Annotated in this window: 57 protein-coding genes, 2 tRNA genes and 1 pseudogene (2 of these 60 only partly in view); 36 read left to right on the top strand and 24 right to left on the bottom strand. The window is 47.5% G+C overall.

All coding sequences use genetic code 11. From position 1 onward, the window contains the following. A protein-coding gene (fabI, locus tag HP435_RS19245) for an enoyl-ACP reductase FabI (RefSeq protein ID WP_063230109.1) crosses the window boundary here: on the top strand, positions 1–168 show its end. The gene continues 606 nt to the left of window position 1, outside the view; the window shows 168 of its 774 coding nt (coding positions 607–774); its start codon lies beyond the left edge, outside the window; it ends in the stop codon at positions 166–168. Between the two features lie 124 nt (positions 169–292). Here fabI and HP435_RS19240 read toward each other — a convergent pair whose 3' ends face one another. Both HP435_RS19240 and HP435_RS19235 read right to left on the bottom strand, forming a co-directional pair. Continuing rightward, complete coding sequence (locus HP435_RS19240; protein ID WP_173599610.1) at positions 293–2,767, bottom strand: UvrD-helicase domain-containing protein; 2,475 nt, start codon at positions 2,765–2,767, stop codon at positions 293–295. Positions 2,768–2,865: 98 nt separating this feature from the next. After that, the gene (locus tag HP435_RS19235; protein ID WP_122964830.1) at positions 2,866–4,236 is read right to left on the bottom strand and encodes a hemolysin family protein; all 1,371 of its coding nucleotides are present in this window, start codon (positions 4,234–4,236) and stop codon (positions 2,866–2,868) included. A 244-nt stretch (positions 4,237–4,480) separates the two neighbouring features. Here HP435_RS19235 and HP435_RS19230 point away from each other — a divergent pair, with 244 nt between their 5' ends. Together HP435_RS19230 and HP435_RS19225 are read left to right on the top strand one after the other, a co-directional pair. Further along, complete coding sequence (locus HP435_RS19230; RefSeq protein WP_173597773.1) at positions 4,481–5,254, top strand: YitT family protein; 774 nt, start codon at positions 4,481–4,483, stop codon at positions 5,252–5,254. Positions 5,255–5,287: 33 nt separating this feature from the next. Further along, on the top strand, positions 5,288–6,196 hold the full coding sequence (locus HP435_RS19225) for an MBL fold metallo-hydrolase (protein ID WP_173597807.1): 909 nt from the start codon (positions 5,288–5,290) through the stop codon (positions 6,194–6,196). Here the strand turns inward: HP435_RS19225 and HP435_RS19220 are convergent. Continuing rightward, entirely contained in the window at positions 6,166–6,525 is a 360-nt protein-coding gene (locus HP435_RS19220; RefSeq protein WP_122964833.1) for a hypothetical protein, read from the bottom strand. The two genes, HP435_RS19225 and HP435_RS19220, sit on opposite strands and share 31 nt — an antisense overlap. Before the next feature lie 108 nt (positions 6,526–6,633). On the opposite strand from HP435_RS19220, the gene HP435_RS19215 reads away from it, so the two are divergent. Then, positions 6,634–7,479 (top strand): PHP domain-containing protein, encoded by an 846-nt coding sequence (locus HP435_RS19215; RefSeq protein ID WP_173597772.1) that lies wholly within the window; start codon positions 6,634–6,636, stop codon positions 7,477–7,479. A gap of 637 nt (positions 7,480–8,116) precedes the next feature. Here HP435_RS19215 and HP435_RS19210 read toward each other — a convergent pair. From HP435_RS19210 to HP435_RS19195, 4 genes are all read right to left on the bottom strand, one after another. Then, entirely contained in the window at positions 8,117–8,539 is a 423-nt protein-coding gene (locus HP435_RS19210; protein ID WP_173597771.1) for a DUF3995 domain-containing protein, read from the bottom strand. Between the two features lie 637 nt (positions 8,540–9,176). Beyond that, the gene (locus HP435_RS19205; RefSeq protein WP_173597770.1) at positions 9,177–9,695 is read right to left on the bottom strand and encodes a TetR/AcrR family transcriptional regulator; all 519 of its coding nucleotides are present in this window, start codon (positions 9,693–9,695) and stop codon (positions 9,177–9,179) included. A 197-nt stretch (positions 9,696–9,892) separates the two neighbouring features. Continuing rightward, the gene (locus HP435_RS19200; protein WP_122964837.1) at positions 9,893–10,345 is read right to left on the bottom strand and encodes a GNAT family N-acetyltransferase; all 453 of its coding nucleotides are present in this window, start codon (positions 10,343–10,345) and stop codon (positions 9,893–9,895) included. Between the two features lie 82 nt (positions 10,346–10,427). Further along, the gene (locus HP435_RS19195; protein WP_173597769.1) at positions 10,428–10,937 is read right to left on the bottom strand and encodes a 2'-5' RNA ligase family protein; all 510 of its coding nucleotides are present in this window, start codon (positions 10,935–10,937) and stop codon (positions 10,428–10,430) included. Between the two features lie 145 nt (positions 10,938–11,082). On the opposite strand from HP435_RS19195, the gene HP435_RS19190 reads away from it, so the two are divergent. Continuing rightward, positions 11,083–11,241: a hypothetical protein gene (locus HP435_RS19190; RefSeq protein WP_167470313.1), complete on the top strand. Its 159-nt coding sequence runs from the start codon at positions 11,083–11,085 to the stop codon at positions 11,239–11,241. A gap of 2 nt (positions 11,242–11,243) precedes the next feature. On the opposite strand, the gene HP435_RS19185 is transcribed toward HP435_RS19190, so the two are convergent. Continuing rightward, positions 11,244–11,948 carry an alpha/beta hydrolase gene (locus HP435_RS19185; RefSeq protein WP_173597768.1) on the bottom strand — a complete coding sequence of 235 codons (705 nt, stop codon included), beginning with the start codon at positions 11,946–11,948 and terminating at the stop codon, positions 11,244–11,246. 246 nt (positions 11,949–12,194) lie between these two features. Here HP435_RS19185 and HP435_RS19180 point away from each other — a divergent pair, with 246 nt between their 5' ends. From HP435_RS19180 to HP435_RS19170, 3 genes are all read left to right on the top strand, one after another. Next, positions 12,195–12,794: a phosphatidylglycerophosphatase A family protein gene (locus HP435_RS19180; RefSeq protein WP_122964839.1), complete on the top strand. Its 600-nt coding sequence runs from the start codon at positions 12,195–12,197 to the stop codon at positions 12,792–12,794. A gap of 875 nt (positions 12,795–13,669) precedes the next feature. Continuing rightward, a tRNA-Ile gene (locus tag HP435_RS19175) sits at positions 13,670–13,746 on the top strand. A 44-nt stretch (positions 13,747–13,790) separates the two neighbouring features. Continuing rightward, positions 13,791–13,866: transfer RNA gene (locus HP435_RS19170), tRNA-Val, on the top strand. 111 nt (positions 13,867–13,977) lie between these two features. Here the strand turns inward: HP435_RS19170 and HP435_RS19165 are convergent. Both HP435_RS19165 and HP435_RS19160 read right to left on the bottom strand, forming a co-directional pair. Beyond that, positions 13,978–15,120, bottom strand: a complete 1,143-nt coding sequence (locus HP435_RS19165) for a site-specific integrase (protein ID WP_173599611.1) — start codon at positions 15,118–15,120, stop codon at positions 13,978–13,980. After that, positions 15,107–15,283, bottom strand: a complete 177-nt coding sequence (locus HP435_RS19160) for a hypothetical protein (protein ID WP_173596927.1) — start codon at positions 15,281–15,283, stop codon at positions 15,107–15,109. Before HP435_RS19160 ends, HP435_RS19165 begins: the two co-directional genes overlap by 14 nt. Before the next feature lie 325 nt (positions 15,284–15,608). Between HP435_RS19160 and HP435_RS19155 the strand changes: the two genes are divergently transcribed. The 3 genes from HP435_RS19155 to HP435_RS19145 all read left to right on the top strand — a co-directional run bounded on the left by HP435_RS19155 (position 15,609) and on the right by HP435_RS19145 (position 17,177). Continuing rightward, positions 15,609–15,731, top strand: a complete 123-nt coding sequence (locus tag HP435_RS19155; protein ID WP_217365150.1) for a phage terminase large subunit family protein — start codon at positions 15,609–15,611, stop codon at positions 15,729–15,731. A gap of 39 nt (positions 15,732–15,770) precedes the next feature. Beyond that, entirely contained in the window at positions 15,771–16,049 is a 279-nt protein-coding gene (locus tag HP435_RS19150; protein ID WP_173596928.1) for a hypothetical protein, read from the top strand. A 438-nt stretch (positions 16,050–16,487) separates the two neighbouring features. Continuing rightward, positions 16,488–17,177 (top strand): DUF1906 domain-containing protein, encoded by a 690-nt coding sequence (locus HP435_RS19145; RefSeq protein WP_173597061.1) that lies wholly within the window; start codon positions 16,488–16,490, stop codon positions 17,175–17,177. 52 nt (positions 17,178–17,229) lie between these two features. Here the strand turns inward: HP435_RS19145 and HP435_RS19140 are convergent, their stop codons facing one another. After that, positions 17,230–18,114 (bottom strand): hypothetical protein, encoded by an 885-nt coding sequence (locus HP435_RS19140; RefSeq protein WP_173596929.1) that lies wholly within the window; start codon positions 18,112–18,114, stop codon positions 17,230–17,232. Between the two features lie 169 nt (positions 18,115–18,283). Here HP435_RS19140 and HP435_RS19135 point away from each other — a divergent pair, with 169 nt between their 5' ends. Both HP435_RS19135 and HP435_RS19130 read left to right on the top strand, forming a co-directional pair. Continuing rightward, positions 18,284–18,607, top strand: a complete 324-nt coding sequence (locus HP435_RS19135; RefSeq protein ID WP_173600266.1) for a helix-turn-helix domain-containing protein — start codon at positions 18,284–18,286, stop codon at positions 18,605–18,607. Continuing rightward, complete coding sequence (locus HP435_RS19130) at positions 18,544–19,461, top strand: IS3 family transposase (RefSeq protein WP_173600267.1); 918 nt, start codon at positions 18,544–18,546, stop codon at positions 19,459–19,461. The genes HP435_RS19135 and HP435_RS19130 overlap by 64 nt, the downstream gene beginning before the upstream one ends. Before the next feature lie 63 nt (positions 19,462–19,524). Here HP435_RS19130 and HP435_RS19125 read toward each other — a convergent pair whose 3' ends face one another. Further along, positions 19,525–19,803, bottom strand: coding sequence for a hypothetical protein (locus HP435_RS19125; protein ID WP_173599827.1), 279 nt, complete (start codon positions 19,801–19,803; stop codon positions 19,525–19,527). 22 nt (positions 19,804–19,825) lie between these two features. Next, positions 19,826–20,029, bottom strand: a complete 204-nt coding sequence (locus tag HP435_RS19120; RefSeq protein WP_229049710.1) for a hypothetical protein — start codon at positions 20,027–20,029, stop codon at positions 19,826–19,828. 92 nt (positions 20,030–20,121) lie between these two features. Between HP435_RS19120 and HP435_RS19115 the strand changes: the two genes are divergently transcribed. From HP435_RS19115 to HP435_RS19100, 4 genes are all read left to right on the top strand, one after another. Then, complete coding sequence (locus tag HP435_RS19115; protein ID WP_173596931.1) at positions 20,122–20,463, top strand: hypothetical protein; 342 nt, start codon at positions 20,122–20,124, stop codon at positions 20,461–20,463. A 135-nt stretch (positions 20,464–20,598) separates the two neighbouring features. Continuing rightward, on the top strand, positions 20,599–21,438 hold the full coding sequence (locus HP435_RS19110; protein WP_173596932.1) for a hypothetical protein: 840 nt from the start codon (positions 20,599–20,601) through the stop codon (positions 21,436–21,438). 461 nt (positions 21,439–21,899) lie between these two features. Then, positions 21,900–22,310 (top strand): hypothetical protein, encoded by a 411-nt coding sequence (locus HP435_RS19105; protein WP_173596933.1) that lies wholly within the window; start codon positions 21,900–21,902, stop codon positions 22,308–22,310. A gap of 250 nt (positions 22,311–22,560) precedes the next feature. Next, a complete protein-coding gene (locus HP435_RS19100; protein WP_173596934.1) occupies positions 22,561–23,685 on the top strand; it encodes a DUF4238 domain-containing protein in 1,125 nt (374 codons plus the stop codon). Between the two features lie 121 nt (positions 23,686–23,806). Here HP435_RS19100 and HP435_RS19095 read toward each other — a convergent pair whose 3' ends face one another. Both HP435_RS19095 and HP435_RS19090 read right to left on the bottom strand, forming a co-directional pair. Next, positions 23,807–24,322 (bottom strand): hypothetical protein, encoded by a 516-nt coding sequence (locus tag HP435_RS19095; RefSeq protein WP_173596935.1) that lies wholly within the window; start codon positions 24,320–24,322, stop codon positions 23,807–23,809. Positions 24,323–24,890: 568 nt separating this feature from the next. After that, positions 24,891–25,853: a hypothetical protein gene (locus tag HP435_RS19090; protein WP_173596936.1), complete on the bottom strand. Its 963-nt coding sequence runs from the start codon at positions 25,851–25,853 to the stop codon at positions 24,891–24,893. A gap of 1,799 nt (positions 25,854–27,652) precedes the next feature. Here HP435_RS19090 and HP435_RS19085 point away from each other — a divergent pair. From HP435_RS19085 to HP435_RS19070, 4 genes are all read left to right on the top strand, one after another. Continuing rightward, positions 27,653–27,892, top strand: a complete 240-nt coding sequence (locus tag HP435_RS19085) for a hypothetical protein (protein ID WP_122964845.1) — start codon at positions 27,653–27,655, stop codon at positions 27,890–27,892. 1,174 nt (positions 27,893–29,066) lie between these two features. Next, positions 29,067–29,720 carry a glycosyltransferase gene (locus HP435_RS19080; RefSeq protein ID WP_173599828.1) on the top strand — a complete coding sequence of 218 codons (654 nt, stop codon included), beginning with the start codon at positions 29,067–29,069 and terminating at the stop codon, positions 29,718–29,720. A gap of 126 nt (positions 29,721–29,846) precedes the next feature. Further along, complete coding sequence (locus HP435_RS19075; protein WP_122964847.1) at positions 29,847–30,062, top strand: WYL domain-containing protein; 216 nt, start codon at positions 29,847–29,849, stop codon at positions 30,060–30,062. Positions 30,063–30,747: 685 nt separating this feature from the next. After that, positions 30,748–31,395, top strand: a complete 648-nt coding sequence (locus tag HP435_RS19070) for a hypothetical protein (protein WP_141254226.1) — start codon at positions 30,748–30,750, stop codon at positions 31,393–31,395. 541 nt (positions 31,396–31,936) lie between these two features. On the opposite strand, the gene HP435_RS19065 is transcribed toward HP435_RS19070, so the two are convergent. Continuing rightward, the gene (locus tag HP435_RS19065; protein ID WP_173599829.1) at positions 31,937–32,728 is read right to left on the bottom strand and encodes a VanW family protein; all 792 of its coding nucleotides are present in this window, start codon (positions 32,726–32,728) and stop codon (positions 31,937–31,939) included. Positions 32,729–32,929: 201 nt separating this feature from the next. Then, entirely contained in the window at positions 32,930–35,896 is a 2,967-nt protein-coding gene (locus HP435_RS19060; protein WP_173599830.1) for a DUF7948 domain-containing protein, read from the bottom strand. Between the two features lie 148 nt (positions 35,897–36,044). On the opposite strand from HP435_RS19060, the gene HP435_RS19055 reads away from it, so the two are divergent. After that, complete coding sequence (locus HP435_RS19055) at positions 36,045–36,704, top strand: hypothetical protein (RefSeq protein WP_173599831.1); 660 nt, start codon at positions 36,045–36,047, stop codon at positions 36,702–36,704. 625 nt (positions 36,705–37,329) lie between these two features. Here HP435_RS19055 and HP435_RS19045 read toward each other — a convergent pair. The 3 genes from HP435_RS19045 to HP435_RS19035 form a co-directional block, all read right to left on the bottom strand. Then, a complete protein-coding gene (locus HP435_RS19045; protein ID WP_173599832.1) occupies positions 37,330–38,202 on the bottom strand; it encodes a discoidin domain-containing protein in 873 nt (290 codons plus the stop codon). Between the two features lie 647 nt (positions 38,203–38,849). Then, positions 38,850–39,974 (bottom strand): hypothetical protein, encoded by a 1,125-nt coding sequence (locus HP435_RS19040; protein WP_173599833.1) that lies wholly within the window; start codon positions 39,972–39,974, stop codon positions 38,850–38,852. A gap of 397 nt (positions 39,975–40,371) precedes the next feature. Then, on the bottom strand, positions 40,372–40,941 hold the full coding sequence (locus HP435_RS19035) for a DJ-1/PfpI family protein (protein ID WP_173599834.1): 570 nt from the start codon (positions 40,939–40,941) through the stop codon (positions 40,372–40,374). 254 nt (positions 40,942–41,195) lie between these two features. Between HP435_RS19035 and HP435_RS19030 the strand changes: the two genes are divergently transcribed. The 3 genes from HP435_RS19030 to HP435_RS19020 all read left to right on the top strand — a co-directional run bounded on the left by HP435_RS19030 (position 41,196) and on the right by HP435_RS19020 (position 43,058). Further along, positions 41,196–41,759: a hypothetical protein gene (locus HP435_RS19030; RefSeq protein ID WP_173599835.1), complete on the top strand. Its 564-nt coding sequence runs from the start codon at positions 41,196–41,198 to the stop codon at positions 41,757–41,759. Positions 41,760–42,174: 415 nt separating this feature from the next. Continuing rightward, the gene (locus HP435_RS19025) at positions 42,175–42,474 is read left to right on the top strand and encodes a hypothetical protein (RefSeq protein ID WP_122964858.1); all 300 of its coding nucleotides are present in this window, start codon (positions 42,175–42,177) and stop codon (positions 42,472–42,474) included. A 20-nt stretch (positions 42,475–42,494) separates the two neighbouring features. After that, positions 42,495–43,058, top strand: coding sequence for a hypothetical protein (locus tag HP435_RS19020; RefSeq protein ID WP_173599836.1), 564 nt, complete (start codon positions 42,495–42,497; stop codon positions 43,056–43,058). A 95-nt stretch (positions 43,059–43,153) separates the two neighbouring features. Here the strand turns inward: HP435_RS19020 and HP435_RS19015 are convergent, their stop codons facing one another. Beyond that, complete coding sequence (locus HP435_RS19015; RefSeq protein WP_173599837.1) at positions 43,154–43,330, bottom strand: hypothetical protein; 177 nt, start codon at positions 43,328–43,330, stop codon at positions 43,154–43,156. A gap of 181 nt (positions 43,331–43,511) precedes the next feature. Here HP435_RS19015 and HP435_RS19010 point away from each other — a divergent pair, with 181 nt between their 5' ends. From HP435_RS19010 to HP435_RS18985, 6 genes and pseudogenes are all read left to right on the top strand, one after another. After that, positions 43,512–43,757: a hypothetical protein gene (locus HP435_RS19010; RefSeq protein ID WP_173596952.1), complete on the top strand. Its 246-nt coding sequence runs from the start codon at positions 43,512–43,514 to the stop codon at positions 43,755–43,757. A 136-nt stretch (positions 43,758–43,893) separates the two neighbouring features. Then, complete coding sequence (locus HP435_RS19005; protein ID WP_173599838.1) at positions 43,894–44,046, top strand: hypothetical protein; 153 nt, start codon at positions 43,894–43,896, stop codon at positions 44,044–44,046. Between the two features lie 295 nt (positions 44,047–44,341). Continuing rightward, positions 44,342–44,554, top strand: a pseudogene (locus HP435_RS19000) (arginase family protein); the annotation flags it as partial. Further along, positions 44,538–45,725 (top strand): sodium/glutamate symporter, encoded by a 1,188-nt coding sequence (gene gltS, locus HP435_RS18995; RefSeq protein WP_122964861.1) that lies wholly within the window; start codon positions 44,538–44,540, stop codon positions 45,723–45,725. The pseudogene HP435_RS19000 and the gene gltS, both read left to right, overlap by 17 nt. Positions 45,726–46,319: 594 nt before the next feature. Further along, the gene (locus HP435_RS18990; protein ID WP_122964863.1) at positions 46,320–46,886 is read left to right on the top strand and encodes a TetR/AcrR family transcriptional regulator; all 567 of its coding nucleotides are present in this window, start codon (positions 46,320–46,322) and stop codon (positions 46,884–46,886) included. A gap of 73 nt (positions 46,887–46,959) precedes the next feature. Beyond that, a complete protein-coding gene (locus HP435_RS18985; RefSeq protein ID WP_173599853.1) occupies positions 46,960–50,136 on the top strand; it encodes a bifunctional cytochrome P450/NADPH--P450 reductase in 3,177 nt (1,058 codons plus the stop codon). An 85-nt stretch (positions 50,137–50,221) separates the two neighbouring features. Here the strand turns inward: HP435_RS18985 and HP435_RS18980 are convergent, their stop codons facing one another. Continuing rightward, positions 50,222–51,136, bottom strand: coding sequence for a DMT family transporter (locus HP435_RS18980; protein ID WP_122964864.1), 915 nt, complete (start codon positions 51,134–51,136; stop codon positions 50,222–50,224). A 209-nt stretch (positions 51,137–51,345) separates the two neighbouring features. On the opposite strand from HP435_RS18980, the gene HP435_RS18975 reads away from it, so the two are divergent. From HP435_RS18975 to HP435_RS18960, 4 genes are all read left to right on the top strand, one after another. After that, positions 51,346–51,849 (top strand): Lrp/AsnC family transcriptional regulator, encoded by a 504-nt coding sequence (locus HP435_RS18975; RefSeq protein ID WP_173599839.1) that lies wholly within the window; start codon positions 51,346–51,348, stop codon positions 51,847–51,849. A 104-nt stretch (positions 51,850–51,953) separates the two neighbouring features. After that, positions 51,954–52,748, top strand: a complete 795-nt coding sequence (locus HP435_RS18970) for an HAD family hydrolase (protein ID WP_173599840.1) — start codon at positions 51,954–51,956, stop codon at positions 52,746–52,748. 174 nt (positions 52,749–52,922) lie between these two features. After that, entirely contained in the window at positions 52,923–54,215 is a 1,293-nt protein-coding gene (gene hcp, locus HP435_RS18965; protein WP_173599841.1) for a hydroxylamine reductase, read from the top strand. A 158-nt stretch (positions 54,216–54,373) separates the two neighbouring features. Continuing rightward, positions 54,374–54,880 carry a hemerythrin domain-containing protein gene (locus HP435_RS18960; RefSeq protein WP_122965462.1) on the top strand — a complete coding sequence of 169 codons (507 nt, stop codon included), beginning with the start codon at positions 54,374–54,376 and terminating at the stop codon, positions 54,878–54,880. A 20-nt stretch (positions 54,881–54,900) separates the two neighbouring features. Here HP435_RS18960 and HP435_RS18955 read toward each other — a convergent pair whose 3' ends face one another. After that, on the bottom strand, positions 54,901–55,155 hold the full coding sequence (locus HP435_RS18955) for a hypothetical protein (RefSeq protein ID WP_122964868.1): 255 nt from the start codon (positions 55,153–55,155) through the stop codon (positions 54,901–54,903). A 245-nt stretch (positions 55,156–55,400) separates the two neighbouring features. Between HP435_RS18955 and HP435_RS18950 the strand changes: the two genes are divergently transcribed. Next, positions 55,401–56,930 carry a nitrate/nitrite transporter gene (locus HP435_RS18950; RefSeq protein ID WP_122964869.1) on the top strand — a complete coding sequence of 510 codons (1,530 nt, stop codon included), beginning with the start codon at positions 55,401–55,403 and terminating at the stop codon, positions 56,928–56,930. Between the two features lie 99 nt (positions 56,931–57,029). On the opposite strand, the gene HP435_RS18945 is transcribed toward HP435_RS18950, so the two are convergent. Further along, on the bottom strand, positions 57,030–57,531 hold the 3' portion of the coding sequence (locus HP435_RS18945) for a Crp/Fnr family transcriptional regulator (protein WP_122964870.1). Its footprint extends 203 nt past the window's final position; 502 of the gene's 705 nt are visible here — the last part of the coding sequence; its start codon lies off the right edge, out of view; the stop codon is at positions 57,030–57,032.

The following is a 57,531-nucleotide window of genomic DNA, read 5'->3' as shown; positions in this document are numbered from 1 at the left end:
AATTTCAATGCGGTCCTGAAAGAAATCGAAGAAAAAGCTCCGCTGCGTCGCACGATTGACCAGACAGAGGTAGGCGACACGGCCCTCTTCTTGTTCAGCAATCTCTCCCGCGGCATCACCGGCGAAATTTTGCACGTAGACGCTGGCTACAGCATCATCGGCGGCTAAACGAATAACAGGCTCCCTCCGCTCGCATACTATACAAAAATGCGACGAAGGGAGCCTTTTTATGTTTCCGTTGATTACAAACATGGAAGAATTTTTGATTTACATGGGCGGCGGCTTTCAGTATTTACCTGCCCATTTCGGAGACGAAGCGGGAGGGGCGGGTCTTCCGGCCGAAGCGCTCCCGGGGGATACCGATACACAAACTGCGCCGGGCACGGGTAATCGCAACGTATAGGAGACGGCGTTCTTCTTCGATGGCGGTCGTCTGCCCTTTGCGCAGTTCATCCAGCGTGTACTCGTGAGGGAGAGCGCCTTCCACCAGGTCTGGCAGGAAGACATGGTCGTACTCCAGCCCTTTTGCCCGATGAATGCTTAATACGTGAACAGCTTCGCCCGGGAGTGGCCGCATATTGCGCCACTCTTTTTCTTGTCGCGTCATCTGCTCGATGTAAGCCAAAAAGTCGCCGATCGTGGCGTGCCGCTTGGCGGCGGCGAGAATTTGCTGCAGCTCGTCGCTCCAGCGTTCCCGGCCATCTTCCCGGTCACGGGCCCGCTTTTTCAAGTAGTCGCGCAGCTTTCCGTCTTCGTAAATCAGTTCCAGCGCCTGGGCAGGAGGGCAATCCTTGCACGCGGCGAGAATGTCGTTGATCACTTGCATATGCTTGCGCTGGTACGGTTTGAGCTGTGTCAGGTGCGGGAGGATATGCAAAACGGGCTTGTCCTCCAAAATGGATTGGCTGCGCACGGCATTCCATGTTTCGCCGGAAATGTACAGCGTCGGCAAGATTTCCCTGAGCGCATCCGTGTCGTCCGGATTGAGCGCCAGCCGCAAGTAGTGCAAAGTCCAGCGAACCGTCTGACGCTGGTAAAACGACTCTTCCTCCTGGGTGTAGTGAAACGGGATGCCCGCCTCGCTCAACCGCTCCAAAAGCGGGCGCGTCGACTCGTTTGTCCGGTAGAGGATGGCGCATTCGCCTAAAGCCGTTCCTTGCTCGCGCCGATGGATGATTTCATCCACGATCCGGGATGCCTGCTCTTCTTCGTCGTCCGGTTCAAACAAAAACGTGTCGCCTTCCTCGCGGTGGAACGAACGGCACGCCTTGTCCCAGCGGGCGCGATTGTGGCCGATGAGCGAATAGCCGAGACTGACGATGGAAGAGTGAGAGCGGTAGTTCACTTCCAGTGTAATCGTAGAGGCTTGGGGAAAATCTTTGGTGAAGCCCAATATGTACTGGGGATCACTGCCGCGAAAGCCGTAGATCGACTGATCGTCATCGCCAATGACGCACAGGTTGTTTTGCGGTGCGCACAGCAGCTTGACCGTCTCGTACTGGATGCGGTTAATATCTTGAAACTCGTCGATCATGACGTGGGTAATCCGCTCCTGGTAGCGCTGCAGCAAGTTTTGATTGTCGCGCAAAAGCTCGTAGCAGCCGAGCAGCATGTCGTCGAAATCAAACCATTGGTGCTTTTTCTTCGCTTCCTCGTAGAGCGGATACAGCTGCGCCGCCCGCTTTTCCGCATCGGTCGCCAGTTCACGGTAGGCAACCTCACGCGGGAGGATGTATTCGTTTTTCCAGCGGCTGACGATGCCGAGCGCTTCGGTGATGTCAGTTTCTTTTAAGGCAGCCAGCTCGTCGTGTCCGAGCAGCGACCCGGTTTCGCGCAGGAGCCGCCACTTTTGCCAGTCTTTTTTCAAAAGCCGCTGCTGATCCCAATTGTGCGGCTGATGGTGCAAGAGCATGCGGTAAAAAATACTGTGAAACGTTCCGGCAATCAGCTCGCGGGCTTGACCGGACGGAAGCTGTCTGGCAATGCGCAGACGGATTTCTTCCGCGGCTTTCGTGGTAAAGGTCACGACCATGATCCGGTTTGGCTCCACACCGAGATCTTTGATCAGGTGGGCGGTGCGCGCTGTCATCACGCGGGTCTTGCCGCTGCCGGCTCCGGCGAGAATCAAAAGCGGCCCATCTGTCGCATGCACAGCCTGCTGCTGCGTAGGGTGGAGCGGTTGGTCAAGCTGTTGCTCCGCCAAGTGCGCGATCGTCTTTTTCGGCATGAAGCGCTTGCGAAAGACCGGGGGCTTTGGCGGAGGCGGAGCTGGTGTGACGCTGCTGCCAATCGTCCGTTTTTTCGGGAGGCGAAAGGAACCGATCGTTGTGGTGTCTGTTTCCGTTTCCGTGCGATCGTCTTCGCCGGATGCTTTTTCCGTCGCGCGGCCGAGCGAATCGTCAGCTGGTGCGCCAGTTGCAGAGCTTGTACCATCTGCATCTGCTGGCGTATGCTCTACAGCTGCGTCAGTGCTGGCGACAGCAGCGGTGCCAGTGACGATGGGGTGGAGCGCAGCCGCGGCCGTCTCGTCCAACGCTTGCAGCCACTCAAAAGTGGCAGGACTGTTTTGCGGCAAAAGCGGACAGTCCGTTTCCAGCGAATGCGCGAAATAAGGCTCAAAGCTGATGCCCGCAACCAGGCGCAACGGGGAGCCGCAGGCCGGACAGCGAACCTTGTCCTGTCGGGCTGCCATGCGCCAAAACGGTATGCGGTTGTAAGTGTCAGGCTGCAACAGGATGGGTTTGTTGTCTAGTAACGCATAGTTCATGTAGGCACCTCGAAAAAACAGCTTCTTTGTCAACGGTCTGACTGTGGAAACAAGAAATGCCCCCTGGCTTGAAGGGGACACTTGCCAAATGGTGTTCGCTATGACTGGGCGTGCAGCAAAATCGTGTCCTCCGGAAGTGCGGCCGATTCTTCCTCATCCAGATGGGTGATCGCCACGCGTGTGATCCGGTGATTTTCCAACTCGCTAATTGTAAACAGGTAGCCTTCGTACATAACGGCTTTGCCTGATGCCACTTCTTCGTTCAGTTGGCTGTAGAGCCAGCCGGCAATCGTATCGACCTCATCGGAGACGATCTCGATCGTCAGAAAATCGTTCAACTCGCTCAAGAGTGTTTTTCCGGAAACCGAGAGGGCATTGCTCGCACTTTCTTCAATTTCAGGCCGTTCATTTTCGTCAAATTCATCCTGAATGTCGCCGACAATTTCCTCCAGGATGTCTTCCATGGTCAAAATCCCTGCTGTGCCGCCATACTCGTCGATGACGATCGCGATTTGCGAGCGGCGCTTTTGCATGAGCCGCAGCACGTGGCTGATTTCCATGGACTCTGGCACCGTAAGCAGGGGACGAAGGAAATCGTTTAACTCGGCTTTCCCGGTTGTCAGCGCCGACAGGAAAAAGTCGGAAGTGTGCACGAAGCCAATCAGCCTGTCTTTGTCTTCATGGGCGACAGGGAAGCGTGAGTGGCGGGATTCCCGGATGATTTGCAAATTTTCGTCAAACGTGTTGTCATCGTACAAGCAAATCATGTCGATGCGCGGGATCATAATTTCCCGGGCAAGTCGTTCGGAAAAATCAAAGACGTTGTCCACCAGGGCCATTTCTGTCTGGTCGATGTGGCCGCTCTTATGGCTCTGATTGACCAGCAAGCGTATTTCTTCCTCCGTGTGGGCCGGGTCGCTCTCCGTAGCAGGCTCGATGCCCAAGCGGCGGATGAAGAGGTTGGCCGCCCCGTTCAAAAACCAGATGAGCGGGTAGCTGAGCTTGTAGAAAAACATGAGCGGAGCAGCAGTCCAGAGCGAAGTCGCTTCCGCTTTTTGAATCGCGAGCGATTTGGGTGCAAGCTCTCCGAAAACGATGTGCAAAAACGTAATGATAGCAAACGCGATGGCAAGAGAAACAGGGCCTACCATATACGGCGGGAATTGAAAGTATGCCATCATGGGTTCGACGTAATGGGCGATTGCAGGCTCACCAACCCAGCCTAATCCAAGCGATGCCAGCGTGATGCCGAGCTGGCAGGCAGACAAATAGGCGTCGAGCTCCCGGGTGACCTTTTGCGCGTAGTGGGCACGCTTGTTGTTGCCTTCACTGACGAGCTGGGCCAAACGAGTTTGGCGAACTTTAACCAGCGAGAATTCTGCTGCGACGAAGAAGCCGTTCAAAAGGACCAAAAACACCACGAGCAGCAGATTCAGCGTAATCTCCCCTATCGGACTCTCCAAGCGCACCTCCAGCCTTCCGCGGTGCGAAAGGTGGAGAATTCACCTCCGTTACGCTAATTGTATTTTAAATGTACGAACCAAAAGGAATAAACATTCGTAACTTCCTTGTTACAGGTAAGTATACCAATAGGTCAACCGAAGAGTCAAAACGTTCCGATTTGCCCGGGCGCATTTTGCACATTGTCCGGACATACGGGAATCCCTCGATTCATACACATAAACGAGCAGTTGTCCGAGGGAGGGGAGGCGTGTGTACTGGCTGCAAAAAAGCGTGGCGATCGTCATGGGGAGTGTCCTGGTTGCCATTGGCGTCAATCTGTTTTTGGTGCCGCACCGCCTCATGGACGGAGGGATGATCGGGATCGGGCTGTTGGCGACGTATTACATGCAGTGGCCGCCCGGGATAATCATGATTGTCGTCAGTATTCCGGTGTATGTCATCGTGTTTTTTTACGATCGTCGGCTGTTTTTTCACAGTTTTCACGGGATGCTGATCTCAGCCTTTTTGATCGATGTCCTGTCCGATTTGCGCGATTTCAACAGTTGGTCTACGGCGATTTCGTCTGTAACGGGGGGCTTGCTGATCGGCATGGGAGTAGGCTTGATGCTCGCCTTCGAAACGAATACCGGAGGAACGGATCTGGTAGCGCAATTTTTGGCCCGGCGCTTTCGCCTGCCCGTGGCTTTGCTGATCCTGGTGATTGACGGTCTGATCGTGGCCTGCTCGCTGCATACGATCGGGCTTGTGCGCACCGCCTTTTCGCTGCTGACAATCGTCGCCGTCGCAGCCACGACACACATGTTCAGCGGGATCGGGCGTCCGCATCCGCCCTATACCATCGTTGGCCCGCTGCACACTTTGCGCGCAGAGCGGAGCAAAGAACGGTTGCGAGCCTTTCCTGTCTTGCCGGTTTTTTACAGGAAAAGACAACAGCTCGCATCTGTACGCGCAAAACAAACCGGAAGAACCAGGGCAGGGGAAGCAAAGTTTTTGGAGAAAATAAATAGGAAAAGGATGAAATGAGGGGCGAACATTGTGTCTACACATACACCGCAAATGATTACGGAGCGGATCGGCTATTTTCCCGGTCACGTAAACATCGGGTTGGTGATAGGGGAGAGCGGGGCCATCCTGATTGATTCCGGGCTGGAGGCGCAAACGGCGAAGAAAATCAAAAAAGGGCTGGACGCGATAGCCCAGCCCTTGTGCGCGATCATTCAAACACACGCTCATGCCGACCACTTCGGAGGAAACGCCTACCTGCTCGGATGCTGGCCCGAAACCAAAGTATACGCACCACCGCTGGAAGAAGCGATCATTCGCTATCCGATTCTGGAACCCATCTACTTGAACATGGGGGCAGAACCTCTTGCCGATTTGAAAAACAAGTTTTTGCTGGCGCAAGCTTCCCGGGTGGACCACCTCCTTCCATTAGAAGGAACGATTGCAATCGACGGTGTGCCTTTTACGATCCTTTCTCTGCCGGGGCACAGCTATCAGCAGGTCGGTCTGATCTGCGACGACATATGCTTTGCAGCCGACAGCTATTTGGGTGAGGAAGTATTGGAAAAGCACAAATTGCCGTTTCTTGTGGATGCGCATGAGACGATGAACAGTTTGCACAAGCTCCTTGCGACCACATGCACAGGATATTTGCCAGGTCACGGAGCGTACACCACCTCCTCTCAAGGTGCGGTGCACAAAAATATGGAATGGCATGAACGGATCTACGCTGTCATCGAAGACATTTTAAGAGAGGAGCGCGGAGTAGAAGACGCTCTCGCCCTCCTGTGTGAACGCTTGCACATTTCCATAGAGAACGCCGGAAGCTACGCCTTGTTTCGGACGGCTTTCATGGGCTATCTCGTCGGACTGGTAAAAGAAAAGAGAGTGACCTATCGGTTTGGTGCCAACAGATGGCTGTGGAGCACGGTTCAGGATGGACCAGACGAAGAAGAGAGATAATCGGCAATTTCGGCCAATTTATGCTCGGCTGCTTCCCGAACGGATTTGGGGATGAAAAAAATCTCTTCAGAGGTGTTCATATAAAATTTTGCTTCCAGATACGGATGGCCCAGCTTGACTGTCATCTCGCCTTTTCCAGTGGACGAGGTGGTAAAATTGGTGGGAATGCGCAGGAAATACGTGCTGCTGCTGGCAGAATCGTACATGACGACATCGTACGTGGGCATGCCGTCCCCGCCTGATCGGTGAAACCCCTGCTGTCTGAGCATTTTGTCGACATAGGAGAGTGGCTGCACGACACCGGTCAGGGTCTTGTTTTTTAACCGCATGGACATCCTCCTCGGCTCAACCTGTGAGAAATTCGGGTTTGCTACCATCCTATGTGCGGTGGGCAGATTTCAGACTTGAAGAAAAAGAAAAGAAGGAGTGGAGAAAATATGCTGTTGCAAGCAGACTTACATACGCATACGAAGGCATCGGACGGGACTTGCGAACCTGCGGAAAACGTGCGCCTGGCGAAAGAAGCGGGACTTGCCGCTCTGGCGATTACCGACCACGATACAGTGGCGGGCGTGGCAGAAGCGATCGAAGCGGGAGCGAGGCTCGGGGTGGAAATCATTCCGGGCGTGGAAGTAAGCTCGGTAGGAAACGGGCAAGACATTCACGTGTTAGGCTATTTTGTTCCGTATGAGGATCAGGCGTTTCAAGAGCGACTTGTGGGCTTGCGAGAAACGCGCCACCAGCGCAACGAGTTGCTGATTGCCCGCCTGCAGGAGCTAGGCATTCCGATTACGCTGGAAAACGTCTACCGCCGCAAGCAAGGCACAGATAAAAACATCGGTCGCCCGCATATTGCCGAAGAGCTGATCGAGCTGGGCGTCGTGGCCACAATCGAAGAGGCGTTTGACAAGTATTTGGGCAAAGGGGGAGCCGCTTACGTCAATCCTCCGCGCATCTCGCCCCAGGAGGCGATCACGCTGATCAAGGAGGCGGGCGGCGCGGCCGTGCTGGCGCATCCAGGCTTGTATGACGATGACGAGCTTGTGCGCGAGCTGATCGTCTTCGGGCTGGACGGCATCGAAGTCAACCATCCGGACAACGATGAGCTGCAAAAGCTGCGCTACAGCAAGTGGGCACAAGAGCACGGCCTCGTCGTAACAGGCGGTTCCGACTTTCATGGCTGGCGCGGCGAGGAGCCTTTTCACGCCATGCTCGGCTCGCACACGGCGCCGACAGAGGCGGTAGAGCAGTTGCGTGAGATTGCTCGGAGGCGGAAGGGGTAACTGGAGCAGATGGGTTTATATGTTGGAGTGAAAGGTAATAACGCAGTAGTTTAGTCTGCCTGTTGGAGTGAAAGGTAGTAACGCAGGGGCTTGGCCTGTCTGTCGGAGTAAAAAGTAATAATGCAAGGGCTTGGTCTGCTTGTTGGAGTAGAAAGTAAGAACGCAGCAGTCTAGCCTGTGCTGGTGGGGTAAAAAGTAATAACGTAGTGGCTTAGCCTGTCTGTTGGAGCAAAAAGTAATAACGCAGGGGCTTAGCCTGTCTGTTGGAGCAAAAAGTAAGAACGCAGGGGCTTAGCCTGTCTGTTGGGGTAAAAAGTAATAACGCAGGGGCTTAGCCTGTCTGTTGGAGCGAAAAGTAAGAACGCAGGGGCTTGGCTTGTCTGTTGGAGCGAAAAGTAAGAACGCAGGGGCTTGGCTTGTCTGTTGGAGCGAAAAGTAAGAACGCAGGGGCTTGTCTTGTCTGTTGGAGCAAAAAGTAATAACGCAGTAGCCCCCTTGCCTGTTGGAACAGAAAAGTAGAAAAGTAGCCCCTTATCCGTCAGACGATTGGCTGAACCGGATGAAGGGGCTTTTTTGTCTGGCAAATTACATATTGCCTTGTGCCTGGGAAATGTCGGCAACTACCGTGACTGGCGGATTACAGAACCGTCAGCAAAAACGCCATTCCGAGCCACAGGCAGAGCGGAGTGAACAATCTGGTGTCTTGGCGGCCGAAGACGGTGTGCCGGACTTTTTTAAAGAAGCCCACGTAACGAAAGTCGCCGACAGCACGCAAGAAAAAAACGGCAGTACCGAAGATGCAGCCCCATTGAATCAAGGCGGGCGCAATCAGCGGCGCAAGATAACCGCTTTGTGTGAGTAGCAAATAGTCGGCGAAAAGCAGCAGGCCAGCGACTATGAGCGTCCCGATCTTTCCGGGACGAAATAGCGGGCGGGAATCGTGCGCAGTAACGGGGATGGCGGCAGTCCGTCCCCAGCGGCCGCCGAATGCCCAGTACACATGCAACAATGACAGAACGGCCAGGATAATCGCAGTAGATAAGACGACGAATGTGGTCATGCGAGTGCCTCCTTGGTGAAAGCTTCGTGGGCGTTTTTTTGCAAAAGATACGCAAGCGTATGTTTCGGGCGCGAGAATCCCCCAGTGCAGGGAGGGGGCAGAAAGGGACGTTCTCAGGTCGTCGGATAGAGCCATATGATACATCATCGTACCCGGCATGAAGAAGTTCGCGCAGCAAGGATGTTTTCATGTTGTCAGATGGAGTCATATGGTCATCATCGTGCCTAGATCGAGGAAGTTCCGCAGAAAGGAGGCTTTCATGTGTCAGATGAAGCTGTACGGTACATCACCGTGCCCAGCATGAGGAAGTTCGCCGCAGATAGGGACTTTCTCAGGTCGTCAGATGGAGCCATATGGTCATCATCGTGCCTAGATCGAGGAAGTTCCGCAGAAAGAAAAGATGCTTTCATGTTGTCAGATGAAGCTGTACGGTACATCATCGTACCCAGCATGAGGAAGTTCCGCAGAAAGAAAGGATGCTTTCATGTTGTCAGATGAAGCTGTACGGTACATCATCGTGCCCGGCACGAGGAAGTTCACGCAGAAAGAAATGCTCTTATGTTGCCAGATGGAAACCATATGGCTCATCATCATGCACAGCCCTACCTCTACGAAGTCTCCACAGCAAGGCAAGCTTTCACGTTGTCCAGTTCAAAAAATGCTGCAACGGCGCAGCGATGTCAAACGGCTCGTCCAGCTCCCCGCGCACCAGCCAACCGATGTAGACGAGGTAAGCGAGGTGAGCGCGGGCATTTGCTTCGTCCGGGGAGAGTCCTTTTTTGGCATACAAGGCAGCTACGTAGCCGATTCTGCGTTTTTCAATCCCGGCAACGCGCTTGCCCAGCTCCGGGTTTTGCTTGGCCCAGGCGTACATCGCTGCTTCCGTCTTGCGCTCGGTTGCAAACACGAACGACAAGAGCTGCTCCAACGTAGCCTGCTCGGCTTCCGGCGCAGAAATGATCCGCTCCGTGGCGTGCAGCTCCCAGTAGTCGATCATGGCGTGCAGCAAATCTTGGCGGTCGGCAAAATGGTGGTAGAAGCTCCCTTTGCTAATGGACAACTTCCGCGCAATGGCTTCCACGCGCACAGCTTCCACTCCCGCCTCCGCCAACGTATTCAGCCCTGCGCGAACCCAATCTTCTCGCGTATATTGCATGCTTCACCTCTAAAAATACGGTTGCGTATGTTTTGCTTCCATCCTAATTCAGATGGCAAAAGTCGTCAAGAGCAAAACGCCCTCCGCCTGCTTTGACAAAGAGGGGAGGGCAAAAGAAAAGCTCAGGTTGCTAAGAAGGCGACCTGCCAGTGGTTTATGTAGCGCAAGGAACGTCTATGATGCCTGGGACAACGCATCTATCGCAAAGCTTTGACCATCGCGATATGCTCAATGCCCGCTTCATCAAAAACGTCTCCGTGCGGCTCGTAACCGAGCTTTTCGTAAAAACGCTGCGCGTGCGTCTGGGCGTTTAGTTTGAGGCTGTCGAAGCCGAGTTCTTTCGCCGCGTCTTCCATCACGAGCATGATCTGGCGGCCAAGTCCGGTTCCGCGTTCGCTTTGCAGCACAGCGACGCGCTCGACTTTTCCAACGCCAGGCGTGTACGGACGCAAGCGGCTCGCTCCGACTGGTTCCTGTTCGTTGTAAGCGACGAAGTGCACCGTGCCGCTGCCCTGCTCGTCATGCTCATCGATTTCCAGCTCGGCAGGAACCTGTTGCTCGTCGATGAACACTGCTTTGCGCACTGTGAGCGCATCTTGCATTTCTTTTTCCGAGCTTACTTTTTGAATCGCATAAGATTGTTGTTTCACTGTGGGGACACGTCCTTTTCTGGTGGCAGTAAAAAGATCCCTCCCGGCAAGTCAGGCTCGCGAGGAGGGGAAGAGAAATGCTTTATTTGTTCAAGAGGAATGTCTGGTAAACGCTCCAGATTCCGTCTTCCAGTTGATAAATCAGGTGGAAGCGATCGATCTCGCTGGTCAAATCGATTTTGGCCATGCTCAATTGTCCGGTTACATCACGCAGCTCATCGTCGGACAGATCGCGCCCGATGGTCAGATGCGGAACGTACGCATACGTTTCCTTTTCCGAAACACACTTGTTCACGATTTGCTCGTGCAGTGCGGTAAAAGGCTCTTTGTTTTGCACAGCCAGGTAGATCACGTTTGTTGTAGGATGGAAAGAAGATACCCGATGGAAGTGCGCTGTAAAGCTCTCCGAAGAAAAGGCAACCTGCTCCAGATGGCTCACCAGTTCTGGCAGCTTGGCTTCATCGAGGTCAAAAGCTTCTTTCAAGCGGATATATGGAGGGACCAATGCGTATGCCGGGTCATAACGCTTCCGGTAAGAGTTGGCTACTTCCTGCACCTTGCTGGATGGAAAGACTACGATACTGTACAACATAAGAACCACTCCTCCTTACTATCTATCATGCTCTACAAGAAACTATTTTAACAGAAAATTCTTCATTTGTGTAATGTTATGCGCCGATCCGTATATTCCAGCCGCGTCAGGAAACACTGTGTAGTGCAAGGAGGTGCCGCGCTGCATGTACACGGCCATGATGATTACATTCATTTTTCTCGTCCTGCTTTTGTTGTCCGTCCTGACCTTCACCATTTTGACAGCGATCCGCAAAGGAGAGTTCGAAGAAGCACTCGTCTCGCCTTTAAAAGATGAAGGTCCTAAGGAAGAACAGCCACGGTAAGTTTACCCGTAAAGCGTCCGTAACATGCGCGGTAAATTTTTCTGCCAGTGGCCCCATGTATGGTCACCCTCGAATGTTTCGTAATAGAGGGTGGCTTTTTTCGTTTGCAAAATCGCCCGCAGCTCCTCGTTGGCTGCGTACAGGTTCAAGACGCCGCGAGAAGAGTTCACGGCTGTTTCTTCTGTCCCAATCTCCAGGTAGAACGTTTGGGACACGGTGAGATCAGCTTGGGCGATCCGGCGGTTCAACTGCTCGTCCACAGCACCTGACTGGCTGGCAACTTGTCCAAACGTATGCGGGTAAGCAAGCGCGGTGAACAGCGAAACGACGCCGCCAAGCGATTCACCCAGCAACGTGCGTCCGTTGCCCAATGGATGCGTGGAGTAATGCGAATCAATGAAGCTGACCACTTCATCCGCGAGAAAACGGGAATAGGCAAGATGCTCTTTCCCATCCGGATGGTAGCGGTCGAAGCGTTTGGCTTTGTCGACGGGAAGAAAAACGGCGAGCAGATCAGGGATTTCTTTGTCCGCAATCATCTGATCCAGCAAGGTCGCCATTCTGCCCATTGCCAAGTAATCGTCGCCATCCTGCACGTAAAGAACCGGATAGGAGTAAAGCGGCGAGTAACGTTTCGGGGTATAGACAATCAATTTTTCCGGCGTTCCGAGCAGCCGGCTGTCCAAGACGATTTCCTCAAGGGCCACAGCAGTGTCCTCCTTCTGGGTGTTCTTCGCAAAATTTATTATACAGGAGAGCACATAACCTGCCCAATGCTTTCGTGTGCTCCCGCGCATCGTCGCGAGCTAGTTTGCCCTTCAAGCATTTTGCTGTGGCTCGGCGGAAGGGCGAATTACCAATTATTTGGGCGAAAGATTGTCGCAATTTTGTCACCATGTGATACTATGGTAGGAAACGACTTCACTCGATTTGTGGAAGGGGTTGTCTCTTATATGAAGAAGCAAGTACACAGCATCGAAGTCAGAAACGCTGCTCTCAACCGTCTGGCAGAACGTGGCGTCACGGTGGAGGATATCGCTGAGATTGTCTATCTCATGCAGGCTCCCTATCACCCTGGCCTGACGATAGAACCGTGCATCGAGAGCGTAAAAGCCGTCTTGGAAAAAAGGGAAATGCAGCACGCCATTTTGGTAGGCGTTGAGTTGGATACGCTGGCGGAAAAAGGACTGTTGTCCGAGCCGCTCCAATCGATCATCGCAACGGACGAAGGCCTGTTCGGATGCGACGAGACATTGGCACTAGGCTCCGTCTTCGGATACGGCAGCATCGCAGTTACCACTTTTGGTCACTTGGACAAACATAAAGTGGGCGTCATCAAAAGACTGGACACCAAATCGGAGGAGGGCCGCGTCCACACCTTCCTCGACGACCTCGTAGCCTCCGTGGCCGCAAACGCCTCCAGCCGCATGGCTCACCGCATGCGGGACGAACAGGAAGCAGAACAAGCCCGCTTGGAAGCCGAAGCCCTCAAGCGCGGGGAAGCCAAGCTGCGCGTGGAGGAAAAGGCCGGGGGAACCGAGCAGGCGGGGTAAATGCGTTGCTGCGTAGGTTGGCGGTTTTGATGGTTGAGAGGATTTAGGTGGCTTGGATTGTTACCTACCTATCTTTGTGTGGTTGTTTTGGGCAGGGATTAGGGAGGTAGGGGGAAAGCAAGGAAGAACAAGGAAGCGGAATTTTGTTGGCGGGATTGTGAAAAGCCTGTCGGTCTTGAAAAGGTAGTAGATGGTAAAAAGATAGAGTGTTGTAAAAATCTAGTGAAGATCCAAAAATAGTAAATTGTATAAAGTAATCAAGAGCCATTTTTTCGTTGGTGCTGTTCCCATTTGGTTGCCGCTTGCAGGAGCGAGTGGCAGGAAGGGTGGGGAGAGGAGCGGCGGGGGGATGGCTTTTTGGGGTTCGGGGGGTGAGAGTAGGGGGAGGGGGAAGTTAAAGTGTTGGAGTAGGGGAAGAAGAGGGATAAAGAGCAAGGACAAGAGCAAGGACAAGAGCAAGGACAAGAGCAAGAACAAGAGCAAAGAAGCAAAAAGCAAGGGCAAAGAACAAGTGCAACGCCAATGTCAATGCGACGGCACTCCCTCCCGACCCCCACTTTTCATTCCCCAAGCCCCAGAATTGATGAATGTAGCAATGATTTAGGAGGGTACTTAGAAAAGGAGGGCAGTCAGTAACAACTTGGAAAAGTAGAGGAGTGGAGGGCGAGGAAAAATTTATCGGTTATTTTTCAGCAGAAAGGGGAGACAGCTTGATTTTTACAGGGGGTGAATACGCAATAAAGTCAGGTTTTAAGCGGGTTTTTCAAGTTCTTTTGGTCAGAGTGAAAAAAATTACAAGAAATTATTCATTTCCTCTTGAAATCCAATTTAGGATGCTGTATAGTAATAAATGTGATCGACGTCCGGTGCGATTGGGGCCCTTAGCTCAGTTGGTCAGAGCGGTCGGCTCATAACCGATTGGTCGTAGGTTCGAGTCCTACAGGGCCCACCATTAAGTGAGTACATACGTTTCACAAGGTCACATACATATCCCATGATCCGGTAGCTCAGTTGGGAGAGCACCATCTTGACAGGGTGGGGGTCGCTGGTTCGAACCCAGTCCGGATCACCATAAAACAAACGTTAGAACCCTTGGTAATCAAGGGTTTTTCTTATGTTTATAACGACCCCACTAGTTCCCTTTTGTACGAACAAGAGCAAATTGGTGCCGAAGTGGTGCCCTTTATTCGACTAAAGATTTTTTGGTGCCATTTGGTGCCGAAAAGAACATTTCCCCGAAAGCATCCGCTGTTTCCTTTTGCATGTGTGGAGTAACATGTGAGTAGCGATCCAGCATCTTCACACTTGACCATCCCATACGTTCCGCTATTCGTTTATTGTTCTCTCTCATTTTTAAAAGCATAACTACATGAGTATGACGTAGATCGTGAAATCGAATTCTTTTCAGTCCTGCTTTTTCAGTAAGGCGATAGAATGTGCGATTGATGTTGCGTGGTGAAACTGGAGTGCCTAGCTGTGTGCAAATCACCAGGTCGTTATCCTCGTAAATATCTCGATTTGCCATCTTTTCCTCTTTGGTTCGGTGCCGCAGTTTCTCCAGCTCAATTGCTGTAACCTTATCAATACCGATGGAGCGTATACCTGATGCTGTTTTTGCTCCAGGCTCAAGAGTCTTTCCATCATGGTTAAGAATCTGTCTAACGGATAGAGTCCTGTTTTTCAAATCTAGATCCTGCCACCGTAAGCCCAGTATTTCTCCTTGCCTCATTCCGGTTGTTACTGCAAGCAGGAGAGCACAGTAATAGCGATCCTCTTTGGCAACTCCAAGAAGGAGGTGCGCCTCTTCATCTGTCCAATAGAACATTTCCTTTGTTTCAGCTTTGGGGCGATCAACAACAGCAGCTGGGTTTTTTATGATCATGTCCCACCCGGCGGCCTTTTTCAGTGATTCGTTGATGATGGTATGTACTTTTTGGATGTTCTCCCCAGAAAGCCGCTCAGACTCGTGTAGTTCATTATATAGATTTTGGATGTGCCGAGGAGTGATGTCGGCAAGGGCTAAGTCTCCCAATGCTGGTAGAATGTGATTATTTACCAATCCTGCATAGGTTTCAAGCGTGCGCGATTTGACTTTTGTTTTCTTGTCTCGAAGCCAGTCAACCATGAAGTCCCGATAAATAGTTTTGGAGGCATTGAGGTTCAATCCTTGTCCGAGTTCATTCAAAAGGTCACGTTGGGCCGCTTCAGCTTCTTTTTTCGTTTTGAATCCTCTGCGCTTGATTCTTTTCCGCTTTCCATTCTCATCAATCTCAATTGTGAAATACCAGGGATTCTTTTGAACGCTTTTGTCTTTAGTTACTGCCATCTTCCATTCCTCCTTGTTTGACCCAGACATTTAAGCTCAGACCATACTTCTCTTTTGCGAATTCTGTTAGGCCGGGTATCAGCCATTCTTCAATTGGTAATGCTCCGTTTGTCTCGGTGATAATGAAGTCGATCTTCCGCTTCCTGTTGTTGCTTTTCGTCATCTTTTTTCGCTCCTTTATGAACGAATTGCTCACCATCCCCCATGTAGTGTACAGTTAGAGCCAAAAACTCATATGTATCAAGGCTTCACAGCCCACTGTCCTCTAACTAGCTGACACTCACGACTGTCCTCTAATCTGCTGACAGTTCTGTACCCTACGTAGAGGACGGTACTGTCCTCTAATCCGAGGACAGTCAAACTTTTTCCTTCATTAGAGCACGAAGCCTAAAGAAAATCTTTAAAGAAAATATTAAAGAAATATACTCGCGACATGTCACTCGTATTTAGAGTGGCATTTTTTATTTAAGAGAAAGGAGAGGGTTAGCATGAGTACAATCGATCATCCAAAGCTAATTGCATCCGAATGGGTAGATGAACCTCCAACTATGATGGTGTACCCAACTGAGCAGATGGCTGAAGCATTTTCTAAGGAACGATTAGCAAGATGATAGATACAGGGAAGGAGTGATAGAAAAGTGGTAGCGAAGATGAAGCACATGCTGATGATATGTAGCATCGTGTTACTAATCTATGGATGCGGTACAAGCAGAGAGTTTCTAGTAGTAAAGTATAACGACCAAGGCCAGGTCATCACAAGCTATCATGTCAAAGGCTTTCAACCGACAAAGGATGAGGATGGAGTCTCTTTCTTTATGATGCAAGATGGACAGCAGCTATTCATACAGGTCAGTGGCAATGTAGATGTGATTGAAGTAAATGGCAATGTACAAGCCACAATGGAGAGGTTGGGAATCAAAGATGGGTAACTACCTTGGCTGGTTGAGCAAAGAGCTAAAACGTGACTATCTAATTGCGAAACTCAGCTCAAAATCGATGCTAGGAATATTTACGGGTCCTTCTGGAAGCCGGGAAGACTGCGGGTGAAGCGAGCCCCGAAATCTCGCTAGATTTATTTTTGAAAAATTACTTTCGCTTTTGCTTAATCCGATCCAAGAGCTGACATTTTCAAATTTTGGCTTCATCTGATGACCCGAAAATTGGTATCCCTATGATACGAGTTTAAAACGAAAGTGAGGTGGGAAAATTGGCGAGGCCAAAGGCGAAACCAGAAAATCTACAAGATAAAGAAATACTGACGTCAGAATTGGCGGCAATTGTAGGGAAGACTCCCCAATGGATACGCCAATTGACGAGAGACAAAGTGCTACACCAGGTAGGCAGAGGTAAATACAGTCTCGGAGAAGCTGTTCAAGCGTACTGTCTGCCGCTATCTTGTTCCAGCCCAGTATGCCTGGAAACTGCTCGCTCGCGCAGAAGCCGAGGCGATCACATCGGCAGGGATGCAGGTCGTATCAGTTTTCCAGCGCGGAACTAGTGATGCTTCTGGAGGAGCAGCCAACGGAATACGGGACGGCAAAGCAGCGCTCCAGGAAGCCAAGCAGATCGGTCAGCCTTTAGGTACTGCCATTTATTTTGCTGTGGATTTTGACGCACAGCCAAAGGATTACGCATCAATTGAGGCTTACCTGAAAGCAGCAGCCAAGGAGCTGCCCGGTTATGTGGTGGGTGTGTATGGCTCTTATGCTGTCCTTGAGGAAATGGCGAAGCGAGGGGCCTGCAAACATTTCTGGCAGACCTATGCCTGGAGTAGAGGAAAGCTATCCAAAGCGGCTAACCTCTATCAGTACAAAAACGGGCAGACGCTTGCGGGGCACACAGTAGACTACAATGACGCTCTCGGTGGTGAGGGTTGGTGGAATACTAATCCACCCGCTGTGGAAAAACCTGTGAACAAGTTTGACAAAGAGTCGGCAGAGGAAGTAATCGCGATTCTTGGCTCGGTCTGGATGGCGAGTGACAATGATCCAGGTGTGAGAGAAGCAGCTCACTACGCTGCTAATGCTTTACGTGATGCTGTAGGTATACCAAATTAAAAAATTGATAGCCCATCCAACAAATGTTACTCTCCAGGATGGGCTATCGTTATTATTCATAAGGAATTTCAAATATTATTTTTTGCGTAGACACTTCTTCAAAAATCCAATTATTACCTGATTGGTTTATTAATTTTAATTTGACTGGGTTTGGCATTGCACCGAGAAGTTCAACTACAAGTTCTTCTTGTAGGTTTTCTCGAAAAAAATCTTCTAATGTTCTTAGTTTATTTATTATTGTGTCAAAATATCTCACATCCTGTATCGGATCTCCAGATGATGTTATACCGAGACCTGGCGGCATTATCGCAAATTTCTCACCACTACTTTTCGTTAATTCCATTAGTACCAAACTTCCAGCCTCTCTTGCATCCAAATGTTGACTTTCAGTAAGTGCATGGGTTACTCCTGTTGAATCGGGAATGATGTAACTCTCTATTAACTCAGGCCAGTTATCATATACAGTCTGTAGGATGGACTTGTGTGTCCATTCTTTATGTTGATAAATGTTAATTAGAAAAGCAGATTCCGGCATCAAGTAAAGGAATAGTAATGGGCCAGTCCGCTCTATATAGCGACCAGTTTTCTCAAGTCTATCCCCGAGATGAAGATGTAACACCCCCCAGTCATTAAACATCCCGTCGATCTTAGAGATATTTTCAACCTTCTTACTGAGATAAGGTGATATATCCTTACCATTTTTTAGCGTTTCGATCAATTGATTAAGCCCCGCTAAGTGGACTGTCGGGCAACTGAACTCCTTTGATTTGTACACTTGTCGTCCTTGAGTTTTACCACCAAGTTTTCGTAAAAAGGTAAAGTATTTTATTATCTTTGCATCTTCTCTAAGACCACTTGAGAATTGCAGACCTTTATCTAAAATCCTCTGGGACATAATGCTCTTCCAGTCCGAAACCAAGTCCATTTCTATATTCATCACTTTCCCCTCCTTTAAGATAGAGAATAACAAACAAAATAAGATATAATTTTGTATCTCGAGATAATTAATATACAGCAGCCCTCCTTCGGAGCAATCTGATATTATCCCCTTTAAGTAGACAGTAAAAAGAAAGACCATTACTGTTTATTTGGAGGGGATATTCTTTATGGGGAAAATGACATACTCGCTTGAATTTAAGACACAAGTAGTGGAATGGTTTGAACAAGGAGCTACGTATAAACAAATTCAAGAAACCTACGGTTTGGATTTACGGATGTTCCGTAGATGGGTTAGAAAATACAGAGATCACGGTGTACAAGGATTGGTAGACCAAAGAGGCAAAGCCGGAGGGATGAGCATGGGAAGGCCTCGTAAAAACCCCATGGCTTCAGATGAAAGAATTAGGCGTCTTGAAGCGGAGGTAGAATTCTTAAAAAAGCTCTTAGAAGCCAGAAAGGGGGAAAGAAGAAGGATCAGGGAAAAACAGTAATTTTTCGGATTATTGCTGAGATGGCGGATCGTTATCCAGTTCTGTTACTATGCAAAATTGCTCAAGTATCAAAAAGTGGTTATTATAAGTGGCTGCACTTACAGAAGAACCCGACGAGAAAATACGCGGAAGACCAAGAGTTAAAAAAGCTGATTTTGCATTGTCATCAAGGGGTCAATGGAATATACGGATATCCTCGAATTAAGATGTGGCTATACCGGGTCCATGGCATTCGAATTAATCATAAGCGTGTGTACCGACTGATGAAAGAGTTGGGGATCCAATCACGTATTCGCAGGAAACGAAAGTATTATGGACGCAAAGAGCCAATCGTGATAACAGAAAACAAGTTGAACCGTGAGTTTGCTGCGTCACGACCTACTGAAAAATGGGCTACAGATATTACCTATATCATTTTTAACGGGAGACGGCTGTATCTGTCTGTCATTTACGACCTTTTCAATAATGAGGTAATTGCCTATAAAGTCAGCAAACAGAATGATTTATCCCTCGTCTTAGATACTGTGAAGGCAGCGACACAAAAAAGAGACGTGAATGGCGTCCTGCTACATAGCGATCAGGGAAGCCAGTACACGTCCAGAGCATATCAGAATCTATTACAAGCGTATAACATAACTCCAAGTATGTCGAGAAAAGGAAACTGCCTGGACAACGCTTGTATCGAAAGCTTTTTCAGCCACCTCAAAACAGAATGTATATATTTGGATTCCTTCGGAACCGAAGAAGAGGTGAATAAAGCAATCGAACGTTACATTCATTTTTACAATCACGAACGGATTCAAGCTCGTTTACGCAGTCTCAGCCCAGTTCAATACCGAGCTGAGGCTGCGTAAAGCAAGGGCTTGTTTTGAACTGTCCACTTGACGGGGATAAGACCAATCCGGGGAGGGCTTTTTTTATTCGTCCAACTTTTTAGTTATGTGATTTGCGCTCTCGTCAACCACTAAGACTTCGTCATGGTAAATTCTGAAATGAGCAACCTCACAACTTTTGCTAACGAAAGATATTTTCACGGAATTATTATCAATGTGAAGGACATTTACCTCATCGATGTTGACCAAAGTGATAGCTCCATCTAATGTGATGGTATTATCAGGCGGTGATAAATCTAATTTAATGGCATCGATATGTTTTAAAACCTGATAGCTAAATACGGTTGGACTTTTAATAAGCATATTCTTCCTCCTGATAACTCGACTATTTGAATATCTTTTTCAACAATACGAACAAATCGAATGTGGTCCGATGATAGACTTTGTTGTAAGCATACTTTTTCGGATTGCGCATCCATCCCCATCCACGAGGCATCTTCAGACCGTATCCGTGAACAATCTGCCGTTTCAAACTGGTTTTGGCCGCTAATCTCTTTTTCAGACTCGGCTTGCGTATGCCGAATTTCAAAGTGATCACTCCTTTAATACAGTATAACTAATCATCGGAATCTTTTCTAATATTTGGTTTGGGTGTATGATTGAAAAAAGTGAGGTGATAGAATGACCTATAATTTAAAAGATGTTGGCGAACGTGGTATTTCACTGAGTCTTGATCTTGGAGAAAGACCCCAAGTTCTATTTACTGGTCCTGAGTGGAAAATGGAAGATGGAATGAAACTTGATGACGGTCCAGGTTGGTCTATGAAAACTTCAGGCCCCGATTGGGAAGGCATAAAGATGGATAGTGGTCCTGAATGGGAACTTAAAGTATCCGACTCTGATTGGAACCTGAGCCTGGACGGCGGTGTTGGTTGGCAAATGTACGGACCACCAGAATGGGGATGTAGTTCACTCGTAGTTGGACCACCTGACGGCTGGAGAATAACTGTGCTGCCCCACTAAAAAGTGGGGCTTTATTTGTAATCTCTAACTTTTTCTCTTCTGTAAAAAAAGACTTTTTCACATGAGAATATTCAAAGTTAAAGTATGTAACTAAAAAAGTAAATGAAATATCCTTTTGTTAATGGAGTGGTAAGTATGAACGAAATACCTTTCTTATCAATTTTTGCTAGAGATTACCCCTTAATTATGATCATTGGCTTTGGGGTATTCCTGATTTCGACAGTTGTAAAGCTAATCAAAGCATTCATTAGATATGTAAAAAAGTCTGACTTCGATAAAATATTCGATACAAAGGATCAACAAAGTTGGGAAACCGGCTATAAACAGCTAATGTTTACACTGATACTGATTATTTTCTCGCATTTACTAGGTGGAGGAATAGCCCTTTCAATAGCAGAAAATGACAACGATTCATATTTTTTAATTTGGCTTGGCGTGCTCATTATTATAACCTTATTAATTAGTTTCAGTATCATCATGGTCCATTTGGCTATAAGAAAGATCGTGGCATTGTACTCAAAACTAATTCGTAAAGAAGAATATGAACTTGATTACAGCAAAAACAAACGATATTATAAATTTCTGCTTCTGACACACTTCGTTAGTGCTTACTTTTCCATATATTGCAGTTCAGCATTTACAACGTATCGTCTAATGATCAAAGAAACAGATTGGCTGTCTCTACTCGGCTCAATTTTGGCAAGCACACTTTTTGCTTTAGTCTATTTTCATTTTTCAATTCATTTGTATCGTGATGAATTTAAAATAGAGAATCCCGCCGGAAAGAATTCATATAAAATGATTATCCCACATATAGAAACAGTGCAAAATCAGCCACTTTTTGTTTTGTATTCCTTAGATTCAAATCGGATTGTTTTGGGCAATAAGCCAACTGAGATTGAAAGTAATCATCTTTACATTTACGACAGGGATAAACATAGATATCTTCTTTTCATGCGGCAAGAGAGCAAATGAAAAAAGCGCTATTAAGCGCTTTTTTTTAAGGTTTTAGGAATCTAATAATCCCAAAAACTAAAGTACCTAAAGCAAGTGCCGTACCTATATACCAGAAGATTAATTGTAATTTTGCTTTTCCCACTGTATTCTCAACAAAATCTTCAGTTGTAACTTTATCTGATTTCACAGTATCACGTATACTCTGTAGTTGTGACTGTCCGTGGCCGACAAGAAGAATGTCTCTATAACGTGTCGCATTTAAAAGCTGAATGCCAAGTTCGCCTTAACAATTTTCTGTACGATGCCAAGCAGCAAGCGAACGGGCGTGCATAGAATGAACAGAGAGATAGCAGCAGTAGACAACCCGCCTTTTTAAAATGGCGGTGTTGAGAAGACGCTGCAGTCTTGAAAGCATTGCATTGTGAAAAAACGTAATATACAATTAGTCCCAAATGTTATAGATAAAGGGGCTAGTGTTCGTGAAAAAATACAAACTCGTTATGGTTACTGGAGTACTATTGAGTTCTCTTTTGTATGGTTGCAGCGTTGATTCGACGACATCAACAAAACAGGCAGCGATTAGTCAACAACAGGAAGAGGAGACCAAAGCTGCAATCCAAGAATTTAAAACATATCTGGAAGGCAGCTTTAAGGAAACGTCCTGGTACGCGAATATTAAGGCAGTGGATATGACAAAGATTGATGACAAATTCAAAGTAACAGTCACAACAGACTTAGCGAATGATGTAATCGGTACTGAAAAAGGCGATAAAATAATTGGTACAGTTCTAGGGTGGGGAAATGCACAAGATAGTAAATACAAGGTTTCAGAGGTTATTGTTAATGGCTCCGGCGGTGTAAGTATCGCTCAAAAACTAAACCCTTTATAAGTTACAACCCGCACCGATAATAAAGGGCGGGTTGTTCTTGCTACACTGACCGATGAAGATAGCCAGTGGATTTCTATGAATCATATTACGGTTTAAAAAGCGAATTAAGGAGGACTATAAGTGACAAAAGAAGAGTGTTGATGACTTGAAAAATCACAAACTTTTAAAATATAGAGGATTGTAATGGAATAATATTGATATGAGTATTTCAATAATACATAATTAAGATAAAAAAATTTAAGGTGAAAAAATGGCGGAAAAAAACAGACAACATTATGTTCCAAAGTTTTATTTAAGAAATTTTTCAGATAGTACAAAGGCAATAGATACCTATAATATTACCAATTCGAAATATATACCGAATGCTTCCATCAAAGATATGTGTCAAAAGCACAATTTTTATGGTTCGGATAAAAAAGTAGAAAACTTCTTAAATGAAGAAATAGAAGCAAAAGCATCTTCGATTATTAGAAAAATTCTTGATAAGAATGAATTTCCGAATAATGAGGAAGATTATTTACACCTTGTTATGTTTTTACTTGTTAGTGAGGCAAGGAATTTGAAACATGCCGACTCCGCTAATAATGTGGCAGATTTTGTGGCAAAAACATTAATGAAAGAAGACCCTGCTTTTAAAGACGTCGATTTAGAAAAATTTAAAATCGAGTTGAATGAACCGGCTAACCACAGTATTAAAGCAGCTATTGAGGGTGTACCTTTTGTTATTGATCTAGAACCACTTCTAATTGTAGAACAAACAGGAGCAAGAAGATTTATTACGTCAGATAATCCTTTAATTCGGTATAATTCATTTTATCTTACTAAACGATATCCGGGAGGATTTGGTTATATTAATAGAGGGATGCAATTCTTTTTCCCTATATCACCCCAAAAATGTATATTGCTTTATGACAGTTTTTCCTATGAAATTCCCGAAGCAAAAGATAACGTATTAACTTTACGGAAAGCAAGAGATGTCGATCAATTAAATGAGTTATTTTACTTAAACGCATATAATAACGTGTTTTTTAACCAAAAAACTAGAAGAGAATATATTGAAGGAATTCATTTTGGGAACAGACGAACACCAAAGATTAAAGAGTTAGAGAGAGAAGTTGCATCCTTCAAGTCGGCTGACTCAAATGGTAGGCTCATTCATATTAGCCAAAATAAAATATCGAAGAGAATTAACTTTCCATGGATTAAAATCTCCAAAGATGCCAATAAATTAATAATTCCGTCGCACATGGGTGGAATAAATAGAATGGAAAACGCATATATTAGGGAATTTTTACAAAAAGAAAAGACTATGTTTGAGAAAAATCAACCGTCATTTAAAGAAAGATACTATAGAGCAGATAAAAGCCAAGATTAAAATTCCGTAACTGGACAAAGAGCGGCCTTCTGCGATCGCCAGTTTTCGTTGATTTTATACTAGCTGGCTAGTAAACAACCCGCCAGGCTTAACATCTTGGCGGGTTCTTAAAGGCAAGTTACTACTCGGTAATGTTAAAAACTTTAAGCAATTCTTGTTCATATTTTGAATTTCTTCCTATAACAAAATTAATGAACTTTTCTTGATCAAACCATAGGAAAAGGTCGATGACATCGAGGTCTTCATCTAAACGATGTCCTACATTTCGTATTTTTAGAACACCTCCTCCTTCTAACAAGGCATTGCCAGTAATAGTTATGATTAGATCATGTATATCCTTACTTGAATCAAGGCTGGTAAAGGCCAAAACATTAGGAACTTCGTGATTAGGGTTTATACTATTGAATTGCTTCGCTGCTTTGTGAATGTGAGCTGAAATGGAATTATAGACCGGGTCATCCTTGTGGCCCTCGAAATCATCATATTCAAGAGTTTTCTCTTCACAATAGAATACTCTCTTACTGTGCATTAAAACATCAAAGTCAGGTGTTTTTGTGGAACCTTCTTTGATTTTCTTTACCTCTAACCCATACCCACTTAAAAAAATCTTTACTACTTCCTGTCCATAGTCTGCCATATGATCACCCTCAATTGATAAATTTTTTATTGGTCCTCTTTCTATGCCCACGAGGCCTTGGTGTATCCATCCACTTCTGGATTTGGCCCCGGAGCTAGAGCGGGCCACTTGCAAGAGTCTTCAGTGGCACGGGGAACTGTTCTCGCTCAAGATAAATCTTGATGTATTGTTTGGACTTGCATACCATTCGCTAAACTTCTGCCATAACCTTAATGGCGTCTAAAATTGTACTAAGGGGACGGGTTTTAGAGGATATATGACATAAAAGCCTAAACTAGGCGAGTATCTTCATGTTGTCTAGAAAACCATCTAATGATTTGCTGTGCTATTACATCTACAAACTTTGCAAAGTCATGGAGCTGATCTTGAGGACATTCATCCCCCTTTGCTTGATAATTCGTTTTTGCGTGTGCAAACATGTTTCTTGTATTGGAAATAGAATTAGCGATTTTTTCAAACGCTTTCTGGCGATCATCAAGCTTACTATCGATGTTAATTTTTATATTTTTCTTAAGGAACTGTGGTAAAAAGTTTTCTAATTCGAGTAAGTCACAACAAGCTTCGATTGTTAATCTAATAGCAAAAAATCCTTTTGATTAGTATTTCTATGTTCTTCATAAATTTTCCCTAATTCTAAAATGTAATTTGCATCTGGGGTTAAAGCTCTGGGACTAGATAACTTATTTACAGTTTTTTCGATCAGGTCTTTGCGTATTACTGTTTGTGATACGTACTCAATAACTCGTGTATAAGCTAAAATTAAATTTTCTGGAGTATGGGAATTACTACTTGAGTTATAGATTTCTAACAGTTCATTAATTCCTTTTCCATAAATTAATGGTCTGAGCTTAACCTCAATGGGGTTTTCAAGATTTTCTGGTTCAACTTCTTCCCATGGGTCATAATCTGGTCGAACTCCTATATGGAGTTCTAAACCTAAAGTTGATCTGAGCTCGAAAACATAAGAATTAAATAGTTTATCGATTACTTCATTTTCTATTCCATCTGGACATGAAATTAATATGAATACATCGTCGCTATCGACTGGTGGAACATATTTGCTAAACTTACCTTCAATTGTAAGTAAGATGCCGAAACTAGTTAGTCCGTGAATTATCTCTAATGTATAAATTTTCTGCGAGACAGAAATAGAACTCTTCAAATTACTTATCTCATATATTCTATTAAAGAGTCCCCAATTATCAGTATCTATTCTAATTAATGCAGTGTTGAGACCTATGAATTTGAAATTACCCATAATCTCGCCATTTTTCGCTTCGTTAACTATTTCTAAGATGTAATTAAGATTACAGTCATAATCATAGGTTGCCCTTGGAAGCCACAATTTTACTGATGTGTTGTAATTAATTGGCTTGACAGGACGATTATTATCAAGCTCTTCTTCATCGTCTCCTTCCTCAACAGGATAATAATAATGATCTAATTCAATTTCAATTTCGTACTCCTTACAAAATTTAAAAAGCGCGTCTAATTCTTGTTTTAAATTTGGTGGTTCGAATATGACTTCCATGATTATTTTCACCTCTAGGAAAATAGTACCACGTACAAAGTGTTAGAGTAACAATTAAGAAAAATTAAAATTGATCAGAGCAGTACCGCGAATGGGATGCATTTATTTTAGAAGATAAACTGACCCTTATTAAGAAAAACAAGATACAAATGTTTGCCTCTGGTTTTAGAAATAGATGTTCCAAAAACTTCAAATCATGATGAAGTTGTGAAGGAAAATGTCCTACAACAAGGAAGCAAATAGAGTCCGATGATTTCTTGACATTGTAAAGAAATCATCTCAAATCTAGTAAAATGCTCTTAATTGTACAAATTCATATTCTTGTCGTAGTATTATTCAATAAAAGATCAAATGCATATGATTGTTGCATAATTTTTGATGCGAAGTCCACATAAAACTTCTGCAACTAGCACAAAAGTTGACAGATAAATTAGCTAATGGTATTATTGCATCAAATTAATATTGTACGTAGCGGAAGTACCGCACGATCATTCTTCTCTAGCAGAGAACCTGCAGAAGATGTGTCGTGCGGTTTTTTTTGTTACAGATGGAAGGAGTTGAAAGAAATTGTAAATTATTTCGGGAAAAGTAAACGAAAGTTCTTGTTTTGTGGTATAATAAACTTGTGTAAATTGATAAAAGTATAATTTTCTCATACAACAGGATGGTGATTGACATCGAATGCAAGCATGTGGATTTAGATAAGCTCTCTGCATTTTTAGGTATTAACCTCAGATCGGTTATTGGGATTAATCAAGATCAAAACTACGTTCCATAAATAGTAAAGCAAGAAGCATCTTTAATTCCTTCTGTGTCAGATCACGACCAGCTACAGACAGTTTAATCTGAGCTAATAACTCTTCACCTAATAAAAAGGAATGTTGTCATCTACCGGCAGAAAAAGAAGAAATCTTAAATGATTATTCTACTTCTTGAAACCAAGAGACATACAAGCCATAGTGCAGTTAAACGATTTGACGATAGCTTAGGTGATTAGGGTCTGTCGCTCATATAGGATTTTTAAGCGTGTGTTCCCTCGATAGTTAAAGGGACAATCATGAATGGAAAAGTGGTGCCGAAAGTGGTGCCGAAACGTAAAAAAAGACACCAATGAGAGCTAATGCCTAACAAACATACAAACCACTAAAATGCTGTAATATCAACGTTTATCTAACTTAAACAAACTACAACAAAATAGGTCTGGCGTCTTGACAGGGTGGGGGTCGCTGGTTCGAACCCAGTCCGGATCACCATATAATGAATGCTGAAACCTCTTGGTAATCAAGGGGTTTTTCTTATTGTTGTCATTTGGTTGTTTCATTGGTTTTGATACGAATTTGTATTTTGATACGAACCTAGGCTATTTTCGGGTTTTGTAGAATATATTACCAAATCCATCCCGGGTGTCTCTCTGGAGATTAGGCAAAGGTTTCTATATGTATCTAATGTAATACGGACATTGGCCAGATCTAGCATTTCTAATACAACCTTTTCGAATTTACTCCTTGTTTCAATAGCAAGCTTGCATGAGGATGACGGATATCATGGAATCGAATTTTCCGCAAAGCTGTCTTCTGAGTGAGGATGCCAAAAGACCTATTCAACTTGCGTAGGGATAGTGAAGTGCCACCAGAGGTACAAATGACCCACCCAAAACCTCAATACAAAGGGCGGCGGTTAGCCACCATTTTCTGATAAGATCGATAAGTCGCCAACTGTTCGTTTCCCACCTGCTTTTCATTACTGTGATATAATGAAAATAAAAACAATGGGGTGTATTGTTGAAGAGACAATTTTTGATGATTGTAAGTGATGTAACCAAACCACAAATAGATAGCGCCAGCGAAGCAGTAAAAGATTTTAACGAATTTATTGACTTGATTCCAATTGAGTCTAAATCTGATGGAGGCTATAGCCTGTACCTCGATATTCAAAAAGGCGATGTTCCGATAACAGTTTCAGATACACGAAAATTCCTGAGAAATTGGTTTATGCCTTTAAAAATAGAATGTGATTCAAATCCACGAGACTTTTATTAAAAGTCTTTTTTTATACAAAGTAAGTAAAAGTAAGTAAGAGGTGTGGGGCGCTGGTTCGAACCCAGTGAAAACTTCTTTTGACTGTTCCTTGATGAAGCTGATTGTCGAGTGGCTCCCCGATTTATCCAATCGGCTGTTTTGTTATCACTTGCTACGTGGATTCAAATGTTGCATTCAAATCCTGTAAATATTTACGCTTAATTGGCCCGTTGTAAATCTCCTTTGTTATCCGTTGATGGAACGCCGTGTGTAATGTCCATCTAAGTGGATTGACTCCTGGCAATACCAACTACACTCTTGCTGAAGATGCAGCTCACAATGCTTCTTCGCCTATCGGTTTGCCTTTCTATACTGGTACTGCAGATTAGACAGCACTCTAATAGCCATTACTTTCGAAGTCGCTCAACCGAGCGGCTTTTTCTTTTGGAAAGGGGGAAGGAACACGGTTGTTCTAGAATCACTTGGAAGTTGGGTGCAAAATACGAGTAAAGTCTTGGATCAGACAGTGCACCTGTCACATTCTCACCAGACGGGCCAGTAATGGCAGCAGGACATGACGCTTCAACAACTTATGCATTGATTCCGCTAAGTGCTAGTAGAATTGTGTCACTTGGATCACTCAGCAGAAGCGTTTTCCAGAAGATATGAAAGACGGGTGACGTTGCTGACCCAGCGTACCCGCATAATTTGATCAAGTTGATTGAGACGGATAGGCCAGATAAGTATGATGTTGATAAGCCTGACAATTTTATCGATAAAGAAACGTCTACGGCCTTCAAGCTGGAGAGCTGGAAACGTGAAGCCGGCTTGAAGGCAATTGACAGTGTTTGACTGCCAAAAGACTACTGAACAACTCGAACGCCTGGAAAAAGCGATTGACCAACGATCCAGCAGGCGGACTGAGCGAGTTGCCCTGGCTTATGTTTACGATGCCTGACCGGATGACAGAAAAAACAACGCGACAAAAGCACGGCCCTCCGTCCGGAGGATAACCGGGGAGGGCTGTTGCCTGTTTGAACAACTCCATGAGCATTTCATCTATCTCTTGGCAACCATTGAAAACCAACCCTAAATAACCTCAAAGTGGCAAGTGCAATGTATAAAATCAGGTATCTCAACCATAATAAAACAGCCTGAAAAGACTTATTTCCTATGAACAGAGGAGCAGATGAATATGAAAATCAAACGGATGCTTGCGTTACTGTTGACCTTGGCACTCGTTTTTAGCATGATGCAGGCAGTAGTATCCGTGCAAGCCAAAGAGGGGAAGGCCGCTGATTCAGTTTGCCTAAGTCCCAAAATGGTGCAGTTGAAGACAGATATGCAGAAAGTCTGGATCGACCATACAATATGGACGAGAAGCTACATTGTCAGTGCCATATCGAATCGTCCAGACCAGCAGGACGTTTTGGACCGACTTTTGCAGAACCAGCAGGATATCGGGAATCTGATCAAGCCTTATTATGGGGAAGCCGCCGGAAATAAGCTGGCTGATCTTCTCCGAGAGCATATTTTGATCGCTGGGAAAATTGTAGCGGCTGCCAAAGCGGGCAATCAGGCGGATGTGAAAAAGCTGGAGGCGGATTGGCATAGAAACGCTGACGATATTTCGAAATTTTTAAGTGCAGCGAATCCGAACTGGCAGTTTAAAACGCTGCAAGATATGCTTTATGCGCACCTTCAATTGATTACGGAAATAGTTCTGAACTGTCTCAAAGGAGATTGGAAAGCGGATATTGCAGCAACGGACAAAAACGAGATCCATATGATTCATTTGGCGGACATTTTGACAGAAGGCATCGTCAAGCAATTCCCTGAAAAATTTTAACCGGGTAGCTATAGGGCAGTTCGACGCTTCTGCAAAGCTCCACAAGTGTAGAGCTTTTTTTATTTGCATGTTCGTATTATGTTCGCATACAATACAAACAAACGTTCCTATCTGGAGGCGAACAGCATGAAAAGGCAACTGCAAAGAGCCATACAACAGCATCAGTACATCCGGATTATTTACCTTGGCAGTGACGGCCGCACTACACAGCGAACTTTGCGTCCCATCGAAATTTCAGACGACCGACTGAAAGCGTACTGCCTCACGAGAAAAGCGCCGCGTGTCTTTGTAATCGACAACATCCTTGCGGTACAGTCAGTGGCGAACCGCCATGCTGTCTGATCTCTTGTAACATATGGAAGGGTTGGTGTGTTGAGAGGGCATTCCAGATAGACAATCCGTTCTCGATCCGATTTGTTCTGCCGAAGCAACGAGAAGGGGTCCTTCAGCTGAAGAAAGACAAGAAACTGGTAAAATGCCTCTTTTAAGTGGGGTACTTCCCGTCAGCAAGGTTCTATTTTTTCGGATCTCGACCTGGTCGTTCCACCGCGGGCGCATCTCTGTGATGTACTTCTTATCTATGTAACGGCTGGACATTTTTGTGATGCTTTGAAAGTGGATTAGTTCCAGCTGTGTAACATCGCCGCTGAGAATGTTTCGCGCTGCGATTTTGAAAAAATTTTCCGCTCACGCTTCTTCATGCCCGTTACCAGTTACCTCTCGTCGTTTATTAAAATCTTTCTCCCGATGTCCTTACTTAGCGAAGGCGCTATTAAGCGTTAAACTAAGGAGGAGATTGTGATGATGAAAAAATTTCTGAATTGGGCCCGTCGTTATGGCAATTGAAATGATCATCCATTGGTTTAACTGATCTTCTGGCATGGGGCTGGAGATTCAATTATCCCGCCATTCATCAAATCGCGCGGGTTGAAACGATAACTTTAGTTAGCTGCAAGATAAGCTTGCTCCCTTTACCCTAAATCTGCCCGTTGTAAATCTTTATCTTCTTATTTGTTGATGGAACGTCGTGTGCGATGAAAGTCGCTCGCACGGTGTAGGTCCAGGGCGACCTGGAAATAGCTTATCAGTAACAATCGAACAGACAGCACTAAGTGCGGAACAAGTCCAATTTAGATGGAGGTGGTCAGATAGCGACTATGCCGATTACATGGTGGCTTATGTAAATGGGCAGGAATACAGGGTCTTCAATTACGGAGAGACTTATGGATTTGGTGCTATTAAAACATTACGTGCGGATACAAGCTATGACATCACGCTTCATTTTTACAAGAATAATGTCAATATCGCCCAAGGCGAACTGCATATCGTTACACCGCACGATGATACAATTGCTCCAAACGTGAATGCAATGCTTGGAAATCACACATCGACCACGGCAGATTTTGAGGTTTGGTCAGATGAGCCCGGGACTATTTACTATATCTTCGTTAGGGACGCGGATTTTAACGTTATGCCTAATAAAAGTTTGATTATGGCCGGGAATGATCCGAGAATCGTACGATCTGGACAATTGAATGTAACAGCCGATCAACGGAAACAGGTGCTTTTGGATGGATTTACTATTACCGAGCCAGGATATTGGACACTTTATTTAGTATCGGAGGATTCGGCGGGTAATATTTCAAGTATCCAAGGAGCAGGGTTTTCTCTGTGAAAAACGTCGATACTTTTTTCAGCAAACGGGATGTGACTGTTTGCGGTCAACAAAACGGTCATGTCGTTTGTTGATCCAAACAAATTAGTCGTTGGCGGCTGATCCTTAGGATTTATCCTGGGGTTTTTTCTTGGAAAAGCTTGAGTAAAGTGCGGAAGAGTCGGTCAACCGAGCGGCTTTTTTGACAAGGAAGATGAATAAGGTAATGAGGACATTTGCCAATAACTGCCCTAATCACCAGAGGAGCAAGTCAGAGAGAGGCACAATCGAGCTGGGCTTCCTTCCTTTATGGCTTAGGCTCGCAACGATTTCGGTCGTGCCAAACATCCCAAATTGAACAGCCTGAAGTGGCTGAACGTCTAATCGAGTGTCAGCTAACGGGTAAAGATTTTGGCGAGAGAATTTTTACATTCGTACCGCAAACAAGGGGGCAGGAAACAGGGCAGGCAAGACAGCAAATGTTTTGGCAGAACGGAACAGCGGGTGTTGAGCATTCAACAACTTTTGCATTACGGCAAATCTAGATAGGTTCTTGATGCCCCTACCGAGTTATTTCATATTTGACTTCAGAATAATTGTGAATCATCAATTCTTCATGCAGAAGATTCCCGGTTCGTTTATCAATGACTCTCCTCCATATTTCGTTCTCTCTAAAATTTTTCCCGTCTATATGATGGAATTGATGATTTCTTTCTTCCAAATGGTAGGAAAAGGGCAACTCGTTTTCACAAAAGACAATTCCTTTTAGATGTTGGTCGGTTAGCCAAACGTGAAATTGAAATTGATCATTGGTGGGATTAAAGAAACGCAAATCCACGTAATTAAAAAATACGCTTGCCCCACTCCCAAAAGGCAAGACCCTATGCTCGTCTGGAAACGGATCAAAACTATGATGATGTCTCTCCGTGATTTCTAACGGTGTATGCAAGGCAAGCCAAAAAAGCAAATTCGCTAACTGACACAACCCTCCCCCAACACCTGTTTTCACTTCACCTTGCGATAACAGCAATCCGTCAATATACCCTTTGCTCGATGTAGGTTTCCTAATTAAATGCCAAAACGAAAAGGTTTCACCTGGCTTCAAAACAATCCCGTCCATGGATTTTAGGGCAATGCGTAGATTGGTAATTTTATTTTCCTGTAACATCGGATCGGATGTACCCAATTTTCTCCTTAAAAGCGATTGATGTCGTTTGACTACATGGGGGAAGCGATCAACCATTCGCTCATTGGCAAAATTCACAAACAGATTGCGAGTCGTTCTCTTTAAACGAAGCTGAAGGATTCTGAGTTTGTAGACTAAAGGCATTTTAACTGCGAGCTGTTTTACCATTGAGCGGTCACCCATTACCAATTTGATTTTTGCGCGCGATGGAGCTTCGGATAACTTGAACGGACAACTTGAACAGTTGCGAAGGTCGGGAGTAATCCCAGACGGCTCCTGCTAACCGAAAATTATACCATAATATGGATTCCTGATGTTTTCCATTTCGCGCTTCTTGCGATACAAAATTTTGAGCGCGGCGATCACTGACTAAAATGGGACTATCCGGACAGCAAACAGAAGGCAGCCGAGCTTGAAACGAGAATGAAAAGTCCGAAGCGCCAGCTGCCTTTTTGCAAAAAACGCACGTCTCCCGGCTTGACGATCGTTGCTCATTGCGGGAACAGGCTCGGGCATTGCGGCGGGAATGCAATGGGCGGGCAACGGAAAGATGGGGGCGGGACGGGAACCGGGAACGAGTTCGGACGAGGTGCACAAAGTTTGGCGAGCACTTCCAGCTTCACATCCGTTTCCACCTGGATCTGCACGCAGATGACGATGTCCATGGTGATCCAGCCGTCCAACAGTACATGGCCGCTCGGCGTACACTCGCTGGCGACGATGTGGCAGCGGATGTTGGAGGCATTCAGAGGCTCGGGCAAACAAAGCGCGATTTCGCTGTCGAGCTGGGCAGGAGCTGAAAATTCGCACAGCAACGCGCCGTTGGCAAATACGCGGATCAACTGCGTGGAGCGAAGCAGAAAGTGGACGATGCCCATGCGCACTGCGTTTCCGTAAACGAGACTGGTGTCGCGGCGGATGCTGATAATCGAGCAAGCAGCGTCTGAACAGCACGGTGGCTGGACGTGTCCGGATGATGGTGGAGCAAGCGGCGCTGTACATTGGATATCGATATGCTGACCGGCCAGGATTGCGGCTTCCACCAGCGGGCGGCACTCGTCTGGAATCCGGACTTCGTTTCGGCCCGAGAGCGCAGTGTAGACCCAGTCGTATATTTTGGGGACGCGGATGCAGACTTCGAGGACGTTGATAGGGATCGGCGGAGCTGGCACGATGATTTTGACGATAAATGCGTCCAGATTCCCTCCAAATAAAGTCTGCGCTGCCCCTGGAGTAATGCACGTAGGCGTTTCCCGATCCATCTACGGAGATGCCGAAAGCTTGGTCGTCTTGCCCGCCTCCCAAGTAGGTGGAATAGCGGAGAGCGTTGCCTGCGGTGTTCAGGCTGGTCACGAATGCATCGTGGCTGCCGCCCCCGTAGTTGCGTTGAAAGGCATTCAGTGTGATCGGAAAAGGGACGGGTGCTGTTTGAGGTGTGTTGGTGATACCCGCCACGTAGACATTTGGCAAGGAATCAAGTGCGATCCCGAAAGCCTGATCGTCCTGACTGCCGCCTAGATAGGTAGAAAACACAAGCGCGCTGCCTGTCGGGTTCAGCTTGGTGACAAACGCATCTAAGAGCCCCCCTCCGTAGACCGTCTGGAAGGCGCCCGGGGTGATTGGAAAAGGGACGGGATCGGTCTGGAGGGTAGCGGTGCTTCCGGCCACGTATGCGTTGCCTGCCGTATCCACCGCGATGGCAGCTCCTGCATCGTTTTGCCCGCCGCCCAGGTAGGTAGAGTAGACAAGCGTGCTGCCAGTGGCGTTCAGTTTGGCAATAAACGCGTCAGAGCTGCCTCCCCCGTAAAGCGTTTGGAAGGAACCCGGGGTGATCGGGAAGGGAACGGGATCGGTCTCGGGAGTAGAGGTACTTCCCGTGACGTACGCGTTTCCCAAGGAATCGACCGCGATGGCGGCCCCGGAATCGAACGATCCTCCGCCCAGATAGGTAGAGTAGATGAGCGCGTTGCCCGCGGCATTCAATTGGGTGACAAACACATCTGTGTTCCCTCCAAATGACGTTTGAAACGCGCCGGGAGTAATGGGGAAAGGTGTGAAATCCAATTGAGAAGTTGCCGTAGTGCCGACGATATAGGCGTTTCCGGCGGCGTCGACGGTAATACCCGAGCCGAAATCGATGGAATCCCCGCCAAGGTAGGTGGAGTAAACGAGGGCGTTGCCCGCAGGGTTCAGTTTGGTAACGAATGCATCCAGCGCTCCGCCAAAAGTCGTTTGAAAGGCCCCCGGAGTGATGGGAAACGGAACCGGATTCGTTTGAGAGCTGTTCGTGTTGCCTGTGATGTAGGCGTTTCCCAAGGAGTCGACGGCGATAGCCGAACCTTGGTCGATCCCCCCTCCACCAAGGTAAGTGGAGTACAGGAAAGTGTTTCCGGCGGGATTCAGTTTCGCGACGAATGCATCCGATGTCCCACCAAATGTTGTTTGAAAGGCTCCGGGAGTGATGGGAAAAGGAACTGCAGCCGTTTCGGGAGTGTTTGTAGAGCCTGTCACGTAGGCGTTCCCCGCTACATCGACCGCGATCGCAAAGCCGATCTCGAAATTCCCTCCGCCCAAATACGTGGAGTACTCCAGCTCAGGATCGATGACGAGCGGGTAATGCGGATCGTAGTCAGCTCCGATCCGAAAGCGAATGACGGGTGCGCCATCTAGTTGCTGTTCGAGCAAAAAGGAACTGCTGACGTTTGCCTTCCGCCCGCCGATCTGCTGGTAACTGAACGGACGTGCTTCGCGAAGCTCCCCGATTTCGGTGTGTATGAGGAGATTCCCTTGCTCATCCAGAGACAACGATTTTGCTCCGCGATAGGCAAAACGGATGTCTGCCATCTTCGCACCGGGCTGAACGACAAATTCGTATTTGATCCGGCCGTTATCACTGTGAAACACGAGGTCAATTCCCGGCCACAGCTTCGGATAGACGACGTGCTCATACGTAGGAATATTTGTATGCCATTTGGAAGAATCGTTGCCCTTCAAATAGTTGACTGTCCTTGTAGCGAGCTTGCGGCCTGTCGGCTTTGCTGCCGGGTTGGAGTCCAAAAACGCCAAAGACAGCCGGACTCCGCGTACCTGCTTGTTCCATTTCTCCGCGGATTGAGGAAAAATAGAGCCGAGGGCTGCTGTGGGCGAAAAATCTCCGGCAGGCTTCTCTTGAAACGTCAGGAGAACTTCTCCCGGCATGAAGTACGCTTCATAATCGGCTCCTTTTACGTAATAATGAAGTCGGGAATCCGCCTGGCCGACATTCGGGACAAAAAAAGGACGACTTTTTCCGAATGTCTGCAAAACCTGCTGCCTGTTGTCATTCGCGATGGGCATCGAATCACTCCTTCCGTAAACGAGGTGCCTTATTGCTATACGTATGTACCGCTGTAGGTGAGTGGACTGGGCGAGTGTTTATTTTTGCCGCATGGATGATTTGTAACATCAGGGACTCTCTTTTTCAGCTTTGCCAAAAGGGCATGGGATGGAGTTTTTAATTTTCGAAATTCTCACCAATAAAGTAATTAAATCTTCCGTGTTTCTTACCCTCCATGAGAGAATGAATATAGCTACCCGTTCGTTCAGGGGGCATCATGATTGCATCACAAAAAAATCAAGCGAGGCGAGCATGGACCAAATCCAAATTTACGTTACAGATAATTCTGAGTGTCTTGAGTTTGAGGCGGAAAGCAGAGGTTGCCGATTTGATGTCTACGTTAAGTTCAGCGATGAGTTATTCAGTATTAAAATTTATGATATTGTGCGGCTAACCCAGGACTTTGAAAGCGAGGTTGCTTCAAAAGGCTTTTACTCTGTTGATCCTAATGTAGTATTAGTTCCAGCGGTGACTAATACGCATATTTGCACAACTGTCATGTCGCTTGCAAAACAGAAGTATTTCAGTCAAATCAAACCGCTTTGTGCTCAGGAAGTGGAAAAAATCATGAAGGATCTCTCACCGATATCTCTGCCAACGTCGTTTTACGATAATGGACGATTGGATAATCGGGAGGGGCAGACAGCGAAAGTGCCAAGTCGATTCAGAGAACGTGAATGCAGGGGAGCAGCCATCGGTACATACGTGTCAAAACATATGATTGTTGTGTGTGGCATTGCGGCTGAAGACGACGAGGAACGTAGATAGCTGCGATCAATGGGGGGCAGTTCGGCACGAAAGCAATTACCATCCACCAGCCATGGGTGACGCTGATCGCTTTGGGCGAGAAACGCTTTGAAACTCGGAGCTGGGGTACGTTTATTTTTATGTGCAAGATATTGTTGTGCGTCCGGAGTTTCAAAAAATGGGGATAGGGACAATCTCATGCTCTATCTAAAAGAGAGTGCTCCCGACCAAGCTTTTATCGGTCTCTTTTCGTCTAACGAAGGCAAGAAACTGTATGAAAAATACGGCTTTCAGCAGTACCCTGCTTTAACAGGAATGTTTCGAGTAGCGCCAATTTAGCTAGTTGTAGGCTCCTCCAAGGTTGGGGGAGTCTTCGTTTTTATCTGTTTTATCATAGTCGTGAGGCTGCTGCGTGGGAAATATTCCCCGAAGTCGCACTTGTTTATCTATGGTTAACATCCTACATCGTCTGCGGAATAATTCATGATCAGCCGCTAAAACTTTGTGCAATGTTGAGTGAATTGATCGAATCGATAGGAACTTCAACTGTTAAATGATGAGGAAATCTAGTGAATATCCATGAATCATATAATAGCTGTAAGGCGTAAGTACATAAACGGCGCCCTCATGGAGGGTGCCGTTTATGTTATTTGCTATATTCCATGACTTCAAAGGATTGGATTTTGTTGAAGGCTACGTAATCTTTTCGTGATGTAAACGGCCCCTTATTAAAGTTCTTTTCAAATATGTATGTTTCGTTGCCGCGTCCATCTGCACGATTATTATACCAATTAATGAAACTTTCTACTTCAGTTGAAGATAAATCAAATTCTTTTTCAAGACCACTAATCATTTTAATAACAAGTAATGCACGCTCTCCAGCTGGCGTAGGATCGGGAGTTGGATCAGGATCAGTGTTTATGAGTGTGTCTCCGATCATTTCCAATTCCATAATTCCTACAGAACTCCCAGTCGGATCATAATAACTATTTAAAACGTTGATACGATAGTATCTAAAGTATTTCTTATTATTCGTTTCTACTGTTACTGGAGTTCTATCATTTTCTAACTTCCCTTCGGTAACAAGGGACCATGTTGTATTATCATTTGACCCATATAATTTCCAGTCCTTGATAAGTGACTTTACGGAGTCATTGTGGAACAAAGGGGTTATAGTAATTTGATTAACCTTCTTTTTTTCAGTTGAACCGAAATCAACTTTTAAAAAATGGCCGCCTTCAGGCGGTGTTGTTGCATAAACGTACCAAAAATCTAAGTGATTAAAATCAACAGAATCATCAAATGCTTTCCATCCATAATCATTACGTCCACCAGACCCATAATGGGCGCTTTCACTAATGACGATGGGAGCAGGTTTATCGAAGTCAGTCATTGCTGGAACAAGATCTTTAGTAGGCTGTTGATCTTCTGCTAAAGCAATGTTTTGTCCCGAAAATAAGATAGAAAATGCCAGTACAAGACTTACTAAAATTGAGTTATACCCTTTTGCAAGACGCACAAGAACCCTCCTTATTTTTCAAAAAAAGATAATAGGAACCAATAAAAATATAGAGCACTGAGTTAGTTTTTGCAAAACAAAATATGGAAATTTTTTGAGCCTAAGGTAGAGAGTTTTTCTTAGTTAAGTCTAAGCAACATTGTTGCCGAGATGATTTTATGGACGGACGATTACAATCAAAGTCAGGGGCGGATCAGGCAACTGAATAGGGCCTTATTGCATCATCGTCACAAGATGAGAAATGCTGAGCGGATTCACTGATCTAGCAAGTAACCCACTTAGCAGTAATTAAGAGAAAAGAAGCCCCAAAGGGACTTCTAACGATGCCCTCATCTTCTAGCTACATGCTTTGCATTTGCTATACAAGCAGAAGAGGGGGGACACTAAATAAGTAGGTTTAATATTCTCGCTATTATTACGAGTGCTCCAATAGCAAACATCAAGAATCCAATGATTTTAAATAACCAATAATCATATTGGCTATGAGGATCGCTTGCTGATCCAATTATTCTAGAACGTAATTTTTGGACGTCCTTGGTTCTGAACGCAGTGAAAAAACCTATAGTGGAAAGGATTAAAAGTGCGATTAATATCCAAGGCGAGTCATTCAAGAAATATACACTCCTACTATTGATGATTTAATTTGATTAACCAAAAATAGATCGAATTACTCTTTCGACAATATTTCTATCGTTACTCTCCTTTTCTTCTCGGTCTCTTGATCTTTTTTCTCTAAATAGGTCCTTTACGTCCTCAACAATGTCTTTAACAGGCTCTACAATGTCCCTTTTAATATCGAGAATTTCTTTAGTTCCTCCGTAAGTAATACTGCCACCAATTGGTACTTTTCCTGCTACACCAACTTCGAGTCCCGTTGGAGAACTACCTGTAGAACTGTAAGGTTTAGTGAGCCCTCCTGAAATTGGTCCAAGTTGTATGCTTTCATTTATTGCAGTTCCTGAGATGAAATCTTCTGGTTTAATATCATCAGGTATGTAACCAGCTTTACCACTGAATCCGACGTCAAAGCCAATCCCGATATTTCCTCCTATGTATACCTTTCCGTTTTTGTCAATTGTGATTGCGGCACCACCACCACCGCCTGCAATTGCACTTCCACCAAATGAAATATAATCAATTTCTCCAACAGGACCTTCAAAAGTATTTGTTGAGACCTTTTTCTCTTGTTTTATGTATTCAGACTTAGAATTTGTTATAGAAGGCTGAGAAGGTTGATTGCTAAGTATTTTGATTAGATTCTTATTGGGGAGCGTAGTCTGTGCTTTCAGCTTAAGTATGGCATAGGGGTCATAGGTGTCTTTGTTAGATTTCGGTTTAGTATTGGTATAACCATGTAAATCTTTATCCTTATCTCTATGGTCTTTCACAACAACACCATGTGCTTCTTTATCTTTGTCAATACGTTCTTTTACAACAGGCTCTTGTTTTGAGGATTTATTATCGGTGGTTATTGAGCCTGAGTTCCCGCTATGAGTGCCTTCTGGAATGGATTTGGCGATTACTGTTGATTTCGGTTGGACAGTCGGATTTTTTTCATTTTGGGGAGTGGACAGGGCTGGTGTGACTTGACTGCTCTTATAAGCTTGTTGTGCTGCTGGACTAATTTGAACGGAGTCACTTTTTGGATTTGTGGTTGTTACGGCTACTTCTTTAGGCGGAGAGGCTGGTTTAGTTGGAACTGTAACTTTTGTAGTTTGCGAAGTGTTACTTTTGCTAGGTGTGTAATCACGAATAGATATATTTTTTGCCATAAATGCCTCACTCCTATATCATTATTCAGAATATATTAGGAGTATCGGAGAAAAAACCAAAATTGTTAATATTTAGTTATTGGTTGGTTTGAGATGCTTTAACTGATAAGCTAAGCAGAAGATATTATCCTTTTGCAAGGCAACTATGGTTTCCGTCAGATAAGACGGTTCTTCATTTCAAACAAACAAGGAAATCTGTTCGGCGATTTAACCAATCTATATATACCTGTGTTATTGGAACCAAAACTACTCGTTGGTGATGTTCCAAGATTGAAGGCTACAAAAACGACCCGCTGTGTTCTCAACCCCTAAACTACAATGAAAAGTAGAAGAGGTTGAGAGTGCTTCTATGATGAGTGGTTCCTTGACCGATTGCAGTATCGATAGCAACTTGCAGCTACGACATCGACGGCTCTCTAAAGTATGCCAAAGGATTCTCATCATCAGGCTCTACACCGCCAAGCCTTCGCAACACTTCCTCTGCAAAATCAAGATAATTGGAGCCTGTAGCTGTAATCACGTTCTTATCGATGACAAGCCGTTCATTTCGCTTGTTTTCCCAATTCATCACGTGCTCGTATTCCAGATCACTCGGTTCAATAGAGGCAGTATAGGCAATTTCATTGAGAATGCCGGCTGCGCCGAGCAAGGAAGGCCCACCACAAATCGCTGCGATTAATTTGTTTTGTTCGTAAAATGCCCGAATAACTTGTATCAATTTTTGGTCGTGCAGAAACGGATGGGGGGCGCCGCCCGGAATAACCAGGGCTGCAAATTCGTCAACATCGATATCTTGAACGGATCGGGCAGGAAGGTAACATAGCGTAGATAAGGCTGTAACAGCCTCTCCTTTTGGCTTGGTCGAAAAAGTAACAAGCGTGTAGTCGGTTCTCTTGAGTGCCGTGACTAATGTAATTACTTCAAATTCTGCGAATGAGTCGTAGAGGAACAGCAGCAGTTTTTTCAATCCAATCATCCTTTTGCGGTTTGTGGCGCTTCTTTTGTTCGTTGAATTGTGAATAGTATAACATTTGGGTGCGTCTACGACTTGCTTTTGCATGGAAGTGCTGAAAAAGAAAAAAAGCCCCAAAAGAACTGTTAACGATGGCCACGCCTTCTTGCTGTGCGCTTCGATTTCATTACCAAGAGGTTAATGGTACAATCGATGCAGATAGCGATAGAAGAAGACGCCGGAAAACGACGAGGAAACGGGGGAACAGCGTGTCTTTTGTATTATTTTTGCCAATTGGGTTTATCGCGGTGCTTGTTGCCATTGTCATGGCTTTTGTCGGGATGAGGAAGGACGCGCAGAAGCAAAAGAATGAAGCCAAACGAATTTTTAAGAGAATGAACATCATTGCGGCTGTAGGATTTGTTTCCATCGCGCTGGGGCTTTTTGCTCCGAGTGGACAGAATGAATCGACGGAAAAGGCAGTTCCGGCCAAGGGGGCGGAGGAGTCCGCGGTCCTTCCGGCTGAAAAATTGGCCGAGCTTGAAAAAGCGATGCTAAAGGACTATCACGAAAATTTCTCGATGACATCGTGGTACCAAAAAGAGCTGAAACTGGCGATCGCGAAGGGCGAGCAAGGTTTTTACAAGCTTGGCCTTTACACCGGATTGACGGAATCAGAAGAAAGCAAGAAAATCGCTGACCAGCTGACGCATCCGTTTTTGGGCATGGTCAATGAAAACGGAGCCGTGCTCCAGGGGCACGTGCAGACGATCGATGTTTTTGGAAAAGAAGATAAGCTGTTACTGAGCGTCAAAAATCCGATAGTGAATTAGCGAACGAGGCGGCTGCGATTGCGCCTCTTTTTTGTCGGCAGAGTGCGCCCCTAATCAGAGAAAAACGCTTTTTCATGGACTGTAAGAACGTGTATCAAGCCAAAGAATGTTATCTTTTTGGGGAAAAGATGAGACGGATCAAAAGCATTGTTGCGAGTAGTGTTAAAATAAGCTCGAAATGTTGGTCAATAAAGATGCCTTTGTATGAACAGACGATTCGAACCGTGAAGTAAAGCGATAACATCAACACCAGCGCCAAAAAGTAGCCCCGCTGATTTCGCCAGTAGTACAAATAAATGCCCTCCTTTTGCTTGAAATTGAAATTCGAATTGATTTCGTTTATTGTAAATTATACCAATTTATGAGCGCTCAACAAACAAACTCCCCCAATTTTACAAACGGAAGTGAACATACGATGATCCCCTTGAAAGACTACCCGCACACGAAAGAAAGCCTGCTCCACTTGCTAAAGCAATCATGTGCCCAAGCAAACTCGCACACCGCGGCGGAACTGGCGGAATGGTGCTGGCTTTTTTGGTCGCGCTGGAGAGCAGATGAGGATGACTTGTTTCAGCAGACAGACGAATTGACCATAGACATCGTCATGGAGATTGCGGAAAAGTGGGTAAGCCAAGAAGGAGCACACGCTGCCCACGATGTGCAGTTCTCCAAGAAACAACTCGCAAAGTGGCTGGAGCGATTGGGGGAACATTAACCAGAGCAGGGAGAGTGCAGATGATTCCCGATGATGTAAAAGAACGGTTGAAAAAGAAATACAATCTGGAGGAACCAACGCCATTCAACTCGGAGCAACGACTCCCACCTCCGAGAAATAGGACAGAATATCCGGCAACTACAGAGTTTCATATAGACCCATACAAAGGGGCGGGAGAGCTGTTGCTTGGCATGACTCCCGACGAAGTGCAGGCCGCGCTGAATTTTCAACCTCGTGCGGGGCGCAGGTTCCATTATGGTACGGATACATATGACAAAATGGATGATTACCGTTGTTGTTTTGTGTATTTTAGAAATGATACCAATAAATGTAATTTTATGGAGTTTTATTCGGAGCGGATTTCGGTCATGTTTCATGGAAAAAACCTCATGAATATTCCTTACGAGGAAGCAGAAACGTTTGTCAGGCAATATGATCCTGACATCCAAACGAACGGAACGGGTTTTGTTTCATTAGCATTGGGCTTTGGTGTTTATGCCGAATTTGCCTTCGAGAACACAAGTCTTCCCGTTGAAACCGTGTGTGTATTTGAAAAAGGGTATTTTGCTAAGAACAAGGAATAAAGGTGATGCCGTCTTCAAGCCTAAAAAAAGGCCAGCATGTCGAGGGGATGGATCAGAGGGGCGTAACCGCGTAACAAGTTGGTAAGACAAGATGCCTACTCGTAGTGCGGCGCCGAAGGATACATATAGTCCAGCAACTCGACCAGCCCCCACAAAAACAGCAGCATGACAACGAGACACAGCCATTTTCCCGGCAGCGACCTGACCTGTACGATTACACCCCAGGCAAGGAGAAAGATGACGACAAACGCGACAGAGAAAAAGTCATACATACCGAGCGCTCCTTTCGCCATGAAGTACGTGTTTGGATGAGATTGGTTACAGGCGGCGGCAGGTGAACAACCAGGCGAAGCGGGCAAGAGACGCGAGAGCAAGTTTAATCGGCAGCGAAAAGCTGTTTTTATGACAAACAAGCATCCACATGAAAAGGCACTAATCTTCGCGGAGGCGCTTATGGCTTATACATACGATCAATTTACGCTTGATTTGTTCCAAGGCAGAGAAGTGGAATTTACGTATAAAGAAAAACGCTACTCCATCACGAATACTCCAAACGGCCGCTGTTTTTGCCAATATGGCGCGGAGGATGCCGCATGCTTTGCCAACCCGCAAGAACTCATTGCCAGGGTCAGGATTGAGGAAAAGTCGTTGGAAATGCTGTTTCGATCGAATGAATTTGTTTTGGAAGTTCTCTATTAAAGAAGCCGGATTGGTAAATACACCATTTCGCAGCCGTTTTTCAGTACATCCGTCAACAGCCTCCGGGATATCCGGGGGTTTTTTCAGGTATGCGGGACTTGGTTCATTTCATGAGGACAGAAAGAGCGAGTCGGCCATGGCAGAAATGGCAGGCGAGGGGAGCGGAGCAGAGCAGGGAGTGGGCAAAGGGCGATTGGACAGGGGGAAAAAGCTGGGACAGGCCAGAAACAAGCAGACCAAAGACAAACAGACAAAAGACAAAACCAGGGAGCTGCTCCACTGGCATTAGAAGCGTTATGCACGCACAAAATCCGCAAGCCAAAAAGAATAAATAACAATCCCGAAGAGCAAAGCGACAATGCCTTGCGTGCGATTCCCGTATTTCAAGTGAAACACACCCATCGCCAAAAAAGAGAAGAACAGCCCGGAAGTCGCCCAAAGCGCTCGCGGCTCGTTGCGAAGCTTTGCTTCTCTGTACAGTCAGATGCTCATTAAGATACTGATAATGGGGGAAAACATAGCTTGCACCTCTTGAAAATGAAAGTAAGTGGCACTCCGGCTGCATGTGTGCTGGTTGGGAAATAGTGAGTGCCCCATCGCCTTTTGGCTTGACGCCTTTGATCGTCCGCAGTCTAATTCGTACCGTTGCCGCTCATAAGAAAACGCTTTCTTTCGATGTTTGTGAAGTGAATCCGCTGTTGGATGAAAACGGGAAAACGGTGAAGCTAGGTGCTTATTTGACGAACGAGGCCATCGCGGGATTTTTAGGAGGAGACAACAATGACACTCGCACTTAATCAGGTCAGTACCATTTTTCTGTCTGTCGCTTTGCTCGTTTTGGGAAGCTTTCTGGTGAAAAAAGCAAGCTTGCTGCAACGATTTTGCATTCCGGCGCCCGTGGTCGGCGGGCTGTTGTTTGCGATTGTCGCTACAGTGTTGAAAGCGAGCGGGGCAGCGGAGATTTCCCTGGACACGTCTTTGCAAAGCTTGTTCATGCTCACGTTTTTCACTACGGTGGGACTGGGAGCGAGTTTCAAGCTGATCAAGCTGGGCGGGAAGCTGCTCGTCATTTACTGGATTGCCTGTGGCTTTTTGGCTTTGGCGCAAAATGTGATCGGTGTTTCGCTGGCCTCGCTGTTCGGTATTCACCCGCTCATCGGCATGATGGCTGGCGCCGTTTCCATGGAAGGCGGTCACGGTGCTGCGACGGCTTTTGGTCAAACGGTGGAAGATTTGGGGATTCCATCTGCACTCGCGATCGGGATTGCTGCCGCTACGTTCGGTCTTGTAGCCGGGGGATTGGTCGGCGGGCCGACCGTGAAGTATTTGATTGCGAAGCACAATCTGAAGCCGACGGAAGTGGAGGACACAGCGAAAAACGTGGAAGAGGCGGCGCAGCCTATCGTCACGAACGCTTTTTTCACGCAAGTATTGCTGATCACGTTTTGTATGGCGGTGGGCACATACTTGGGCGGACTGTTTTCCACGGCGACGGGATTTGTTTTGCCTGGTTATGTGGGAGCGATGTTCGTTGCTGTCATCGTTCGCAATGTCGTTGACAAATTCAAACCGGATGCGATTGATATGAAAAGCATCAACCTGATCAGCGATGTGACACTCGGAATCTTTTTGTCCATGGCGCTGATGAGCATCAAGCTGTGGGAAGTAGCTGCCCTGGCGCTTCCGATGCTGGTGATCGTGTTCGTGCAAGTGGTCTTCATCGTCTTGTTCGGCATCTTCGTTTTGTTCCGTTTGCTCGGCAAAAACTACGATGCGGCTGTAATGGTGGCGGGCTTTACGGGTCATGGCCTCGGTGCCACGCCGAATGCGATGGCGAATATGGCGGCAGTGACGGAGCGCTTCGGCCCATCGCGAAAAGCTTATCTGGTCGTGCCGATTGTCGGGGCCTTCCTGATCGACGTGTTTGCGATGCCGATTATTATTACGACGATAAACTTGTTGAAGTAAGACGAGAAAATCCCTGTCCATGGTGTGATCCGCGGACAGGGATTTTTACGTGGGGCTTGCTTATTGCAGCAGCATCAACCGTTTGCGCTTGTGAAAGCGGGAAATACCCGTTGGTAGCGCATGCTTTGCTCGCCGACGACGTAGTAAAAGAGGTTGACGGCTCGGCATGCGTAATTGTAGCACTGAGCTCGGGCGCTCAGGTACAGCTGCTTTTCCTCTCCCCCCTCCACTTTGTTCAAAAGCCTCACCTCAGCGATTGTGCCGAACGTAGATGAGTTTCCGACCGGGCGAATGTGCACGTTTATTTTGATGGCTTGATTGCAGGAAAAACATTTTGGAGCATCCGTGAATTTCACGAACAATCCCCCCTCGATTCGTTTTGAAACAGTATACAATTCATCCTTTTTTTCTCAAATAGTTCCAAAGAAGCAGTTCGGTTTGCAAGCCAGCCGATTCTTGAACAATCCGTGACCAATGCGGTTCTTGTGTTGAAAGAAATTGGAAGTTGATATACATTTGTATCGAATGATAGATAAAACTATCAAAAACAAGCATGAATGTGCGACCATGAGCATGAGAAAGTAGGGCTGCCGAGTGAACCATCCCCGATCTGCCATAAAAGAAGCGCGGCTTCGCGCCATTTTGGATGCCGCTACCGAGTTGTTGATTCAAAAGCCGACAGCGTCGCTGAACGAAATCGCCGAATATGCGGGGATTGGCATCGCTACGCTGCATCGGTACATCGAGAGCAGGGAGCAGCTGATGCTTCAGTTGGGGCTGCGTGCCCTTCAAGTTGTGGGGGAGAGCATGCGACAAATCCCGCTCGATGAGGAAAAGCTGGAGGACTACATCCCGGCGCTGATCGAGGCGCTGATTCCGCTTGGCGACAAAATTTACTTCCTGACGCACGACGCGACGCTTTATTACAGCGAGGAAATTATCGCGGCCGAGCACAAGCTCAAAGAGCCGGTTTGCTACGCGATCCGCCTGTTGCAGGAAAAAGGGATCGTGCGCCAGGATATGAGCGTGGATTGGGTCTGGAATGCGCTGTACATGCTTGTTTTCATTGCGTGGCAGCAGGTGCAGGATGGGCGTCTCGCCAAAAGGCCGGCAGCGCAACTGGTCACGGATACATTGTTTCACGGGGTAAGCGCCAGGTAACGAAGTCATCGCCGTCCGGCAGGAAGCAAGGCCATTTCATTGCGAGAGGATGTTGCATGTGAGCGAAGCAGTCATGATTCCGCAACCGAAAACGTACGGTCCACTTGGCAATTTGCCGTCTATCGACCAAAGTCAACCGATTTTGTCCATGGGCGATCTGGCGAAGGAATACGGCCCGATCTACCGTCTTACGCTTCCCGGTTTCACTACTTTGATCGTCACAGGGCACAAGCTGGTGGCAGAAGTATGTGACATTACCCGCTTTGACAAGGAAGTCAGCGGAGTGCTGGAAAATGTGCGCGTATTTGCAGGGGATGGCTTGTTTACGAGCCGGACAACCGAGCCGAACTGGCGAAAGGCACACAACATTTTGCTGCCGACGTTCAGCCAGCAAGCGATGAAGGGCTACCACGACATGATGGTCGATATCGCTTCGCAACTGGTGCAAAAGTGGGCGCGACTCAATCCAAACGAGACGATTGACGTGGCCGACGACATGACCCGGCTCACCCTCGACACGATCGGGATATGCGGCTTTAACTACCGCTTCAACAGTTTTTACAAAGAAAAGCACAGCCCGTTTATCGAGAGCATGGTGCGCGCGCTGAACGAAGCGATGCACAAAAGCTCGCGGCTCGCGATCCAGAATATGTTGATGGTGAAGACGCGCCAGCAGTTCCAGGAAGATATCCAGACGATGTTTTCCTTGGTCGACAAAATCATCGAGGAAAGAAAGCGGAACGGAGATCGCGGTGAAGCCGATTTGCTGGCACGCATGCTCCATGGCAAAGATCCGGAGACAGGCGAAGGGCTGGACGACGAGAATATTCGTTACCAGATCATTACGTTTTTGATCGCCGGACACGAGACGACGAGCGGACTGCTTTCCTTTGCGCTGTACTACTTGCTGAAAAACGAGAGCGTGCTGCAAAAGGCATACGAGGAAGTGGATCGGGTGATGACGACGCCGATCCCGCAATACGAGCAAGTGCAAAAGCTCAAATACATCCGGCTGGTGCTGAACGAAGCTTTGCGCCTGTGGCCGACCGCGCCCGGATTCGATTTGTTCGCCAGGGAAGATACGGTAATCGGCGGGATGTATCCGGTCAAAAAAGGTGAGACGGTCAGCGTCATTTTGCCGCAGCTTCATCGGGACAAGGATGCGTGGGGCGAGGATGCGGAAGAGTTCCGTCCCGAGCGGTTCAGCGATCCGGCAAAAGTGCCGCATCATGCCTACAAGCCGTTTGGAAACGGCGAGCGTGCGTGCATCGGCATGCAGTTTGCGCTGTATGAGGCGACGCTCGTGCTCGGGATGATTTTGCAAAATTTCCGGTTGGTCGACTACGCCAACTACCAGTTGAAAGTAGCGCAGACGCTCACGATCAAGCCGGATGGCTTTACGATTCGCGTCCGGCAGCGCACAGACAGAAGCGCAGTGAGCGTACCTGCCGACAAGCACCGCGAGCAGGCAACAGGAAACGCACAAGCTCCCGTGAAGCCGCAAGCAGCGAAAACGCCAGTAGGTGCCACGGCTATTCCGCTGCTCGTCCTGTACGGATCGAATCTCGGAACGGCCGAAGGCAAAGCGCGCGAGCTGGCGGATGCGGCGCGCCAGTACGGTTTTGCCAGTGAAGTAGGCGTTCTCAACGACTGGGCGGGAAAGCTGCCGACAAAAGGAGCTGTTCTGATCGTAACCGCGTCCTACAACGGCAGACCTCCGCGAAATGCGGCCGGCTTCGTCAAGTGGCTGGAGCAGGTGCAGCCGGGGGAGCTTGCGGGCGTGCAGTTCGCTGTGCTCGGATGCGGGGATCGGAACTGGTCGAATACGTATCAAAGTGTCCCAGTGTTCATTGACGAGCAGCTCGCGAAAAAGGGCGGCACGCGACTGTCCGGGCGCGGGGAAGCCGATGCGGGCGGAGATTTTGAAAAACAGGTGGACGATTGGCGCGAGACGATGTGGAACGACTTGACGGACGCTTTCGGCCTGCAACGGGAAGAGCAGGCAGAAGGCGAGCAGCCGGAGCTGCAAGTCCAGTTTGTGGCAGGACATCCAACCGTTCCGCTGGCGGAGGCGTATGATTGCGTCCAGGCGACTGTGCTGGCGAACCGCGAACTGCAACAGCCAGGCAGCGGTCGCAGCACGCGGCACATCGAGCTTGCCTTGCCAGCGGGAGTCATCTATCAGGAGGGCGACCACATCGGCATCTTGCCGAACAATCGTCCGGAGATCGTCGAGCGGATTTTGCGCCGATTCCGTTTGCAAGGCACGGAGCAGTTGATTTTGCGCGTTCACGGGCGAAGCGCCGTCCATCTCCCTTTGGATCGTCCCGTCAGCTTGCGCGATCTGCTGTCGACGAGCGTCGAGGTGCAGGAAGCAGCTACCCGCGCCCAGTTGCGAGCGCTGGCCGCCTGCACGGTGTGCCCTCCGCACAAGCGGGAGCTGGAAGCGCTGCTGGATGAGACGGTCTACGCCGAGCAGGTGTTGAAAAAGCGGCTCACGATGCTCGAATTGCTCGAAAAGTACGAGGCTTGCGAATTGCCTTTTGCCAAGTTCCTGGATTTGCTGCCGCCGCTAAGGCCCAGGTATTACTCGATCTCCAGCTCTCCGATGCACTGGGAAGATCAGGCCAGCTTGACAGTGGCAGTAGTGAACGGGCCTGCCTGGAGCGGCCAGGGGCAATACCACGGAGTAGCTTCTACCTTTTTGGCAGAGCGCAGCGCCGGAGAAAAAATATGGATGTTCGTCCGTACTCCCGAGTCGGGCTTCCAGCTGCCAGAAAATCCGCTGCTGCCGATCGTCATGGTCGGTCCGGGAACCGGGATCGCACCGTTTCGCGGGTTTTTGCAAGCGAGAGCTGCTTTGAAAGAACAAGGAGTGCCGCTTGGCGAAGCCCACCTTTATTTTGGCTGCCGAAACGAACTGGACTTTTTGTACCGCGAGGAGCTGGAGCAATACCAAAGAGACGGCATCGTCACCTTGCATACGGCTTTTTCCCGCTCTCCCGGCATGGTCAAAACGTACGTCCAGCACCTGCTCGAACAAGATGACGTGTACTTGGTCGACTTGCTCGATAACAGAGGGCGCTTGTATGTGTGCGGGGATGGTACGCACATGGCGCCGGATGTGGAAGCGACTGTGTTGCGGATTTACCAGCGCGTCCGTGGCGCGGACCCGGCGGAGGCGCAAGCGTGGCTTGAGCAGCTGCAAGCGGAAGGCCGATACGCCAAAGATGTCTGGTCGCGGACGTAAACGAGTCGTTGCGGCCAGGAGCTTTGGGGGAAGGCAAAAGCATAAAAACCGACCTGTCGTTAAAACTGGGTCGGTTTTTTCGTGTTTACGTTTGCCGGGCGGTCAACTGGCTGGTCGCCACTGCTTTTGCTTTCGTTTTGCCATATGAAAACAGAAAGCATCCCGCAATCACGATGCTGCTGCCCACTCCTTGAATCCACGTCATCTGCTCGCCGAGAAACAGGAACGCCAAGATTGAAGTGAAGATCGGATTGAAATTGAGGAAAAGGCCGGAAGTAGTCGCGCCCAGCTTTTGCACTCCGATGTTCCACAGCACCATGCACACGACCGTGGAGATGACCCCGGTATACAAAAGCGAGCCGACAAACGAGCCATTCCAATCAGATACGGCGAAGTCAGCCAGGTTAAAAGGCAGGAGGATCACCAGGCCGAAAACAGCCGAGTAAAGAATCGACATCATCGGAGTCGTCTTCGTCATGGCCCATTTGCTGCAAATCGAGTACACGCCCCAGACGCCAACAGCGGCCAGCATCCACAAATCACCCGAGTTGAACCGCAGGGAGAGCAAGTAGTCGGCATTGCCTTTGGACAAGACGAGCAGCACGCCTGCGAGCAAGAAAACCATGCAACCGATTTGGAACATGTTGATTCGTTCCTTCAGAAAGAGAAAAGAAAACAGCGCAATCGAGATCATGTTTAACGTCGAAATCAGTCCGACATTCGTCGCAGTTGTCCTCTCCAGCGCAAGAAATTGAAACAGATTGAAGAGGACGACACCTGTAACCCCCATCAGTACGAGCGGCAGCACGGCTGCTTTTGGCGGCAAAAGCTTTTTTTCTTTCCACCAGACCATTGGCAACAGACACACGATCGCAATTAGCCAGCGCAGGCTGGTCAACGTAAGCGGGGAAGCGTGCCCGACGAGCGATTTTCCCAGGACGAAGTTTCCGCCCCACAACAGGCTGGTGAGCAATAGCAACAGTACATAACGATTTGGCATAGCAAATAGCCCCTTTTTCATGAACGGTGTCGTTTGGAATCAGCTTGTTAATGAACATAACATTTTTGTTGAACATTCAAAATAAGATTCTGTATAATAAGGAAAATTCGAAATAAAACTCACGTAAAGTATCTGTACAGGAAATTTCATTCGTTACAGACAAGGAATCTTTGGCGTTTTTGGAAGAATGAAAAGAGGGTGGTAACCGCATGGAAGCATTTGTAAGCAAGGTGCTGGATCAGGTCGACATTCACATCCTGGATGTGTTGCAAAAAGATGCGACGATCAGCAATGCCGAACTGGCGCGGAGAGTGAGTTTGTCGCCTCCCGCGACGCATACCCGGGTGAAGCGTCTGGAAGCGGAAGGCTATATCAATCGGCAAGTGGCGATTTTGGATCAGGAGAAGCTCGGCTTCGACCTTTTGTGCTTCGTGTTTATCAGCACGAACATTCACCAGGAAAAGGAGCTGGAGACGCTGGAGAGCGCCCTGCGTTCCATGCCGGAGGTGCTGGAATGCCACTGTTTAACCGGGGAGTACGATTACTTGCTCAAGGTCGCCATCAAGGATCGCAAAGGGTTGGACAGCTTCATCCGCAAGCTGAACCGACTGGGCATTTCCCGGTTGCAGACGAACCTGTCGCTGCGAGAGATCAAATCTTCGACCGTCTTGCCGATTGCGGCGGAGGAACAGGAACAGCTTGACAGCTTGTAGGAAGCTTCGGCTGATTTTTCGCAGAAGTCTGTTGATAAAACAGCCGATTTCCGTAATCATAGAGGGAGAGACAGATGACGAGCAGGAGAAGGGGACCGAGAGAAATGGCAATCAAAGCGGTTTTATTTGATCTGGACGATACATTACTGTGGGATGAGCGCAGTGTAAAAGAGGCGTTTCAGGCGACTTGCGCGGAAGCTGCCAAGCATTACGAGCTGGACGGGGAACGTCTGGAAGCGGCCGTGCGCCAGGAAGCACGGGCGATGTACGAAGCGTTCGAAGCATTTCCTTTTACGAAAATGATTGGCATTAACCCGTTCGAAGGGCTGTGGGCGCAATTTGCAGAAGGCAAGCAGCAGGAATTTCGCCAGCTGCAATCGTTCGTTCCGACGTATCGGAAGGAAGCCTGGACGCGCGGCCTGCGTGCGCTTGGCATAGAAGACGAGGCGCTTGGACACAAACTGGGAGAGCTGTTCGTCGCTGAGCGGAGAAGCCGCCCGATCGTCTATGAAGAAACGTTCGAAGTGCTGGACCAGTTGAAAGCGAAGTACAAGCTGTTGCTGCTCACAAACGGTTCGCCTGACTTGCAAAAGGAAAAGCTGGCTGGCGTGCCAAACCTCGCTGCTTATTTCGACCATATCGTCATCTCCGGCGATTTCGGACGAGGCAAGCCCGCGGCGGAAATTTTTGAACATGCGATGAGTCTGCTGGGCATTACAGCGGAAGAGGGCGTCATGATCGGCGACAAGCTGACGACGGATATTCAAGGCTCGAATGCAGTCGGCATGCGCAACATGTGGATCAATCGGCACGGCGCGACTTTGGCGGGGGATATCACCCCTGTGCACGAAATCGTGAGCTTGCGCGAGATTCAGACGATTCTCGATACAGTGGAGTAACACGGCTCCATTCACGTGGAAAAGACAAGCCCGCCAAACGCTTTGGCGGGTTTTTTGCCGTGAAGAAGCTGATTTTTTCAAAGCATCCGAAAGTGTGATGTTTATCACCACGCCCAAGTCGCAGCCGCCGTATGATCAAGAGGAAGATCAGCCAACACAGAGGAGGAAATAAAGATGTTTTGTTATCAATGTGAGCAAACACCGACGGGCGGCTGCAAGGTAATCGGCGTATGTGGTAAAAACGAGGAATTGGCGAGCATCCAGGACACGATCATTTTTGCCCTGAAAGGGATCGCCGCCTATGCGACACATGCGAGACAATTGGGGTACATCGATCCGGAAGTGGATGGGATCACGCAAGAAGCTTTATATTTCACGCTGACAAACGTTAACTTTAACCTAGAGGAACACTTGCAAATGGCAATGAAAGTCGGGGGCGCAGCCATCAAAGTGATGGAATTGCTGGACAAGGCGCACACAGATCGCTTTGGCATTCCAGAGCCGATTACCGTCTCCCAGAACAAAATCGAGGGACACTGCATCGTTGTGACCGGGCACAATCTGTTTGCGCTGCGGGAACTGTTGGAGCAGACCGCAGGCAAAGGCATCAATATATACACCCACTCGGAGATGCTGCCAGCGCACGGTTATCCTGAGCTAAAGAAATATTCGCATCTAAAAGGCAATATCGGCAAAGCGTGGTTTGACCAACGGAGATTGTTTGAAGAGTTTCCGGGGGCGATCCTGGCGACGACCAACTGTGTGATGCCGATCAAAGGCACTTATGCGGACCGCTTCTTCTCCTACGATATTACGGGGCTTGAGGGCGTGACCAAAATTGAACACGACGATTTTACGCCACTCATCGAACGCGCGCTTGCCTTGCCAAAAGCCCATATCGAATCGGAGCAGACGCTGACGACCGGGTTTCATCACGAGACGGTATTGGGAATAGCGCCGGAAATCATCGATGCCGTCAAGGCTGGGCAGATCAAACGCTTTTTCGTCATCGCCGGATGTGATGCGCCAGGCAAAGGCGGCGACTACTATCGGGAATTGGCTACTTCCTTGCCGCCAGAAACCGTCATCCTGACAACTTCCTGTGGCAAGTTCCGCTTCAACGATGTGGATTACGGCGTCGTTCCGGGCACCAATATTCCGCGCTACATCGATCTGGGGCAGTGCAACAATTCCGGTTCTACAGTCAAGATCGCGACAGCGCTGGCGGAAGCGTTTGGCTGCGGGGTCAATGAATTGCCTGTGAGCATCGTCCTCTCCTGGTTTGAGCAAAAGGCCGTCGCAATTTTGCTCGGATTGTTCAGCCTGGGCATTCAAGATATCCGAATTGGTCCCAAGCTGCCGGAGTTTATCCAGCCAGGCGTGCTCAACGTCCTTCAAGATTTGTTCCGGATCAAATTGATTGGCGATGCGCAAGAAGACATGAAAGAAATGCTCGGCGTGCATTAATGGCAGGAAAAGATGGCTGTCCCTTGTGGGGCGGTCATTTTTCTTTGTTTGCCGAAAAAAGGAGGGGGCGCAAGGGGGAAGGTGTGACGTACTTAACAGCGTCTCTCCCTCTTTTCCATTACAGTAGATTTGTGAAAAGAAAAGGGAGGGGAAGCATGATGCCGTTTGGATGTTCCATGGGAATGACTCCGGAAGAAAACGCTCTTTGTGCCGCTTTAACCCAACTGAAAACAGAACACGGTCCGCTCGTGGAAAAAATGGTGGAACTTCAGCGACTTGCCACACAGTTTGTGGCTGCCGACGCGATTCGCAAAGAAGAATTGCTAACGGAACTGCAAACGAACGCAAACGCCTTTATTGCCGAGCTTGAGCCTCACTCCGCGAAGGAAGAAGACGTATTGTTTACGATGATGGCCAAGTATGTCGGGAGGGAGGCGGGGCCTATTGCCGTGATGGAATACGAGCACGAACAGGCGAAACGCTTTCTGAACCGCTTTTTGGAGGATGGGTTCCCTGACTATTTGCAAAGCGCTGTCGAGGTTTTGCTCCAGCATTTTCAAAAAGAAGAGCAAGTGCTGTTTCCCATGGCTCAAAAGCTGCTGAATGAAGAGGAAAAACAGGAGCTTCTGGAAAAAATCGCGCCGCAACACCCAGAGCGCTTGTGAGCACAGCGAAGGCAAGCCCTCTAGTCAACCAAGCTGTGCTCGATGAATTGCTCTTCAAGTGCTTTCAAATCGTGCGCCCAAAACTTGATGACTTCCAGGGCAATCTGGTGTTGAAGCTCCGCCTTGCTTGTCAGCTGGAGAACCACCTTTTTCCGATAGTCGGAATGGATGCTGTAAAACGTACAGTCTGCCTGCTGTCCCTGGATCGACAGCTGCTTGTAATAGGGAAAGCCGCATAGAAAAAAGACATCTTGTATATCGGCAATTGTCATCATCTCATGTCACCTCGAACTCAGTCGTGCCCCAAGCATAGGTCAAGACAAGCTGGATTGACTGTGCGTACGATCACACGGTTCCAAACGATTTTGTGAATGAGCGCGATTGTGATTTTCCTCACAACGAAGCGTCGAGGATGAGGATAAGGTAAAAAGGGGGATGAGCATTGGGAGTTCGGCCTGACACAGAAACATCCTCGTCTGGCCGACTCCGTTTTTTTCCTAACGAAAAGGAGTGGTGATAGATGGTTCGCAAAATTCAGCTACCCTTGCAAACATTCAGCCTCGTTGCTGGATTCATGGTCTGGGTCATCTTGTCTTCTTTGATGCCGTTTATGAAAGAGGAATTGCAATTGTCAGCAGGACAAATCGCCTGGATTACGGCGATACCTGTCTTGCTGGGCTCCTTGTTGCGTATTCCGATTGGCTATTATACGAATCGCTTCGGGGCGAGACTGCTGTTTACCGTCAGCTTTCTTCTGCTGCTCGTGCCTGTGTACTACATAAGTGAAGCACGTTCGGCGGCGGATTTGATGATCGGAGGGTTTTTTCTGGGGATTGGCGGCGCGATCTTCTCGGTAGGCGTGACTTCCTTGCCCAAATATTATCCGAAGGAAAAGCACGGCTTCGTCAACGGCATTTACGGAGTAGGCAATGCCGGGACCGCGCTCTCCACGTTTTTCGCGCCCATCGTGGCGAAGCAGATTGGCTGGTCGGGCACTGTGAAGCTTTATCTGGGGTTGCTCGTGCTGTTTGCACTCCTTAACTTCGTCTGGGGCGACCGTAAAGAAACGCGGGTTAAGACTCCCGTGATGGAGCAGATCAAAGGGGTTTACCGAAATGAAAAGCTGTGGTTTCTCAGCCTGTTTTACTTTATTACGTTTGGCTCGTTCGTCGCTTTTACCGTCTATTTGCCAAACTTTCTCGTCAGCAGCTTCGGGTTGGATAAAATAGACGCGGGCATGCGGACAGCGGGATTCATTGCGCTGGCTACCATCGCCCGGCCGCTGGGAGGCTGGCTCGGAGATCGCTTCAATGCTTTGAAGGTGTTAATGGTGGTCTTTGCCGGACTGAGCTTGTTCGGGGTCGTTCTGTCGTTCTCGCCGTCGTTGCAGCTGTATTCGATCGGATGCCTGGCGATTGCTGTCTGCGCGGGAATCGGGAACGGGACGATTTTCAAAATGGTTCCGTACTACTTTTCCAAGCAAGCCGGGATCGTCAACGGGATCGTTTCCGCGATGGGCGGGCTTGGCGGATTTTTCCCGCCATTGATTCTCTCGCTATTATTTAGCCTTACAGGTCACTACGCTATCGGGTTCATGGCCTTGTCCGAGGTAGCGTTAGCCAGTCTGATCCTCGTCTTCTGGATGTACTATCAGGAAAAAATGCAGTTGGCCAAAACGATCGTCGACAACACGGGAGAAGCCATCGTCATCACCGATACGAAAGGGATCATCCGCGATGTAAATCCCGCTTTTTCTGCGGTGACGGGCTACGAGCGTCATGAAGTGGTCGGCAAAAATCCGAAGCTGTTAAAATCCGGGATGCAGGAACCTGGCTTCTACCAGCAGATGTGGCAGCAGATTGCCGCCACAGGCTTTTGGCAGGGCGAAATCTGGAACAGGCGCAAGAGCGGCGAGGTTTATCGCCAATGGCTGACGATCAGCTCGATCCGGGATGAAGCGGGAGACGTCCAGTATTACGCAGGCATGTTTACCGAGTTGACACCACAACAGCTTCAACCAGGCAATCCGGCAGTTTCTGCGACCAGCTAGAAAAAAAGGCAGCCATGTTCGCGTGGCTGTCTTTTTTATACAAAAAAACGCTGCACGCGCTCTCCTGCTTGGAGGAGACAAACGGTGCAGCGTTCGTTGTTACATTTGGCAAATTTCCGGCGGGCAATCGTCACAACAGATTGCTTCTTTCAAATACTCCACATCTTTGATCAACAGGTATCCGTGCGGCATGATCTCGATGACATCCAGCTTTTTCAAATCGGCGAGCATCCGGTTGACGCTTTCGCGGGTGAGGCCGATGAATTGGGCAAGATCGCGATTGGTGAGAGAAAGCTTGATGAGAATGCCGTCCTCTCGTTCTTCTCCGTACGTATTGCTCATGCGGATCAGCGTGGAGTAAAAGGCTCCGATTTTGCCGTTCAACAGCAAGTCGCGGAACTTGGATTGGATTCTCCGGTTCATGATGGCCATCCAGCGCAAAAAGTCGACGCAAAACTCACCGTTTTCCAAGAGCAGCTTCTCCAGTGCGCTCCGCTGGATGACGTTGACCTCGCCCGGCTCGTGCATGGTCGCTGTAGACGTATAAGTAACGCCTGACTCAAAAAGCCCGACCATTCCGACCAGCTCGCCTGGCCCAAAT

It is taken from the genome of Brevibacillus sp. HD3.3A (assembly GCF_013284375.2).
GTDB classification, from domain to species: Bacteria; Bacillota; Bacilli; order Brevibacillales; family Brevibacillaceae; genus Brevibacillus; species Brevibacillus parabrevis.
This window is presented reverse-complemented; position numbering and strand designations above follow the sequence as displayed.

Bases quoted from the DNA above. Each gene is read 5' to 3' on its own strand.
- HP435_RS19180 (WP_122964839.1), top strand. From the start codon at position 12,195: ATGAAGAAGCAAGTACACAGCATCGAAGTCAGAAACGCTGCTCTCAAC.
- HP435_RS19190 (WP_167470313.1), top strand. From the start codon at position 11,083: ATGTACACGGCCATGATGATTACATTCATTTTTCTCGTCCTGCTTTTG.
- HP435_RS18980 (WP_122964864.1), bottom strand. From the start codon at position 51,136: ATGCCAAATCGTTATGTACTGTTGCTATTGCTCACCAGCCTGTTGTGG.
- HP435_RS18960 (WP_122965462.1), top strand. From the start codon at position 54,374: ATGCCGTTTGGATGTTCCATGGGAATGACTCCGGAAGAAAACGCTCTT.
- HP435_RS19075 (WP_122964847.1), top strand. From the start codon at position 29,847: ATGAAAAGGCAACTGCAAAGAGCCATACAACAGCATCAGTACATCCGG.
- HP435_RS19115 (WP_173596931.1), top strand. From the start codon at position 20,122: ATGACCTATAATTTAAAAGATGTTGGCGAACGTGGTATTTCACTGAGT.
- hcp (WP_173599841.1), top strand. From the start codon at position 52,923: ATGTTTTGTTATCAATGTGAGCAAACACCGACGGGCGGCTGCAAGGTA.
- HP435_RS19090 (WP_173596936.1), bottom strand. From the start codon at position 25,853: ATGGAAGTCATATTCGAACCACCAAATTTAAAACAAGAATTAGACGCG.
- HP435_RS19165 (WP_173599611.1), bottom strand. From the start codon at position 15,120: ATGGCAGTAACTAAAGACAAAAGCGTTCAAAAGAATCCCTGGTATTTC.
- HP435_RS19010 (WP_173596952.1), top strand. From the start codon at position 43,512: ATGGCTTATACATACGATCAATTTACGCTTGATTTGTTCCAAGGCAGA.
- HP435_RS19220 (WP_122964833.1), bottom strand. From the start codon at position 6,525: ATGCGGTTAAAAAACAAGACCCTGACCGGTGTCGTGCAGCCACTCTCC.
- HP435_RS19215 (WP_173597772.1), top strand. From the start codon at position 6,634: ATGCTGTTGCAAGCAGACTTACATACGCATACGAAGGCATCGGACGGG.
- HP435_RS19140 (WP_173596929.1), bottom strand. From the start codon at position 18,114: ATGAATATAGAAATGGACTTGGTTTCGGACTGGAAGAGCATTATGTCC.
- HP435_RS19060 (WP_173599830.1), bottom strand. From the start codon at position 35,896: ATGCCCATCGCGAATGACAACAGGCAGCAGGTTTTGCAGACATTCGGA.
- HP435_RS19080 (WP_173599828.1), top strand. From the start codon at position 29,067: ATGAAAATCAAACGGATGCTTGCGTTACTGTTGACCTTGGCACTCGTT.
- HP435_RS19110 (WP_173596932.1), top strand. From the start codon at position 20,599: ATGAACGAAATACCTTTCTTATCAATTTTTGCTAGAGATTACCCCTTA.
- HP435_RS19015 (WP_173599837.1), bottom strand. From the start codon at position 43,330: ATGTATGACTTTTTCTCTGTCGCGTTTGTCGTCATCTTTCTCCTTGCC.
- HP435_RS19135 (WP_173600266.1), top strand. From the start codon at position 18,284: ATGGGGAAAATGACATACTCGCTTGAATTTAAGACACAAGTAGTGGAA.
- HP435_RS19085 (WP_122964845.1), top strand. From the start codon at position 27,653: ATGATTGTAAGTGATGTAACCAAACCACAAATAGATAGCGCCAGCGAA.
- HP435_RS18985 (WP_173599853.1), top strand. From the start codon at position 46,960: ATGATTCCGCAACCGAAAACGTACGGTCCACTTGGCAATTTGCCGTCT.
- HP435_RS19195 (WP_173597769.1), bottom strand. From the start codon at position 10,937: ATGTTGTACAGTATCGTAGTCTTTCCATCCAGCAAGGTGCAGGAAGTA.
- HP435_RS19065 (WP_173599829.1), bottom strand. From the start codon at position 32,728: ATGGTAAAACAGCTCGCAGTTAAAATGCCTTTAGTCTACAAACTCAGA.
- HP435_RS19155 (WP_217365150.1), top strand. From the start codon at position 15,609: ATGAGTACAATCGATCATCCAAAGCTAATTGCATCCGAATGGGTAGAT.
- gltS (WP_122964861.1), top strand. From the start codon at position 44,538: ATGACACTCGCACTTAATCAGGTCAGTACCATTTTTCTGTCTGTCGCT.
- HP435_RS19055 (WP_173599831.1), top strand. From the start codon at position 36,045: ATGGAGTTTTTAATTTTCGAAATTCTCACCAATAAAGTAATTAAATCT.
- HP435_RS18970 (WP_173599840.1), top strand. From the start codon at position 51,954: ATGGCAATCAAAGCGGTTTTATTTGATCTGGACGATACATTACTGTGG.
- HP435_RS19160 (WP_173596927.1), bottom strand. From the start codon at position 15,283: ATGACGAAAAGCAACAACAGGAAGCGGAAGATCGACTTCATTATCACC.
- HP435_RS19040 (WP_173599833.1), bottom strand. From the start codon at position 39,974: ATGGCAAAAAATATATCTATTCGTGATTACACACCTAGCAAAAGTAAC.
- HP435_RS19005 (WP_173599838.1), top strand. From the start codon at position 43,894: ATGGCAGAAATGGCAGGCGAGGGGAGCGGAGCAGAGCAGGGAGTGGGC.
- HP435_RS19095 (WP_173596935.1), bottom strand. From the start codon at position 24,322: ATGGCAGACTATGGACAGGAAGTAGTAAAGATTTTTTTAAGTGGGTAT.
- HP435_RS19125 (WP_173599827.1), bottom strand. From the start codon at position 19,803: ATGCTTATTAAAAGTCCAACCGTATTTAGCTATCAGGTTTTAAAACAT.
- HP435_RS19150 (WP_173596928.1), top strand. From the start codon at position 15,771: ATGAAGCACATGCTGATGATATGTAGCATCGTGTTACTAATCTATGGA.
- HP435_RS18975 (WP_173599839.1), top strand. From the start codon at position 51,346: ATGGAAGCATTTGTAAGCAAGGTGCTGGATCAGGTCGACATTCACATC.
- HP435_RS19210 (WP_173597771.1), bottom strand. From the start codon at position 8,539: ATGACCACATTCGTCGTCTTATCTACTGCGATTATCCTGGCCGTTCTG.
- HP435_RS19225 (WP_173597807.1), top strand. From the start codon at position 5,288: ATGATTACGGAGCGGATCGGCTATTTTCCCGGTCACGTAAACATCGGG.
- HP435_RS19240 (WP_173599610.1), bottom strand. From the start codon at position 2,767: ATGAACTATGCGTTACTAGACAACAAACCCATCCTGTTGCAGCCTGAC.
- HP435_RS19205 (WP_173597770.1), bottom strand. From the start codon at position 9,695: ATGCAATATACGCGAGAAGATTGGGTTCGCGCAGGGCTGAATACGTTG.
- HP435_RS18950 (WP_122964869.1), top strand. From the start codon at position 55,401: ATGGTTCGCAAAATTCAGCTACCCTTGCAAACATTCAGCCTCGTTGCT.
- HP435_RS18955 (WP_122964868.1), bottom strand. From the start codon at position 55,155: ATGATGACAATTGCCGATATACAAGATGTCTTTTTTCTATGCGGCTTT.
- HP435_RS19020 (WP_173599836.1), top strand. From the start codon at position 42,495: ATGATTCCCGATGATGTAAAAGAACGGTTGAAAAAGAAATACAATCTG.
- HP435_RS19025 (WP_122964858.1), top strand. From the start codon at position 42,175: ATGATCCCCTTGAAAGACTACCCGCACACGAAAGAAAGCCTGCTCCAC.
- HP435_RS19100 (WP_173596934.1), top strand. From the start codon at position 22,561: ATGGCGGAAAAAAACAGACAACATTATGTTCCAAAGTTTTATTTAAGA.